54 protein-coding genes, 1 tRNA gene, 2 other RNA genes and 3 pseudogenes (2 of these 60 only partly in view) are annotated in these 56,044 nt (G+C 66.6%); 39 read left to right on the top strand and 21 right to left on the bottom strand.

Going from position 1 to position 56,044, the window contains the following annotated elements; translation table 11 throughout:
* A protein-coding gene (locus tag H8R18_RS05335; RefSeq protein ID WP_191071049.1) for a zinc ribbon domain-containing protein crosses the window boundary here: on the top strand, nucleotides 1-701 show its 3' portion. Its footprint begins 34 nt before the window's first position; the window shows 701 of its 735 coding nt (coding positions 35-735); its start codon lies off the left edge, out of view; it ends in the stop codon at nucleotides 699-701.
* On the opposite strand, the gene H8R18_RS05330 is transcribed toward H8R18_RS05335, so the two are convergent.
* From H8R18_RS05330 to H8R18_RS05320, 3 genes are read right to left on the bottom strand one after another with little or no spacing between them, the layout of a single operon-like run.
* Entirely contained in the window at nucleotides 673-1,950 is a 1,278-nt protein-coding gene (locus H8R18_RS05330) for a hypothetical protein (protein WP_191071048.1), read from the bottom strand. The genes H8R18_RS05335 and H8R18_RS05330 overlap by 29 nt on opposite strands.
* Nucleotides 1,951-1,962: 12 nt before the next feature.
* On the bottom strand, nucleotides 1,963-2,559 hold the full coding sequence (gene yaaA, locus H8R18_RS05325) for a peroxide stress protein YaaA (RefSeq protein ID WP_194189185.1): 597 nt from the start codon (nucleotides 2,557-2,559) through the stop codon (nucleotides 1,963-1,965).
* Complete coding sequence (locus tag H8R18_RS05320) at nucleotides 2,556-2,753, bottom strand: YaaA family protein (protein WP_194189184.1); 198 nt, start codon at nucleotides 2,751-2,753, stop codon at nucleotides 2,556-2,558. Before H8R18_RS05320 ends, yaaA begins: the two co-directional genes overlap by 4 nt.
* Before the next feature lie 30 nt (nucleotides 2,754-2,783).
* Between H8R18_RS05320 and rnpB the strand changes: the two genes are divergently transcribed.
* Nucleotides 2,784-3,132, top strand: an RNA gene (rnpB, locus tag H8R18_RS05315) — RNase P RNA component class A.
* A gap of 2 nt (nucleotides 3,133-3,134) precedes the next feature.
* On the opposite strand, the gene ppgK is transcribed toward rnpB, so the two are convergent.
* Nucleotides 3,135-3,890 carry a polyphosphate--glucose phosphotransferase gene (gene ppgK / locus H8R18_RS05310; RefSeq protein WP_191071046.1) on the bottom strand — a complete coding sequence of 252 codons (756 nt, stop codon included), beginning with the start codon at nucleotides 3,888-3,890 and terminating at the stop codon, nucleotides 3,135-3,137.
* A 14-nt stretch (nucleotides 3,891-3,904) separates the two neighbouring features.
* Nucleotides 3,905-4,819: a type I methionyl aminopeptidase gene (gene map, locus H8R18_RS05305; RefSeq protein ID WP_191071045.1), complete on the bottom strand. Its 915-nt coding sequence runs from the start codon at nucleotides 4,817-4,819 to the stop codon at nucleotides 3,905-3,907.
* Nucleotides 4,820-4,969: 150 nt separating this feature from the next.
* Between map and pheS the strand changes: the two genes are divergently transcribed.
* From pheS to H8R18_RS05240, 16 genes and pseudogenes are all read left to right on the top strand, one after another.
* Nucleotides 4,970-6,037, top strand: coding sequence for a phenylalanine--tRNA ligase subunit alpha (pheS, locus tag H8R18_RS05300; RefSeq protein ID WP_191071044.1), 1,068 nt, complete (start codon nucleotides 4,970-4,972; stop codon nucleotides 6,035-6,037).
* A gap of 16 nt (nucleotides 6,038-6,053) precedes the next feature.
* Nucleotides 6,054-8,642, top strand: a pseudogene (gene pheT, locus H8R18_RS05295) (phenylalanine--tRNA ligase subunit beta).
* Nucleotides 8,563-8,862, top strand: a pseudogene (locus H8R18_RS09760) (hypothetical protein); the annotation flags it as partial. The pseudogenes pheT and H8R18_RS09760, both read left to right, overlap by 80 nt.
* Nucleotides 8,863-8,986: 124 nt before the next feature.
* Complete coding sequence (locus H8R18_RS09755) at nucleotides 8,987-9,223, top strand: hypothetical protein (protein ID WP_338089185.1); 237 nt, start codon at nucleotides 8,987-8,989, stop codon at nucleotides 9,221-9,223.
* 42 nt (nucleotides 9,224-9,265) lie between these two features.
* A pseudogene (gene argC, locus H8R18_RS05285) lies at nucleotides 9,266-10,326 on the top strand (N-acetyl-gamma-glutamyl-phosphate reductase).
* Nucleotides 10,323-11,483: a bifunctional glutamate N-acetyltransferase/amino-acid acetyltransferase ArgJ gene (gene argJ / locus H8R18_RS05280; protein ID WP_194189183.1), complete on the top strand. Its 1,161-nt coding sequence runs from the start codon at nucleotides 10,323-10,325 to the stop codon at nucleotides 11,481-11,483. Before argC ends, argJ begins: the two are co-directional and overlap by 4 nt.
* Entirely contained in the window at nucleotides 11,480-12,394 is a 915-nt protein-coding gene (gene argB, locus H8R18_RS05275; RefSeq protein WP_191071039.1) for an acetylglutamate kinase, read from the top strand. Before argJ ends, argB begins: the two co-directional genes overlap by 4 nt.
* The gene (locus H8R18_RS05270; RefSeq protein WP_191071038.1) at nucleotides 12,387-13,625 is read left to right on the top strand and encodes an acetylornithine transaminase; all 1,239 of its coding nucleotides are present in this window, start codon (nucleotides 12,387-12,389) and stop codon (nucleotides 13,623-13,625) included. Before argB ends, H8R18_RS05270 begins: the two co-directional genes overlap by 8 nt.
* 30 nt (nucleotides 13,626-13,655) lie before the next feature.
* Nucleotides 13,656-14,873, top strand: coding sequence for an argininosuccinate synthase (locus H8R18_RS05265; RefSeq protein ID WP_191071037.1), 1,218 nt, complete (start codon nucleotides 13,656-13,658; stop codon nucleotides 14,871-14,873).
* Nucleotides 14,870-16,294 carry an argininosuccinate lyase gene (argH, locus tag H8R18_RS05260; protein WP_191071036.1) on the top strand — a complete coding sequence of 475 codons (1,425 nt, stop codon included), beginning with the start codon at nucleotides 14,870-14,872 and terminating at the stop codon, nucleotides 16,292-16,294. The genes H8R18_RS05265 and argH overlap by 4 nt, the downstream gene beginning before the upstream one ends.
* Nucleotides 16,295-16,381: 87 nt before the next feature.
* The gene (tyrS, locus tag H8R18_RS05255) at nucleotides 16,382-17,653 is read left to right on the top strand and encodes a tyrosine--tRNA ligase (RefSeq protein ID WP_191071035.1); all 1,272 of its coding nucleotides are present in this window, start codon (nucleotides 16,382-16,384) and stop codon (nucleotides 17,651-17,653) included.
* A 32-nt stretch (nucleotides 17,654-17,685) separates the two neighbouring features.
* Nucleotides 17,686-17,940, top strand: coding sequence for a hypothetical protein (locus tag H8R18_RS09235; RefSeq protein ID WP_227712762.1), 255 nt, complete (start codon nucleotides 17,686-17,688; stop codon nucleotides 17,938-17,940).
* Nucleotides 17,931-19,583 carry an HsdM family class I SAM-dependent methyltransferase gene (locus tag H8R18_RS05250; RefSeq protein WP_227712761.1) on the top strand — a complete coding sequence of 551 codons (1,653 nt, stop codon included), beginning with the start codon at nucleotides 17,931-17,933 and terminating at the stop codon, nucleotides 19,581-19,583. Before H8R18_RS09235 ends, H8R18_RS05250 begins: the two co-directional genes overlap by 10 nt.
* Nucleotides 19,580-20,224: a hypothetical protein gene (locus tag H8R18_RS09230; RefSeq protein ID WP_227712920.1), complete on the top strand. Its 645-nt coding sequence runs from the start codon at nucleotides 19,580-19,582 to the stop codon at nucleotides 20,222-20,224. Before H8R18_RS05250 ends, H8R18_RS09230 begins: the two co-directional genes overlap by 4 nt.
* The gene (locus H8R18_RS05245; protein WP_227712901.1) at nucleotides 20,128-20,532 is read left to right on the top strand and encodes a restriction endonuclease subunit S; all 405 of its coding nucleotides are present in this window, start codon (nucleotides 20,128-20,130) and stop codon (nucleotides 20,530-20,532) included. The genes H8R18_RS09230 and H8R18_RS05245 overlap by 97 nt, the downstream gene beginning before the upstream one ends.
* 120 nt (nucleotides 20,533-20,652) lie before the next feature.
* Complete coding sequence (locus tag H8R18_RS05240) at nucleotides 20,653-21,357, top strand: hypothetical protein (RefSeq protein WP_191071033.1); 705 nt, start codon at nucleotides 20,653-20,655, stop codon at nucleotides 21,355-21,357.
* Nucleotides 21,358-21,488: 131 nt separating this feature from the next.
* Here H8R18_RS05240 and H8R18_RS05235 read toward each other — a convergent pair whose 3' ends face one another.
* Both H8R18_RS05235 and ssrA read right to left on the bottom strand, forming a co-directional pair.
* Complete coding sequence (locus H8R18_RS05235) at nucleotides 21,489-22,451, bottom strand: hypothetical protein (RefSeq protein WP_191071032.1); 963 nt, start codon at nucleotides 22,449-22,451, stop codon at nucleotides 21,489-21,491.
* A 221-nt stretch (nucleotides 22,452-22,672) separates the two neighbouring features.
* Nucleotides 22,673-23,047, bottom strand: a transfer-messenger RNA (tmRNA) gene (gene ssrA, locus H8R18_RS05230).
* Between the two features lie 358 nt (nucleotides 23,048-23,405).
* On the opposite strand from ssrA, the gene H8R18_RS05225 reads away from it, so the two are divergent.
* The 3 genes from H8R18_RS05225 (at nucleotide 23,406) to H8R18_RS05215 (ending at nucleotide 25,918) form a co-directional block, all read left to right on the top strand.
* Nucleotides 23,406-23,690, top strand: coding sequence for an HU family DNA-binding protein (locus H8R18_RS05225; protein WP_191071948.1), 285 nt, complete (start codon nucleotides 23,406-23,408; stop codon nucleotides 23,688-23,690).
* Nucleotides 23,691-23,786: 96 nt separating this feature from the next.
* Nucleotides 23,787-24,107 (top strand): DUF3039 domain-containing protein, encoded by a 321-nt coding sequence (locus tag H8R18_RS05220; protein WP_223875089.1) that lies wholly within the window; start codon nucleotides 23,787-23,789, stop codon nucleotides 24,105-24,107.
* A 68-nt stretch (nucleotides 24,108-24,175) separates the two neighbouring features.
* Nucleotides 24,176-25,918 carry a DEAD/DEAH box helicase gene (locus H8R18_RS05215; protein WP_191071946.1) on the top strand — a complete coding sequence of 581 codons (1,743 nt, stop codon included), beginning with the start codon at nucleotides 24,176-24,178 and terminating at the stop codon, nucleotides 25,916-25,918.
* Between the two features lie 7 nt (nucleotides 25,919-25,925).
* Here H8R18_RS05215 and H8R18_RS05210 read toward each other — a convergent pair whose 3' ends face one another.
* Nucleotides 25,926-27,290, bottom strand: coding sequence for a nicotinate phosphoribosyltransferase (locus H8R18_RS05210; protein ID WP_191071031.1), 1,365 nt, complete (start codon nucleotides 27,288-27,290; stop codon nucleotides 25,926-25,928).
* Between the two features lie 91 nt (nucleotides 27,291-27,381).
* Here H8R18_RS05210 and clpS point away from each other — a divergent pair, with 91 nt between their 5' ends.
* The 4 genes from clpS to H8R18_RS05190 are packed head-to-tail and all read left to right on the top strand — an operon-like array spanning nucleotide 27,382 to nucleotide 29,869.
* Nucleotides 27,382-27,675, top strand: a complete 294-nt coding sequence (gene clpS / locus H8R18_RS05205; protein WP_223875088.1) for an ATP-dependent Clp protease adapter ClpS — start codon at nucleotides 27,382-27,384, stop codon at nucleotides 27,673-27,675.
* Complete coding sequence (locus H8R18_RS05200; RefSeq protein WP_191071029.1) at nucleotides 27,672-28,268, top strand: DUF2017 family protein; 597 nt, start codon at nucleotides 27,672-27,674, stop codon at nucleotides 28,266-28,268. The genes clpS and H8R18_RS05200 overlap by 4 nt, the downstream gene beginning before the upstream one ends.
* A gap of 9 nt (nucleotides 28,269-28,277) precedes the next feature.
* Nucleotides 28,278-29,087, top strand: coding sequence for a glutamate racemase (murI, locus tag H8R18_RS05195; RefSeq protein WP_191071028.1), 810 nt, complete (start codon nucleotides 28,278-28,280; stop codon nucleotides 29,085-29,087).
* Nucleotides 29,084-29,869 carry an MBL fold metallo-hydrolase gene (locus H8R18_RS05190; RefSeq protein WP_223875087.1) on the top strand — a complete coding sequence of 262 codons (786 nt, stop codon included), beginning with the start codon at nucleotides 29,084-29,086 and terminating at the stop codon, nucleotides 29,867-29,869. Before murI ends, H8R18_RS05190 begins: the two co-directional genes overlap by 4 nt.
* Here H8R18_RS05190 and rdgB read toward each other — a convergent pair.
* Nucleotides 29,866-30,519, bottom strand: a complete 654-nt coding sequence (rdgB, locus tag H8R18_RS05185; protein WP_420826898.1) for an RdgB/HAM1 family non-canonical purine NTP pyrophosphatase — start codon at nucleotides 30,517-30,519, stop codon at nucleotides 29,866-29,868. The two genes, H8R18_RS05190 and rdgB, sit on opposite strands and share 4 nt — an antisense overlap.
* Nucleotides 30,519-31,271, bottom strand: a complete 753-nt coding sequence (rph, locus tag H8R18_RS05180; protein WP_191071027.1) for a ribonuclease PH — start codon at nucleotides 31,269-31,271, stop codon at nucleotides 30,519-30,521. Before rph ends, rdgB begins: the two co-directional genes overlap by 1 nt.
* 285 nt (nucleotides 31,272-31,556) lie before the next feature.
* On the opposite strand from rph, the gene nudC reads away from it, so the two are divergent.
* Nucleotides 31,557-32,291 (top strand): NAD(+) diphosphatase, encoded by a 735-nt coding sequence (gene nudC, locus H8R18_RS05175; RefSeq protein WP_194189181.1) that lies wholly within the window; start codon nucleotides 31,557-31,559, stop codon nucleotides 32,289-32,291.
* Between the two features lie 12 nt (nucleotides 32,292-32,303).
* Nucleotides 32,304-34,385, top strand: a complete 2,082-nt coding sequence (locus H8R18_RS05170) for an ATP-dependent DNA helicase UvrD2 (RefSeq protein ID WP_191071025.1) — start codon at nucleotides 32,304-32,306, stop codon at nucleotides 34,383-34,385.
* Here the strand turns inward: H8R18_RS05170 and H8R18_RS05165 are convergent.
* Both H8R18_RS05165 and H8R18_RS05160 read right to left on the bottom strand, forming a co-directional pair.
* Nucleotides 34,382-35,356 carry a hypothetical protein gene (locus H8R18_RS05165; RefSeq protein ID WP_191071024.1) on the bottom strand — a complete coding sequence of 325 codons (975 nt, stop codon included), beginning with the start codon at nucleotides 35,354-35,356 and terminating at the stop codon, nucleotides 34,382-34,384. The two genes, H8R18_RS05170 and H8R18_RS05165, sit on opposite strands and share 4 nt — an antisense overlap.
* A gap of 85 nt (nucleotides 35,357-35,441) precedes the next feature.
* Nucleotides 35,442-36,917, bottom strand: coding sequence for a zinc-dependent metalloprotease (locus tag H8R18_RS05160; protein ID WP_191071023.1), 1,476 nt, complete (start codon nucleotides 36,915-36,917; stop codon nucleotides 35,442-35,444).
* A 108-nt stretch (nucleotides 36,918-37,025) separates the two neighbouring features.
* Here H8R18_RS05160 and H8R18_RS05155 point away from each other — a divergent pair, with 108 nt between their 5' ends.
* The gene (locus H8R18_RS05155) at nucleotides 37,026-38,129 is read left to right on the top strand and encodes a YlbL family protein (RefSeq protein ID WP_191071022.1); all 1,104 of its coding nucleotides are present in this window, start codon (nucleotides 37,026-37,028) and stop codon (nucleotides 38,127-38,129) included.
* Here the strand turns inward: H8R18_RS05155 and H8R18_RS05150 are convergent.
* Nucleotides 38,114-38,656, bottom strand: a complete 543-nt coding sequence (locus tag H8R18_RS05150; RefSeq protein ID WP_191071021.1) for a PPA1309 family protein — start codon at nucleotides 38,654-38,656, stop codon at nucleotides 38,114-38,116. The two genes, H8R18_RS05155 and H8R18_RS05150, sit on opposite strands and share 16 nt — an antisense overlap.
* A 308-nt stretch (nucleotides 38,657-38,964) precedes the next feature.
* Between H8R18_RS05150 and H8R18_RS05145 the strand changes: the two genes are divergently transcribed.
* Complete coding sequence (locus tag H8R18_RS05145) at nucleotides 38,965-41,826, top strand: UPF0182 family membrane protein (protein WP_227712900.1); 2,862 nt, start codon at nucleotides 38,965-38,967, stop codon at nucleotides 41,824-41,826.
* 84 nt (nucleotides 41,827-41,910) lie between these two features.
* Here the strand turns inward: H8R18_RS05145 and H8R18_RS05140 are convergent, their stop codons facing one another.
* Nucleotides 41,911-42,597, bottom strand: coding sequence for a response regulator transcription factor (locus H8R18_RS05140; RefSeq protein WP_191071020.1), 687 nt, complete (start codon nucleotides 42,595-42,597; stop codon nucleotides 41,911-41,913).
* Nucleotides 42,598-42,605: 8 nt separating this feature from the next.
* Entirely contained in the window at nucleotides 42,606-43,319 is a 714-nt protein-coding gene (locus H8R18_RS05135) for a sensor histidine kinase (protein WP_191071019.1), read from the bottom strand.
* A gap of 140 nt (nucleotides 43,320-43,459) precedes the next feature.
* On the opposite strand from H8R18_RS05135, the gene H8R18_RS05130 reads away from it, so the two are divergent.
* The 5 genes from H8R18_RS05130 (at nucleotide 43,460) to H8R18_RS05110 (ending at nucleotide 47,074) form a co-directional block, all read left to right on the top strand.
* Nucleotides 43,460-44,140 carry an ABC transporter ATP-binding protein gene (locus H8R18_RS05130; RefSeq protein ID WP_223875085.1) on the top strand — a complete coding sequence of 227 codons (681 nt, stop codon included), beginning with the start codon at nucleotides 43,460-43,462 and terminating at the stop codon, nucleotides 44,138-44,140.
* Nucleotides 44,137-45,126: an FtsX-like permease family protein gene (locus H8R18_RS05125; protein ID WP_194189180.1), complete on the top strand. Its 990-nt coding sequence runs from the start codon at nucleotides 44,137-44,139 to the stop codon at nucleotides 45,124-45,126. The genes H8R18_RS05130 and H8R18_RS05125 overlap by 4 nt, the downstream gene beginning before the upstream one ends.
* On the top strand, nucleotides 45,089-45,598 hold the full coding sequence (locus tag H8R18_RS05120) for an FtsX-like permease family protein (protein ID WP_194189178.1): 510 nt from the start codon (nucleotides 45,089-45,091) through the stop codon (nucleotides 45,596-45,598). Before H8R18_RS05125 ends, H8R18_RS05120 begins: the two co-directional genes overlap by 38 nt.
* A gap of 136 nt (nucleotides 45,599-45,734) precedes the next feature.
* Nucleotides 45,735-46,556: a YkvI family membrane protein gene (locus tag H8R18_RS05115; RefSeq protein ID WP_194189176.1), complete on the top strand. Its 822-nt coding sequence runs from the start codon at nucleotides 45,735-45,737 to the stop codon at nucleotides 46,554-46,556.
* Nucleotides 46,517-47,074, top strand: coding sequence for a hypothetical protein (locus H8R18_RS05110; protein ID WP_194189175.1), 558 nt, complete (start codon nucleotides 46,517-46,519; stop codon nucleotides 47,072-47,074). The genes H8R18_RS05115 and H8R18_RS05110 overlap by 40 nt, the downstream gene beginning before the upstream one ends.
* Nucleotides 47,075-47,176: 102 nt before the next feature.
* Here the strand turns inward: H8R18_RS05110 and H8R18_RS05105 are convergent.
* From H8R18_RS05105 to H8R18_RS05080, 6 genes are all read right to left on the bottom strand, one after another.
* Nucleotides 47,177-47,250 (bottom strand) — tRNA-Met (locus H8R18_RS05105).
* A gap of 386 nt (nucleotides 47,251-47,636) precedes the next feature.
* Nucleotides 47,637-48,155, bottom strand: a complete 519-nt coding sequence (locus H8R18_RS05100; RefSeq protein WP_191071015.1) for a dihydrofolate reductase — start codon at nucleotides 48,153-48,155, stop codon at nucleotides 47,637-47,639.
* Between the two features lie 19 nt (nucleotides 48,156-48,174).
* Nucleotides 48,175-48,975: a thymidylate synthase gene (locus tag H8R18_RS05095; protein ID WP_191071014.1), complete on the bottom strand. Its 801-nt coding sequence runs from the start codon at nucleotides 48,973-48,975 to the stop codon at nucleotides 48,175-48,177.
* Entirely contained in the window at nucleotides 48,972-49,268 is a 297-nt protein-coding gene (locus tag H8R18_RS05090) for a hypothetical protein (protein WP_194189173.1), read from the bottom strand. The genes H8R18_RS05095 and H8R18_RS05090 overlap by 4 nt, the downstream gene beginning before the upstream one ends.
* Nucleotides 49,250-49,723 carry a hypothetical protein gene (locus H8R18_RS05085; RefSeq protein ID WP_194189171.1) on the bottom strand — a complete coding sequence of 158 codons (474 nt, stop codon included), beginning with the start codon at nucleotides 49,721-49,723 and terminating at the stop codon, nucleotides 49,250-49,252. Before H8R18_RS05085 ends, H8R18_RS05090 begins: the two co-directional genes overlap by 19 nt.
* Before the next feature lie 41 nt (nucleotides 49,724-49,764).
* The gene (locus tag H8R18_RS05080; protein WP_191071012.1) at nucleotides 49,765-50,295 is read right to left on the bottom strand and encodes a DUF2505 domain-containing protein; all 531 of its coding nucleotides are present in this window, start codon (nucleotides 50,293-50,295) and stop codon (nucleotides 49,765-49,767) included.
* A 79-nt stretch (nucleotides 50,296-50,374) separates the two neighbouring features.
* Here H8R18_RS05080 and H8R18_RS05075 point away from each other — a divergent pair, with 79 nt between their 5' ends.
* From H8R18_RS05075 to uriH, 5 genes are all read left to right on the top strand, one after another.
* On the top strand, nucleotides 50,375-51,838 hold the full coding sequence (locus H8R18_RS05075) for a sensor histidine kinase (RefSeq protein ID WP_227712759.1): 1,464 nt from the start codon (nucleotides 50,375-50,377) through the stop codon (nucleotides 51,836-51,838).
* 58 nt (nucleotides 51,839-51,896) lie between these two features.
* Entirely contained in the window at nucleotides 51,897-52,952 is a 1,056-nt protein-coding gene (locus H8R18_RS05070) for a 3-isopropylmalate dehydrogenase (protein WP_191071010.1), read from the top strand.
* A gap of 21 nt (nucleotides 52,953-52,973) precedes the next feature.
* Nucleotides 52,974-54,122, top strand: a complete 1,149-nt coding sequence (locus H8R18_RS05065) for a branched-chain amino acid aminotransferase (protein ID WP_476738962.1) — start codon at nucleotides 52,974-52,976, stop codon at nucleotides 54,120-54,122.
* 77 nt (nucleotides 54,123-54,199) lie between these two features.
* Complete coding sequence (locus H8R18_RS05060) at nucleotides 54,200-55,165, top strand: nucleoside hydrolase (protein WP_191071008.1); 966 nt, start codon at nucleotides 54,200-54,202, stop codon at nucleotides 55,163-55,165.
* A protein-coding gene (gene uriH / locus H8R18_RS05055; protein WP_191071007.1) for a uridine-preferring nucleoside hydrolase UriH crosses the window boundary here: on the top strand, nucleotides 55,162-56,044 show its 5' portion. It continues 68 nt past the right edge of the window; the window shows 883 of its 951 coding nt (coding positions 1-883); its start codon is at nucleotides 55,162-55,164; the stop codon falls past the right edge of the window. The genes H8R18_RS05060 and uriH overlap by 4 nt, the downstream gene beginning before the upstream one ends.

Genomic DNA, 56,044 nt, shown 5'->3' with positions numbered 1-56,044 from the left:
TCAAGGTTCAACAGATTGACCGTGAGATCACGAAGGTGCGTCACCAGCGTGCCCAGGCCCAGGGTGAGGCCCAGCTGGCCGAACTCGCGGCGCGCGCCAAGGAGATCACGCGCGAGCGCGTCCAGGCCGCCACCGCCGCCTCCGATTGTCAGCGCGAGGTCACTCGCGTCGAGACCGACCTGTCTCAGGTCCGTCGTCGCCTCGACGTTCAGCGTGGCCGGCTCGATAGTTCCGAGACGTCGTCTCGCGAGCTCGCCGGACTCGAAGACGAGATCGCCCACATCACCCGACGCATCGACGAACTCGAAGAGCAGCAGCTGGCGCTACTCGAGCAGCAAGAATCCCACGAGGCCCGGGCGAACGAGCTGGCATCGACGCTTGAGGAGCTGCGTACTCGTGCGCAGTCTCTGCGCGATGACGCCGGGGTCGAGGTCGAGCGCTGCGACAGCGAGCTGCGCCACCTCGAAGCCAATCGGGCGACGACGCTCGAGGGCGTCGACGCGGACCTCGTCGCCCTCTACGACTCCGTGCGTGAGCTCACCGGCGGGATCGGCGCTGTCGCCGTGTATGGTCAGCGGGTCGAGGGCATGCCGATTGCCCTGTCGCCCGCCGAGGCCGAGCAGCTGCGCGCTGCCGCCCCCGATGACGTCATTCAGTCCGAGGAATACGACGTCATTCTCGTTCGGATGCCGACCGAGTAGACGCCGATGTGACGTCGATGACCTCAACCTCGACGTCGTCGGCGGACGCCGGGTGCGTCAGCTCTGGAGCTAGCTCGTCGAGCAGGTGACCGGCGCGTCGACGCAGCGGCGGCAGCCACGCGATGAGCAGCGGGGCGACATAGCGGGCAAACAGCTCGACGATGACCGTCCACACGATCGCGCGCGTCAGCAGGAATTGGTGGACGTGGAGGGACCACTCGCCGTCCCAACGCAGCGAGCTGAGCGCCTGGAAGAACGACGCGATGAGCAGCCAGATAACGAATGTCGCGAGGATGTGGCGGATCTTCGCGCGGCGCTGACGCGCCATCACCAGGGCAATCGAGGCCGCGGCCGAGACGACGAGGGCGAGAACCAGCGCGGCGATCGTGTAGCCCAGCCCTAGCGACGAATAGAGGGAGACGGCGTGAACGGACGTCGGGTCCATGGGCGCACCGCCGATCGTCACGGCCCCGCCCAGCCACGTCACCGGCACAGCCGCGATGAGATTTGCCCCGGCCAGTCCCAGTGACGTCGCCGATGCCGCACTTATCGTCAGCGGCAGATGGCCGCAGGCGATAGCGATGGCCACGAGAATGACCGTCACGAGCGATCCCGCCCCGAAGAACCAGGCCGCTGCGATGAGCGCGGGACGCGTCCCGCGCAGGAACCTGTGAACGTGGCGCCACATGAAGGTGTCGTAGTCCGCGCTCGCTCGAACAAAGGCGCCGGCCGTGGCGAGGACGGCAAAGATCGCACTGATAAAAAACGCTCGTGACCCTGAGGGGCCAAACGATCCGGCCCCGCCGATGAGCGCCACCACGACGTTGACGACGGCGACGATCGCTGCGCACAGGAGCGGGGTAGACGCGACGTCGCGCAGCATCGGCAGCCGCTGGCGCCGCAGGCTGCGCAGGGCAACGGCATAGCCGATCGCGCAGGTGGCGAGCGTGCCCCACGCAAAGATGCCGGTGCTCGCATGGCCCTGCCCGAACAATCCGCCACCCATGACCGAGCTGAAGCCCTGGCACAGCCCGCGCCACGTCGCGACGCTGGGCTCGAGGAACGGTTGGCGAACGTTTCCGGCCGAGACACCGAGCGCCAACGCCGCACCACATATCGCCTGGGCGAGCAACATCGCCACGGCCGTGCGCACGGCTAGGCGGGTGCATGCGGGGCGAAACGGCAATTGATCGATGAGGCGGCGACGGACCTGACCGGGCGTGGGTTGCGAGCCGGAAGCGGCAGACACGGAACTCCTCGACTAGGACTCGTGAGCGATGACGAGGGTGAGCGTGGCCAGCGGGCCGGACCCCTCGATGAACGCGTCTATCATATCGGCCTCACCTGCCGAGACGATCGTCTCAGCCACCGCGTCGGCAGTGTTGAGGTCGCGAGCGCGCGGACCGAGGATGGCCGCGACGCGACCGCGATAGTGCTTCGCCCAGTGCGAGATCGAGACCAGCCCTTCGGGCGTCGAGACCACGGGACGCACACTGAGGATGCGCAGGCCCGCACGCTCGCACGCCTTCGCCGTCGGCGCCCAGGCGGCCTGATAGGGCGTTGAACAACACGACACGAAGAGGTCGTCTGGCTCGGCACAGACGATGTCGCGCAGCGGCGTGCGCCACGCGGTGCCGAGCGTGCCCAGCGATCCCAGCCGGGTGCTCATCGAGGCGCGATAGGCGGGGATGGGATCCGACAGGCGGACAAAACCGAAGAGATCGGACACGATGAGAACGGCCTCGTCCAGCGCGCGCAGGTCCTCCACCGTGGCCTGCGCGTAGCCGGCGGCCTGATAGAGGACGCCACTCATGACGTGGCCCGCGCAGCCGGTTGGAGCACTCGGCAGAGTCATCATCGCCGCACCTCATCGGCCAGGCGGTGCGAGACCCCGAAGACGTCCAGGGCATCGGGTCTTGCAGCGGCATCGGCGACGGCGGTGACGATGCGTCGACGCAGCTCACCCAGCTGGGGATAGGCGAGGGCGTCAAGGTCGAGGGCGGGCCCGCGACCCGGCGTTTTGCCCGCTGACGGGGGCAGGACGATGAGCATAGGGAAAGTCTAGTAGGATCGCCCACGGAACGAGTCGGCCGGACGGTCGCGTCGGGGCAGGCCCCCGCCGAGGAAAGTCCGGGCTCCACAGGACACGGTGGTGGCTAACGGCCACCCGGGGTGACCCGCGGGACAGTGCCACAGAAAACAAACCGCCCATTCGGGTAAGGGTGAAAAGGCGGGGTAAGAGCCCACCGCACCCCAGGTGACTGGGGTGGCACGGTAAACCCCACCGGGAGCAAGACCAAGCAGCGTCCAGGGTTGTCCGCCCGACGGGCGCGGGTAGGTTGCTACAGGCCTCCAGCAATGGCGGTCGTAGAGGGATGACCGTCCACCGCGCACGCGGTGACAGAACCCGGCTTACAGGCCGACTCGTTCCCTCTACTTTTCGCTCTGCTCCGCGGCGAAGGTGGCCGCGCCGACGATGCCTGCGGTGTTGCGCAGCTCGGCAGGAACGATCTCGCAGCGCAGCTTGAGGTGGGGCAGGAACTTGTCGTGCTTACGCGAGATCCCACCGCCGACGACGATGAGGCTCGGCGAAAACAGGTTGACGACGACCTCGTAGTAGCGCTGCAACCGCTTGATGTACTTCGGCCACGACAGATCCTTGGCCTTGCGCACCGACGCGGCCGCGCGCGATTCGGCATCGTGGCCGTCGATCTCCAAGTGTCCCAGCTCGGTGTTGGGCACCAGTCGCCCGTCGATGAAGAGGGCCGAACCGATGCCGGTCCCCAGCGTCGTGAACAAGACGACGCCCTTCGAGCGGGTCTTCCCGACACCGTGGCGCATCTCGGCCAGACCGGCGGCGTCGGCGTCGTTGAGCGCACTGACGCTGCGCCCGATGCGCTCGCCGATGAACTCGGCGACGTTGAGGCCGGCCCACGCCTGATCGAGATTGGCGATGTAGGGGGCGACGCCGTCGGGCAGGGGAGCCGGGAAGCACACCCCGATCGGCGCGTCGTCGCCAACGCCGAAGTGCTCGACGATGCGACCGATGACGTCGGCGACGGCCTCGGGAGTCGCCGGTTGCGGCGTTTCGATGCGGAAGCGCTCGGTGACGAACTCGCCCTTATCCAGATCAACGAGGGCGCCCTTGACGCCCGATCCGCCGACATCGATTCCCAGTGCGGTGCGCATTGGAAGCTCCTTCGCTAGTTGTCTGATACGACGCTGTGGCTCGAGGGTAGCGTAAGAATCTCGGCACCTTCAGCCGTTACGACGATGGTGTGCTCAAATTGTGCCGTGCGCGAGCGGTCCGCGGTGACGACCGTCCAGCCGTCGTCCCACTGGTTCCATGCGATCCCACCCAGCGTGAGCATCGGCTCGATGGTGAAGACCATTCCCTCGGTGAAGATCGTGTCGGCGCTCGGGGTGTCGTAGTGGGGCACGATGAGCCCCGAGTGGAAGGCCTCGCCGACGCCGTGGCCGGTGAAATCGCGCACGACCCCGTACGAGAACCGCTTGGCATAGGCCGAGATGACGCGGCCGATGACGTTGAGCGGGCGACCGGGACGCACGGCGCGAATGCCGCGCTCGAGCGCCTTACGGGTGACGTCGATGAGCTGGGCCGATTCCGGATCGATCTCGCCGACGGCAAACATCGCGCACGTGTCGCCGTGAACGCCATCCAGGTAGGCCGTGATGTCGACGTTGACGATGTCACCCTCGGCCAGCGGGCGATCGTCGGGGATGCCGTGGCAGATGACCTCGTTGATCGAGGTGCACAGCGACTTGGGGAAGCCCATGTAGCCCAGGCACGACGGGTAGGCGCCGTGCGAGACGAGGTAGTCGTGGCCGATGGCGTCGAGTTCATCGGTCGTGACGCCGGGGCGCACGGCGCGACCGACCGCGGCCAGGGCATCGGCGGCGAGCGTGCCCGCGCGGCGGATCTTCTCGATGGTCTCGGGCGACTTGACCTCGTCGGCTGTGACGACCTCGGGGCCCGAGTGGAACAGGTATTCGGGCCGCTCGATGTCGGGCGGGACGGGACGAGTCGGCGAGATGCGCCCGGGGCGGGTGTCTCCCAGCGGGGCGCGTTGAGCAAGATCGGACGGTGTAACGCTCATAGCGCCACCCTATGCCCTCACGCTCGTGGAGCTGACTCGGCGGCGTCCGGCACGCGGTGGGGGATAAAGCCCGGTTGGCGCACGCGTTAGGCTGGAGCCAAAACAGCCTCGCCGCGGCGGGGACAGACCGTTGAAAAGGACTGGGTTTCCATGACCGTTGAGGACACATCGCTGTCCCCGTTGGATCACGCCGGAGTGGAGGCGGCCGTCGAGGCGGCCATCACCGCCTTCCGCGATGCGTCCGACCTTGCCGGGCTCAAGCAGGCAAAGATCGACCACCTGGGCGACAAGTCGGCGCTCGTCGGTGCCAATCGCCGCATCCGCGAGGTCGCGCCGGCCGATCGCGCGCAGGCCGGCAAGACGATGGGTGCGGCGCGGGCGCGGGTCAACACCGCGTTTGGCGAACGCGAGGACGAACTCGCGCGCGCCGAGCGCGAGGCCCGCATCGCGGCCGAGACCCTCGACGTCACGACGGCGGTTCCGCGTCTGCCGCGCGGAGCGCGTCACCCCTTGGGCGTCCTCATGGACGAAGTCTCCGACTTCTTCACGGCGATGGGGTGGGAGATCGCCGAAGGGCCCGAACTCGAGCACGAGTGGTTCAACTTCGACGCTCTGAACTTTGATCAGGACCACCCGGCGCGTCAGATGCAGGACACCTTCTACATCGACTCGGAATCGGTGGGTACCGGCGAGGCCGACGCGCATCTCGTCATGCGCACCCACACGTCGCCGGTTCAAGCGCACGTCCTGCTCGAGCGCGACCTTCCCGTCTACATCGCGTGCCCGGGCAAGGTCTTCCGCTCCGACGAGCTCGACCAAACCCACACGCCGGTCTTCCACCAGGTCGAGGGGCTGGCCGTCGACAAGGGCCTGACGATGGCCCACCTCAAGGGCACGCTCGATCACTTCGCGCGCTCGATGTTTGGCCCGCAGGCGCGCACCCGGCTGCGTCCCTCCTTCTTTCCCTTCACCGAGCCCAGCGCCGAAATGGACCTGTGGTTCCCGCAGAAGAAGGGTGGACCGGGCTGGATCGAGTGGGGCGGGTGCGGCATGGTGAACCGCAACGTCTTGCGCGCGTGCGGCATCGATCCGGACGTCTACCAGGGCTTCGCGTTCGGCATGGGCATCGAGCGCACGCTCATGCTGCGCCACGGAATTGCCGACATGCACGACATCGTTGAGGGCGACGTGCGGTTCTCGCGCGCGTTCACTGCGTAAGGGAAAGGGAGTAGTCATGGCTTTTGTCCCGCTTAAATGGCTGAGCGAGCACGTCGACGTCGCCGAGGGCACTGAGGCGGCCGACGTGGCCCGCGATCTCGTGCGCGTCGGCCTTGAGGAAGAACAGATCCACCCGGCCCAGGTGAGAGGCCCCCTCGTCGTCGGACGCGTTCTCACGTGCGATCCCGAGAAGCAGAAGAACGGCAAGATCATCAACTACTGCCGCGTCGACGTCGGTGTCCACAATGACGCCCCGGGCGAGGGCAAGGAGCCGTCGGAGCTGCCAAGCCGCGGCATCATCTGCGGTGCCCACAACTTTGGGGTCGGCGACCTCGTCGTGTGCTCCCTGCCCGGTGCGGTGCTCCCCGGCGACTTCGCTATCAGCGCGCGCAAGACCTACGGGCACATCTCGGACGGCATGATCTGTTCTGAACGCGAACTCGGCCTCGGCCAGGCCCACGACGGCATCCTCGTGTTGACTGAGAAGTTCAGCGCCGACCAGATCCCGGCTCCGGGCGAATCCGTCCTCGACCTGTTGGGGCTGGGTGAGGAGGTCCTCGAGATCAACATCACCCCCGATCGCGGCTATTGCTTCTCGATGCGCGGAATCGCGCGCGAATACGCACTCTCGACCGGGGCGACGTTCACCGACCCCGGCCTTGCCGACAACGTCGAGGGCGGCGTGGCCGGCGACAGCGGCGACGGCTTCGAGGTCGTCATCGCCGACGACGCCCCGATTCGCGGTTCCATCGGCTGTGATCGCTTCGTCACCCGGCTGATCGAGGGCGTCGATCCGCACGCCGCGACGCCTGAGTGGATGGTCAAGCGCCTCGAGGCCGCGCGGATGCGCTCGATTTCCCTGCCCGTCGACGTGACGAACTACGTCATGCTCGATCTCGGCCAGCCGCTGCACGCCTACGACGCCGATAAGGTCGCCGGTCCGCTCGTCGTGCGTCGGGCGAAGGCGGGCGAGCGCCACGTCACGCTCGACGGCGTCGAACACGTTCTCGATGCCGAGGACCTGTGCATCGCCGATGGCCCGGACGGGCAGCGCGTCCTTGGTCTCGCCGGAGTCATGGGCGGTGCCGAGACCGAGATCAGCGAGACGACGACAACGATCCTGTTGGAGTCGGCGCACTTCGACCCGATCTCGATCGCGCGTACGTCGCGGCGCCACAAAATCCCCTCGGAGTCGGCCAAGCGCAATGAGCGCGGTGTCGATCCGCGTCTGGCCGGCGTCGCGGCGCAGGTCGCCGCGAACCTCCTCGTGCGCTACGGCGGGGGAAAGATCAGAGACGATCGATCAGTGTCACCGACATTTCGACGGTTAGCGCGCCCGAGCCGGTGACTTTCGCCGTCGATGCCCCCACTCGCCTCGTCGGAGTCGACTACTCACCCGAGCGCGTCGAGGAGCTGTTGCGCGCGATCGGCGGCTGCGAGGTGGAACGGCGCGGAGACGATGTCGTCGTGACCCCGCCGAGTTGGCGCCCGACCTGCGGACGATGCCCGACTACGTCGAGGAGATCGCCCGTCTGGATGGGTACGAGAAGATCCCCTCGATTGTCCCCACCGCCCCGGCCGGACGTGGGCTGAGCCTCATGAGCCGCCCGCCGCGATATGGCTAACACGCTGGCTCACCGCGGCCTGGTCGAGGTGCTGTCCTACCCGTTCGTCGGTGACGCCTGGGACCGCCAGGGCTTCGCCGCTAGCGACGCGCGTCGCCGCGCCGTGCGCATCGCCAACCCCTGGCTGAGGACCAGCCGTATTTGCGCACCTCGGTGCTCGATACGCTGCTGAGCATCGCCGAGCGCAACCAGGCACGCGGAAACGCCGACATCGCCGTGTTCGAGATCGGGCGCGTCACCGACGCCACCGCGACGGTAGCCGCCGCGATTCCCGGCGTGGAATCGCGTCCGAGCGCGGACGAGATCGCCGGTCTGGCCGCGGGAACCCCCGACCAGCCCTGGCACATCGCCGGGGTGCTCACGGGGCAGGCGTCACCTGCCGGATATGGGGCTTCGACGCGCACCCAAGACTGGCGCGACGCGCTCGAGGCGGCTCAGGCCGCAGCGGGCTGCCTCGGTCTCACCCTGGAGGTCGCCAACGCGGAGGGGGCGAGCGAGGATCGCCTCCCATTCCACCCGGTCGCCTCGCCGAGCTGAGCCTGGACGGCACCCTCGTCGGGCGCGCGGGTGAGCTCCATCCCGACGTCGCTGCCGAGTACGGCCTCGCGCGCGGCAGTGCGGCCTTCGAGCTCGCCATCGATCCGCTGGTTGAGGTTGCCCAGGCCGCACCCGCGCGCCAGATCGCACCGATCTCGACCTACCCGGTCGTCAAGGAAGACATGGCGTTCGTCGTCGACGAGGCCACCACGGCGGCCGAACTCGTCGGGATCATCACCACCGCGGCGAAGGGCTTGGCCGAATCGGTGAGCCTGTTCGACGTCTATCGTGGCCCCCAGATCGGCGAGGACAAGAAGTCGCTGGCGTTCGCGCTGCGCCTGCGTGCCGCCGACCGCACGCTCGATGCGTCCGAGATCGCCGCGGTGCGCAAGCGCATCGTCAAGGCGGTCGCGCGCGCGACGGGCGGACAGCTGCGCGCCTAGATTCATCGCAGGGGCGGGCCGTTGGAGTCTTCGGGTTCCGGCGGCCCGCTCGCCTGCGCACACGTGGGGCAGGTCGCATAATGGGGTTATGAAGGTTCTAGTTACGGTTGCCTCAAAGCACGGCTCCACCCGCGAGGTCGGGGCGACGATTGCTGAACAGCTGCGCATGCACGGCCTCGACGTCGATGAGATCGAGCCGGCCTCGGTGCACTCGGTGAGCGAATACGACGCCGTCGTCGTTGGCTCAGCGGTGTATATGACGCAGTGGATGGACAGCGCCGCGAGTTCCTTGCGCGGTTCGGGCACAACCTCGAAGAGCTCGAGCGTGGGCGTTTTCCGTGGGCATGGCTGGCGTCGGCTCCGGCGGCATCGAGGATCCCTCGCGCGTGGGTCCGGCCCTGTTGACGGCGCGCCCGCGCGATTACGTGACGTTCAAGGGCAAGCTCAATCCGCAGGAACTGTCGTGGCGCGAGCGGACGGTTGCCAAGCTCGGCGGCGCGATCGAGGGCGATTTCCGCGACGAAGCGGCCGAGCGCGAGTGGGCCGATTCCATCGCTGCGGCGCTGACGTCCACCCGCTGAGCCGGTTTGGTATAAAAATACCGATCGCCGTATGTTTATGGGGTGACCTATCGAGCAGCAGTAGTTGGAGCAAGCGGATACGCCGGTGGAGAGATCTTCGGCACCTCGTTGCTCATCCAGATATCGACCCCCAGATGATGTGCGCGGCCACCTCGGTTGGTCGGCGGGTCGGGGAGTTCCATCCCCATCTGCCCCAGGTGGCCGATCGGGTCCTCGTTGAGGCCGATCCCGCGAAGCTGGCCGAGATGGACGTCGTCTTCCTCGCCCTTCCGCACGGTGCCTCGGGCGAGATCACCGCGCAGATCGAAGAAGCCGGCGGCACCGGCGTCCTCATCGACTGCGGCGCCGATCACCGATTGACGGACGCGGGGGAGTGGGAGCGCTACTACGGCTCACCGCACGCCGGAGCGTGGGACTACGGCATGCCCGAACTCCTCCACGCCGGCGAGAGTGCGGCCCAGGCGGCCCGCCGAACGCTGGCCACGTCCCGACGCATTGCTGTGCCCGGCTGCAACGTCACGGCGGTCACCCTCGGCATTCAGCCGGCCGTCGCCGCCGGACTCGTTGACGCCACCGCCCTGAGCGCGACGCTGGCCGTTGGCTATTCCGGCGCGGGCAAGGCGATGAAGCCTCACCTCATGGCGTCGGTCGCGTTGGGGTCGGCCCAGCCCTACGCCGTGGGCGGCACGCACCGCCACATTCCCGAGATCATCCAGAATCTGCGCATCGCCGGGGCCGACGACGTCGCCGTGACGTTCACGCCCGTCCTCGTCCCCTTCTCTCGTGGCATCCTCGCGACGATCGTCGCGCCGCTGTCCGAGGGCGTCGACGAGGCGGCTCTCGAGCGCGCCTACGCGTGTTACGACGAGGAAAGCCTCATTGACGTGCTGCCGCGCGGCACGTGGCCGACAACCGGCGACGTCACGGGATCGGGGCGGTGCACGCTCAATTATGCGATCGATTCGCGCGCGGGCACTCTCGTCGTCGTGTGCGCGATCGACAACCTGGGCAAGGGCACGGCCAGTGCCGCCGTTCAATCCGCCAACATCGCGCTCGGACTGCCCGAGTACGTCGGCATCAGCATCGAGGGGGTTGCACCGTGAGTGTGACAGCAGCAGCCGGATTCACCGCCCACGGGGTCGCCGCGGGCATCAAGTCCTCGGGCGGCCTCGACGTCGCCGTCGTCATCAACGCGGGACCGCGCTGTGTTGCCGCGGCTCAGCTGACGTCGAATCGCTTCGCGGCCGCCCCCGTTCACCTCACTCGCGACCACGTGAGCGACGGTCAGGCTCGCGCGGTCGTCCTCAATTCGGGATGCGCGAACGCGTGCACGGACGAACGCGGTCTGGCCGACGCGCGCGAGACCGCCCAGACCGTCGCGGCCGCAGCCGGCGTGGAGGTGGGCGACGTCCTCGTGTGCTCGACCGGCATGATCGGCGAACCGCTGCCGATGGAGCAGCTGCTGCCCGGCGTGCGCGAGGCCGTGGCCGGCGCGCACACTGAGGGCGGCGGCGCCGCGGCTGAGGCCATTCTCACGACCGACACCCATTCCAAGCAGGCGTGCGTGAGCGGCGATGGCTACGCTATCGGCGGCATGGCCAAGGGAGCGGGAATGCTCGCCCCGGGACTGGCCACGATGCTCGTCGTCATCACGACTGACGCCGACGTCGACGCGGCGGTGGCGCAGACGGCGTTGGCCGAGGCCTGCCGCACGACGTTCAACCGCCTCGACTCCGACGGGTGCATGTCGACCAACGACACGGTCATTTTGCTGGCCTCGGGGGCGTCCGGGCGCACCCCGGATCCGGACGACTTCACCGAGTCGCTGCGCGAGGTGTGCGCCCGGCTGGGACGCGAACTCATCGGCGACGCCGAGGGAGCGAGCCACGACATCGCGATCACGGTGGCCCGCGCGGCCAGCGAGTCCCAGGCCGAAGCGGCGGCGCGCTGCGTCGCCCGGTCGAACCTCTTCAAGACCGCGATCTTTGGCGCCGATCCGAACTGGGGCCGCATCGTTTCGGAGCTGGGCACGCTGAGCGAAGAGGTGTGCGCCTATGCGCCCGAAGACGTCAGCGTGTCGATGAACGGCGTCGAGATTTGCCGCGGCGGCGAGGTCGGCGAGCCACGCGACCTCGTCGATCTCAGCGCCCGCGAGGTCGCGATCACGATAGACCTGGGTGCGGGAAGCGCCTCGGCGACCGTGTGGACGAACGACCTGACCCATGACTACGTCGAAGAGAACAGCGCATATTCCTCATGAACACCATCGATATCCCCGCCCACGTCAAAGCCTCGGTGCTGCTCGAGACCATGCCCTGGCTGCGGATGTATTCCGGCCAGCGCATCGTCATCAAATACGGCGGCCACGCGATGACATCGCCCGCCCTTCAGGAGTCCTTCGCCGAGGACATTCGCTTCCTCCACCAGTGGGGCGTTCACCCGATCGTCGTGCACGGCGGCGGGCCACAGATCAATGCCATGGTCAAGAGGCTCGACCTCGACGCTCCCTTCACCCAGGGGCTGCGGGTGACGACGCCGGAGGTCATGGACGTCGTACGGATGGTCCTCACGGGATCGGTGCAGCGCGAACTCGTCTCCCTCATCAACCGCGAATCGATCTGGGCCGTCGGCATCTCGGGCGAAGACGGCGGGCTGTTGCAGGCGCGCAAGACGATGGCCGAGGTGGATGGTCGCAAGGTCGACATCGGTCAGGTCGGCGAGATCTCGGCCGTCGACCCCTCGCCGATCGAGGACCTGCTCGCCGCGGGCCGCATTCCCATCATCTCGACCGTCGCTCTCAATGCCGATCACACCGGCGGCGTCCTCAACGTCAATGCAGACACGGCGGCGGCGGCCGTCGCGGCGGCCGTGGGAGCGAAGTCGCTCATCGTCCTCACCGACGTCGACAGCCTCTACCGCGACTGGCCCGAGTGCAAGCAACCGATCGAACGCATCGGCCTCACCGACGCGCGCGCCATGCTGCCGAGCCTGGATGCCGGGATGCGCCCGAAGCTCGGTGCCTGCATCGACGCCGTGGCCGCCGGCGTGCGCCAGGCGACGATCATCGATGGGCGCCAACCGCACTCGATGATGCTGGAAATCTTCACGAACAAGGGCGTGGGAACGATGGTTGTCACCGACGACCGGGCACAGGGAGACAGCGATGAGTAGTGCGAGCGACGCGACGTGGCGGGAGCGTTACGGCGAGACGCTGATGAACACGTTCGGCTCACCCCAGCTCGTGCTCAGCCACGGCAGCGGCGTCTACGTGTGGGATGTCGAGGGCAATCGCTACCTCGACATGCTGGGCGGGATCGCCACGAATTGCCTGGGGTACGCCCACCCCGATCTCGTCGAGGCCGTGAGCGCGCAGGCCGGCCGCCTCATGCACGCGTCGAATTTCTTTGCCACGCCCCCGCAGATTAGGGCGGCGATGCGCGTGAGCGCGGCGCTGTTCTCGGCGGGCGAAGCCCCCGAGGGCACGCGCGTCTTTTTCACGAATTCGGGCACGGAAGCGAACGAGACGGCCCTGAAGATCGTCCGCAAACACGCTGGCCCGCAGCGGCCGCGAATCCTCGCCCTCACCCACGCCTTCCACGGTCGCACGACCGGGGCGCTCGCCCTGACGTGGAAGGAGCCCTATCGCGCCCCCTTCGCTCCGCTCATGCCCGGCATCGAGTTCATCGAGCCAACGGTGAGCGCACTCGAAGCCGCCTGGGGAGACGACGTTGGCGGCATATTCATTGAGCCGATCCAGGGTGAGGCGGGTGTGCGCGCAATCGACGCGGACTTCATCGCTGCCGCGCGCGCCCTGACGACGCGCACGGGAGCCCTCCTGGTCGCCGACGAGGTTCAAACCGGTATCGGCCGCACCGGCCGGTGGATGGCCCACCACGCCTGGCGCGACGCGGACGGGAAACCGATCGTGCCCGACGTCGTCACCCTGGCGAAAGCAGTCGGTGGGGGATTCCCCGTCGGTGCCTGCGTGGGAATCGGTCCGGCCGGGGCCATTCTCACCCCGGGCACCCACGGCACGACGTTCGGCGGCAACGCGCTGGCCGGTGCCGCCGTCGACGCGACGCTGTCGATCATCGAGCGTGACCGCCTCGTCGACAACGCTCGGATCCAAGGAGAGAACCTGCGTCGCGCACTTCGCGACATCGAGCCGGATCTCATTACCGAGGTCCGCGGCGAGGGGCTGCTCATCGGCATCGATATCGCCACCGACGCGCCCGCCGTCGTCACCAAGCTGCGCGAGGGCGGCATCATCGCCAACGCGACAGGTCCGGCGACACTGCGCCTCGCCCCGCCCCTCATCATCACGGAAGACGACTGGCGGCCCGTGCCCGCGGCCATTCGCGACGCGGTCCACGCCGTGCGCACCGACACGACTTCGGCCTAACACCTAGTGCTGAGAAGGAAAGAGAAAGAGATGACTACAGATCCCGTTGTCCTGGCCTACTCCGGTGGGCTCGACACATCCGTCGCCATTGGCTGGATCAAGGAACGCACCGGCCGCGACGTCATCGCCGTGGCCGTCGACGTCGGCCAGGGCGGAGAGGACCTGGAGGTCATCCGTCGACGAGCTCTTGCCTGCGGTGCCGTTGACGCGGTCGTCGCCGACGCTAGGGACGAATTCGCCACCGAGTACTGCATGCGGGCCCTCCAGGCAAACGCCCGCTACCAGGGCGTCTACCCGTTGGTGTCGGCCCTGTCGCGCCCGGTCATCACCAAGCACCTCGTCCAGGTGGCCCGAGACGCGGGAGCGCACACCGTCGCCCACGGCTGCACGGGCAAGGGGAACGACCAGGTGCGTTTCGAGGTCTCCATTACCTCCCAGGCGCCCGACATGACGTGCCTGTCGCCCGTGCGCGACCTCGCTCTGACGCGTGACGTCGCCATCGACTACGCGGAAAAACACGAGCTGCCCATCGAGACGACGAAACACAATCCCTTCTCGATCGACCAAAACGTGTGGGGCCGCGCCGTCGAGACGGGCTACCTCGAAGACATCTGGAACGCCCCCACCAAGGACGTCTACACCTACACCGACGACCCCACCTACCCGCCCCTGCCCGACGAGGTAACCATCCGCTTCGAGGCCGGCATCCCCGTCGCCGTCGACGGCGTTGAGTTGTCCCCGCTCGGCGTCATCGAGGAGCTCAATCGGCGAGCGGGTGCCCAGGGGATCGGGCGGATCGACCTCGTCGAGGATCGCCTCGTCGGCATCAAATCGCGCGAGATCTACGAGTGCCCCGGCGCCGTCACCCTGCTCGAGGCCCACGCGGAACTCGAACGCGTCACCCTGGAGCGCGAGCAGGCCCGATTCAAGCGTCAGGTCGATACCCGGTGGAGCGAGATCATCTACGACGGCCAGTGGTACTCGCCGCTCAAGGCCTCCCTCGACGCCTTTATCGACGACACACAGCGCCACGTCAATGGCGAGATCCGCATGATCCTCCACGGCGGACGCGCGGTCGTCACCGGGCGGCGCAGCGACACCGGTCTCTACGATTTCTCCCTGGCGACTTACGACAGCGGCGACACCTTCGACCAGTCCTCGGCGCGCGGCTTCATCGACATCTACGGCCTGCCGGTCAAACTCGCGGCAGCTCGCGAAGCTCGGCTTGCCCAGGCGGACGCGTCATGAGCGGCACCGTGAGCCTGTGGGGCGGGCGATTTAGCGGGAAACCGGCCGAGGCGCTTGCGGCGTTGAGCGTGTCCACGCATTTTGACTTTCGCCTCGCGGAACTCGACATCGCCGGTTCGCGCGCACACGCGCGCCAGCTCGTCGCCGTCGGCATCCTCAGCGAGGACGAGGGAGAGCGCCTGTGTGCCGGACTCGACCGGCTGCGCGATCGCGTTGTCTCGGGTGACTTTGCTCCGCAACCCGGCGACGAGGATGTGCACACGGCCCTCGAGCGCGGCCTGCTCGAGGAGCTGGGGGAGGAGTTGGGCGGCAAGCTGCGGGCCGGACGTTCGCGCAACGACCAGATCGCCACGCTGATTCGGATGTATCTGCGCATCGAGGCCCGTCATCTCGCCGATCGCGTCCTCGCTCTCATCGATGCCATCCTCACCCAGGCTCGCGGCGCCGGCGATGCCATCATGCCGGGGCGCACCCACCTCCAACACGCCCAGCCCGTTCTCGTTGCCCACCACCTCGCGGCTCACGCCTGGCCGCTCGTGCGCGACATCGAGCGTTGGTGCGATTGGGACCGACGCGCCGACGAATCGCCCTACGGCTCGGCGGCTTTGGCGGGTAACACCCTTGGCATGGACGCTCAGGCGATCGCGGCGGACTTGGGATTCAGCTCATGCGCGCCGAATTCGATTGACGCGACGGCCGCGCGTGATGTCGTCACCGAGTTTTCGTTCATTGCGGCCCAGATCGGTGTCGATGTATCTCGCCTGTGCGAAGAGATCATCATCTGGAACACCAAGGAATTCGGCTACGTCACCCTTGACGATGCGTTCGCGACGGGCTCGTCGATCATGCCTCAGAAGAAGAATCCTGACGTCGCCGAGCTGGGGCGCGGGAAGGCCGCGCGGCTCATCGGCGACCTGACGAGCCTGCTCAGCCTGCTCAAGGGGTTGCCCCTGGCCTACGATCGCGACCTGCAAGAAGATAAGGAGCCCGTCTTCGATCAGATTGACACGCTCGACGTGTTGTTGCCGGCGGTGTCGGGCATGGTTGAGACGATGCGCCTCAACCTCGCGAGAATGGAGGAGCTGGCGCCGCAGGGGTTCTCGCTGGCCACGGATATCGCCGAGTGGCTCGTGCGCCAGGGCATGGCGTTTCGTCGGGCCCACGAGGTGGCGGGGGCCTGCGTCGCCCGCGCGGAGGCGCGCGGCATTGATCTCGACGAGCTCTCCGATGCCGAGTTCGCCGACATCGATCCCGCGCTCACACCCGAGGTGCGCGAGGTGCTCACGTGTCGAGGCTCCGTCCAGTCGCGAAACGGCGTGTCCGGCACCGCCCCGGAAGCCGTCGCCCGTCAACTCAACGCTTTGGAGGAGCGATTGACGCCGCTGCGCGCATTTGCCGATGAGGAGTGTGGCGCCCGCTAGCGCGTGAACTGATCCCGGGGCCACGCAGGTCGCTTGGTACAGTGTGGACGGGCCACAGGCCCATAGCTATGACGAAAAGGAGAAGTGGTGAGCGATATTATTGAGGAGCTGCGCTGGCGCGGCCTCATTGAACAGTCTTCGGATCTCGACGCTATTCGCGCCCAGCTGGCGCAGGGTCCGGTGACGTTCTATTGCGGCTTCGACCCGACGGCTCCTTCGCTCCACCACGGTCACCTCGTTCAGCTGCTCCTCATGCGCCATCTTCAGCGCGCCGGCCATCGCCCGATTGCCCTGGTGGGCGGGGCCACGGGGCTCATCGGTGACCCGCGGATGAGTGGGGAGCGCCAGCTTCATTCGAAGGACGTCGTCGCACAGTGGGTCACCAAGCTGCGCGACCAGATCGGTCAGCTGCTGGACTTTAACGGCGATAACGCCGCCATCATGGTCAATAACCTCGACTGGACCTCGCAGCTGTCGGCGATCGACTTCCTGCGTGACTTGGGCAAGCACTTCCGCATGGGAACGATGCTGGGTAAGGAGGCGGTGGCGCGCCGCTTGTCGTCGTCCGAGGGTATTTCCTACACCGAGTTTTCCTACCAGGTCCTCCAGGCCAACGACTTTCTCGAGCTCTACCGCCGCTACGGCTGTCTGCTCGAGACCGGCGGCAACGATCAGTGGGGCAACCTCGTCGGCGGTATGGAGCTCATTCACAAGACCGAGGGTGCGCAGGCCCACTGCATGACGACGCCGATCATCACGAAGTCCGATGGGACGAAATTCGGCAAGTCCGAAGGCGGCGCCATCTGGCTCAATCCCGAGATGATGAGTCCCTACGCGTTCTACCAGTTCTGGTTGGGCACGGAAGATGCCGACGTCATCCGGCTGCTGAAGATCTTTACTTTCCGCGACCGCGACGAGATCGCCCGCCTCGAACAGGCGGTGGCGGAGCGTCCGTTTGCGCGCGAGGCGCAGAAAGTGCTGGCCGCAGACGTCACCGAGATGGTCCACGGTCAGTCCGCCTTGGAGAACGTCTTGGCGGCAACCGAGGCATTGTGGGGACGCGGTGAGCTGAGCACGCTGGACGCCGAGACGCTCGGTGCCGCCGTGGCTGATCTGCCCGCTCCAGCCGAACCGGTGGAACTGGGCGAGACGACGATTGTCGATGTTCTCGTGGCCTCGGGGTTGGTGAAGTCGCGTCGCGAGGCGCGCCAGACGGTGAACTCCGGTGGTGCCTACCTCAACAACGTCAAAGTCGATGACGAGGCGCGCGTCATTACCAGCGATGATCTGCTCGCCGGTGGCTGGGTGCTGTTCCGTCGTGGCAAGCGCAATCTCGGTGTGGCGAGGGCTGAGGGCTAGTCGCGGCAGCTGCTGGCCGCGAGCGTCTGCGATTGAGTGATTCTGGACAAGTGGATGTGAGAGGCAACTGGGAAATGGCGAACGAGCGAATCACTGAGGACATGGTCGAGGCGCAGTTGCGCTCATTGGGCTTCTACGACGACGAGGAGGCCATCATCGTCGAGAAGCAACAGTCCACCGTTGTTGCTATCCGCAAGGCGTTGTCGAAGGCTTCCAAGCGAGGCAAGGGGGGGGAGGCTATCCGGAGTACATTATCACCGCCCCGGCCACGCCGGACATGGTCGTGATCATCGAGTGCAAGGCCGATGTAAGGAAGCACCGTTCGGTGACCTCGGACCGAGCTAAGGACTTCGCGGTCGACGGTGTGTTGCATTACGCGCGGTTCCTGTCTCCGACGTACACGGTCATTGCTATTGCCGTCTCCGGCACTCCCCAGAACAACGAGTGGTCGTTCTTCGTCATGCCCAAGGGACAGGCAGAACCTGAGCAACTTGTCTCGCCCCAGGGGGCCGCCATCACATCGATGGTGAGCATGGACGACCTGATCCGAGCTGCGTCCTTCGACCGCAAGGTCCAGGCCAAGCGCACCGAGGATCTGATCACGTTCTCCCAGCACATGCACGAGTTCATGCGGGACGAGGCAGAGCTGGAGGAGAAGGAGAAGCCCCTGGCCGTCGCCGGAACGTTGATCGCGCTTAAGGACGAGGTGTTCGCCAAGACTTACGACGCCTATCCGGCCACGCAGCTCCCGGGTTTCTGGATGGCTTCCATTAAGAAGGTGATCACCTCAGCCAAGCTGCCGAACGCGAAGATCACGAACATGACGCAGCCGTTCTCCGGCATCGAGGTGCATCCCGAGCTGAGTAAAGCCACCAAGGGCTTCCCCAAGGGCTTGCTCAACGAGATCGTGACCATGCTCGCCGAGAAGGTCATGCCGTTCATCACCGTCTACCACGACTTCGATGTGGTGGGCGCCTTCTACGGAGAATTCTTGAAGTACACGGGCGGCGACGGCAAGGGCCTGGGCATCGTCCTCACGCCGAAGCACATCACCGAGCTGTTTAGCCTCTTGGCCAACGTCGACAAGGACTCGGTCGTGCTCGATCCGTGCGCCGGCACCGGCGGCTTCCTGATCTCGGCCATGAACCACGCGATGCGGACGGCCACCGCAGAAGCCGAGGTCGAGGCCATCAAGAAGCAGCATCTGATTGGCGTCGAGCAGAACCCCTCGATGTACGCCCTGGCTGCCTCCAACATGATCCTGCGTGGTGACGGCAAGGCAAACCTCTACCAGGGCTCCTGCTTCGACACCGCCATTACGAAGGGCATGGCCAGTCACAAGGCGACCGTCGGGATGGTCAATCCTCCCTACGCAAAATCGAAGGCGGACCTGCACGAACTGCGCTTCGTGGAGCACATGCTCGACAACTTGGCGCCGGGCGCGATCGGTATCGCCATCGTGCCGATCTCGTGCGCGACGGCACCCAGCGATCACAAGCGGAACCTGTTGAAGAAGCACACCCTCGAGGCAGTGATGTCGATGCCACCGGAGGTGTTCTACCCCGTCAGCGTGGTCACTTGCATCATGGTCTTCACGGCGGGGGTGCCGCACGCGAAGTCGAATCGCAAGAGCTGGTTCGGCTACTGGCGCGAGGACGGCTTTATCAAGGTAAAGAACCTCGGCCGCGTCGATCGAAACCATGGGTGGGACCAGATCCGCGATCGCTGGGTAGAGACCTTCCGCAACCGTGAGGTGTATCCCGGCGAGTCCGTGCTCCAGCAGGTCACAGCTGATGACGAGTGGGTGGCCGAGGCCTACATGGAGACCGACTACTCCAAGATCAGTGAGAAGGACTTCGAGAAGGTTCTGCTGGACTACGCGCTGTTCTCGCTGCGTGGCGTCACCGCTGAGAGGGGTGAGGACGAGTGAGGCGTCTGGACGACATCTTCGACCTGCGATACGGACAATCACTGGAACTCAACTCCCTGACGCAGGTTGATGCCCCTGACGGCGTGAACTTCGTGTCGCGCGCCAGAGGCAACAACGGTGTGACTGCCCGCGTTCTGCCGCCCGGCGATGTGGGGCGCGCCGGTGAGATCACCGTGGCTCTGAGCGGCGGCGTGCTTTCGTCCTTCGTCCAGCCCGAGGACTTCGTGACTGGCTTCCATGTAATGATTCTTACTGCCAAGGATCCGGCCATGACTCTGGTGGAAAAGCTGTGGTGGTGTCGGTGCATCTGGGAGAACCGCCGCCGCTTCTCGTATGGTCGCCAGGCCAACAGGACGCTGGGGTCGCTGCTCATGCCCGAAGCGTGCCCGGGCTGGGCATCGGCCAAGGAGGTTCCTTCTAACGACGCTCTCGCCGACGGCTACCAGAGCAGGATCTCGCTGGCACGTCGCAACACGTGGCTCGACTTCCGCTTAGACGAAACTGTTCACCGAAGAAGGGCAAGCGAGTCACGAAGGCGGATCGCATACCTGGCGCCACCAGGTTCATCGGCGCCTCGGAAAAGAACAATGGCATCACCGATCTCTGCGATCTGCAGCCGATCTTCGAGGCCGGGACGTTGACGGTGCCCTACAACGGTTCTGTCGGCTTCGCGTTCTACCAGGACGAGCCCTATTGGGCGTCGGACGATGTCCAGGTGCTCATCCCCAATAGCCCTGTCGACAAGTGGGCTCTGCTATTTGTGTCGACGATGATCCGGTTCGAGAAGGATCGGTTCACCTACGGGTATAAGTGGAATCTCGCTCGGATGAAGGCAACCACCATCCACCTCCCGGCGACACCGGCTGGTGACCCTGACTGGGACCATATGTCGGCGTACATGCGGGGGCTGCCATTCTCGGCCGCGGTGGCCAGGAGCGAGGAGGCGTGACGTGAAGATCGGCTACGCACGCGTCAGCACGTCGCGCCAGGGTGAGTCGGTGTCATCGCTGGCATAGTGTTCAACGTCTCGCGCCAGACGATTTACCGGGACTCTGGGTAAGGTGGCGAAGTGACGCAGGAGGGCGCGCAGAACATGAGTGACGACGAGCAGGAGCAGGGCCCGGACACGACACCGGACGACAACCTGGAGGCGTTCCTCGTCGACTTGTCAGCTTGTGACGACGAGGACCCGATGACCCTGCGTGAGTTGCAGGAGGCCCTTGAGGACGAGTCGCATCCCCGCCATGTGGAGGCGGTGCAGCGCAACAAGGAACTCGCCGAGCGGTTGAGACCGGCGATAGATAGTCTGCAGCAGACGATGATTGAGCAGACCGGGATTAAGGAGCTCCAGAAGACGATGGCCGCCTCCGTTCCGAAGGTGATGCCCAGCATCGACCTCTCCAAGCTCACCGGGCCCGCGGTTGACAAGCCGGAGTTCGACTTCATGAACTCCGCGATCGAGCAGTACCAGAGGCAGCAGCGCTTGATACGCGAGGCGGAGGAAGAGTTCCAACGGGTGACCAACGCTATTGCCGATGCCCGGGCCGAGCGTCAGGAGATGGAGGACCAGCGGGCGCGGCAGACGCTCGATGTGCTCATCTCGATGGACGCTCGCCTGGTGCAGCTGAACAGCCGGATCGAGGGCGTCGACGCGCGGATCGAGGCTAGCAACACCAGCTCGTCGAAGGGGGCGGGCTGGACGATCACGGTGGCGGTGCTGACGCTGTTGGCCACCATCTCGGGCATCGTTGTCACGGTGATGCTGAGCCGCTAGCAGACCCCGTAAGATTCTGAGTAGCTGGGCACGAAAGCGGCACGGGTGGCCCACTAGTCACCACATCGCACCTAAGGTAAACGTCACCGCCCAGAGCTCACGCTCTGGGCGGTGACGTTTAACGTTGCCTGCTACTGCTGGCGAATGCGCCGGGTAACAGCGAGGGAGCCGGCCGCAATGAGGGCGGCGGCAAGCAGACCGAAGCCGGCAGCCGAGGCACCCGTACGTGCCAGAGCCGGGTCGGTGGCCTGGGCGGGGTCCTTCGGGGTCGCGGGCTTCTCGCTTGCGGGAGGCGTCTGTTCCTCAGGGGTCTCGGTCTCGGTGGTGACATCCTCGTCGGGATCGGCGGGAGTCGTTTCCTCCGGATCGGGATCGGGAGCGGGCGCCGGGCAGTTGGGCTCACCGGTCACGGTGAACGGGTGCGCCTTCTTATACGTCACGGAGCCGTCCTTGCTGGTCAGCGTGACATTCATGACGTAATTGCCGGCCGTCAGGTGGCAGGGGAGGGGGATGACGCGTTCGTCGTAGTTACCGTCCGTCGGAACCGCGTGATCGACGAGAACGTCGTCGCCCAGCGCCCACGTAATCGTCGTGTCTTCGGGGATGTTGTATCCGAAGGCATCGACTGAGCCGCCGGGAGTGGCGTGGTCATCGAGGACCTCGGTCGTGGGGCAGCCCTCGCTTTCGTTGACCACAAACGTTTGTTCGTCGTCCCAGACTGCCTCGTCGCCCGACTCGCTCCGCTCGGTGGCGTGACCGTGCACGGTGTACGTGCCAGGCGCCCATGCGCACGTGACGGGGAACGAGAAAGAAGCGTACATGTTCTTGTCATCGTCGGTGATGACGGTCTTCGGCTCCGTCCAGTTGGGCGGAGTGGACGGACCCGAGAGGGTATACGTGACGGTCGCTCCAGAGTACAGGATCGAATATGTCACTGTCTGGGTCTGTCCGGGAACGACGTCAGCGTGTTGGAGTTCGAGCACAGGTGCCGCAGCAATGGCGTGGGCAGGGGATGGGGCGAGAGCGAGCGCTGAGCCGCACACGAGAGTGGCGAGAGCTGCTCCCACGAGCGAGCGCAGGTGTCGTACAGACATAGAGAAGTCGACCTTCCTAATCGGGGAACGCAGCCACAATAGGGGCGTGCGTTATCACGCCAATTCTAGGTGACCCCGCGCGTGGTGGACAATGCCGGCTGGGTCTCACCGCCGAGACCATCCCGACCTTCTCGCGGGCTCAATGCGCGCGAGAAGCGGATGGCCCGAGAAACGACAACGACCCAACCTGCGTCAGAAAGCGCAGGTTGGGTCGTTGCATCGAGTGGAGCCGCGGGGAATCGAACCCCGGTCCGATGGCTGATCCACACGGCTTCTCCGTGCGCAGTTCGCTGACGCGTTTCTCGGCTCTAGCCTGTCTCGCGAACAAGCGGCTAACGAGCCCAGTTACGTAAATCTCGCGTTGCGACCCGTAACCTGCCGCGACGCCAGTGGCTTCATAGATGACGCCAGGATCCGTAGCTGAAGCAACTACGGGCTGACGGACTTAAGGCGCTCGCTGGACTTAGGCAGCGAGGGCGAAGTCAGTGCGGTTATGTTCAGCACTTATTGGTGTGTGAAGGACGTTATCGAGATGACTTCACATTCTCGGCACGCTTCCCGTGAATCACCAACCACCGTCGAAACCGATCGGCCCCTATGAAATTGTTCCCGCCGATGCGGGAGTCCCAGCCTATCGGTACCACCGCACCGATGCAACGGCGTCAGGGCAGCGATGCCGCGGCGATGTTGACAATGTCACGCCGGTGCCATGGCGAGGGGAACGGAGGCAGCGATTGACCGTCTGTGGGCGGGATCGGGGCATAATAGACGATCCCACCCGTGGTGACTATTGCGCGGGCGCGCGCTGGGGCACATCGGGTGGGAAAAGCCGTAACGGTCGGGAAAGATCGGGGTTGCGAGGTACCGCATTTGCCCGAAACGTGGGTAGAGTGAGGGCGTCCACGCAGGTGGCCCGGTGCACGGGCCTACCGACTACGCAACGAGAGGATGACAATGTCCGTTAACCGCACCGAGCTTGTTGCTCAGATTGCCGAGCGCGCGCAGCTGTCCAAGGTCCAGGCCGAACAAGCCCTGGCCGCGTTCCAGACCATCCTGATCGACTCGCTCAAGGCGGGCGAGACCGTCAAGGTCACCGGCCTGTTCTCGGTCGACCGCGTCGAGCGCGCTGCTCGCACCGGCCGTAACCCTCGCACCGGTGAGGAACTGCACATCCCCGCGGGCTACGGCGTCAAGATCACGCCGGGTTCGACCCTGAAGAAGGCCGTGTCGAACAAGTAACGCGCCGATAAGCTCAACGACCCGGGAGTTTCCTCCCGGGTCGTTGTCGTCGTGCTCAAGTGGGTGCCCGGTGCGGACCGGTCCTAGGATGGGGGCATGACTCCGACGCCTCACCCCCTCATGGAAGCAGAAGCCGAGCCGGCACGCGGCGGGTCGACCTCGGTTCTTGAGCGCCCCGAGGTGCGCCGGCAAAAGTCCGATGGCGACAACGAACGTTACTCCCACTACGTCAGCCAGGAACGGCTGAAGGCCGCCGGCCCCGGGCGCCCCGTGGTGGCTTTGTGCGGCAAGGTGTGGGTGCCGATGCGCAATCCGCAGGGATACCCCGTGTGCCCGAAATGCCGGGCGATTCTCGACGAGATGTCGTCGCACGGTCCCGGCTGGCCGTTCTTCGACGCGCCGGGGTCGCCTTCGTGAGCACGGCGTCGTCGCCGCACGCCACCTCCGCCTCACCCACCCACGCCTCAACGTTCGCGGCCGAGACGATGTCTCCGGCCTATCCTCACCGGGCAGCATGGGGCACGGCCGGGCGGCTGCGGCAGTGGCAACAGCAGGCCCTAGACTCCTACCTCGCTACCAAACCCCGCGACTTCTTGGCCGTGGCAACCCCGGGGGCCGGGAAGACGACGTTTGCCCTGCGCATCGCCGTCGAACTCTTCGGTGCGGGTGTCATCACAAAGCTCACGGTCGTGTGCCCGACCGAGCACCTGAAGAACCAGTGGGCCGGGGCGGCAGCGCGCGTGGGAATCCACATCGATCCGTCGTTTACGAATTCCCAGGGGCGCGCGGGCAGCCACTTCGACGGAGTTGCCGTGACGTACGCGCAGGTCGCGAAAAACCCGGACGTGCACGCGGCGCGTACCCGCGCGTTTCCCACGCTCGTCATCTTCGACGAGATTCACCACGCCGGCGACGCGCTGTCGTGGGGCGACGGAGTGCGCGACGCCTTCACGCCGGCCACGCGCCGCCTGGCGCTGACGGGCACGCCGTTTCGCTCCGATACGACGCCGATTCCGTTCGTGCGCTACGAGGAAGACGAGCGCGGGTTGCGTCGCTCCAGCGCGGACTACACCTACGGCTACGGCGAGGCGCTGCGCGACGGCGTCGTTCGCCCGATCCTCTTCCACTCCTACTCCGGGCACATGGAGTGGCAGACGAGCCAGGGCGAGCAGCTGGCGGCGCGGCTGGGTGAGGCGACGACAAAAGCCATGGAGAAACAGGCGTGGCGCACGGCGCTGGATCCCGGCGGGCGGTGGATCCCCGAGGTTCTCGCGGCCGCCGATCAGCGGTTGCGCCAGATCCGCCGCCAGATTCCGGATGCGGCCGGCCTCGTCATCGCCTCAAATCAAAAGGCCGCCCGCGCCTATGCCGCTCACCTGCGCGAGATCACCGGGGTGGAGCCGACGCTCGTGCTCTCCGATGATGCCGGCGCGTCCGAGCGCATCGACGATTTTCGCGATTCGGATGCCTCGTGGATGGTTGCCGTGCGCATGGTTTCTGAGGGCGTGGACGTGCCGCGCCTGTGTGTGGGCGTCTACGCGACGTCGACGTCGACCCCGCTGTATTTCGCCCAGGCCGTCGGGCGTTTCGTGCGAGCGCGCCGGCGCGGCGAGGTGGCGAGCCTGTTCTTGCCGTCGGTGCGCCCCCTGTTGGGGTTGGCCGCGGAGCTCGAGACGCAACGCAATCACGCCCTCGATAAGGTCACCAACCCTGACGCTCCGACGATCGAGGAGCGGGCAATGGCCCAGGCCAACGCCACCGAACAGGCGTCGGCAAGTCTGTTGGGGGAGTTCCAGGCGCTTCAGGCTCAGGCCGAGTTCTCGGGTGTGCTCTTCGACGGCGCCGAGTTCGGTACGAACGCCGAGGTCGGCTCGCTCGAGGAACAGGAGTACCTGGGGATTCCCGGTCTGCTCGACACCGATCAGGTGGCGCGACTGCTCCACGACCGCCAGGTCAAGCAGCTCAAGGCTCAGCGCGCCGCGCAGAAGGCGGCGGGACAGCGCGACGAGAACGCCCGCATCGCCGACCACCGCATGCGCGCGGCCAAACGCAAGGAACTCAACCGCCTCGTCGCCCAGTATTCGCGGCGTACCGGGCGTCCCCACGCCGCCATTCACGCCGAACTGCGCCGCCGCTGCGGCGGCCCCCACGTCGCCCAAGCTGAAACGGCTCAGATCGCCAAGCGCGTCGACATGGTGCGCGCGTGGTTCGTCGGTAAAACCGGGTAGGGGCGCGCTACTCTGTCTCGTCGGGGCGGTCAGCCACGTCGACGTAGTGAGTGGGAATCGCCGGTTCGCCGGCCGAGAGCCGCCACGCGGGATAGGGCAGCTCGTTGCGCGCGCTGATGTGATGAGCCTGGGCGTCGGTGAGCGCCTGCGGGCCGACGTAGAGACGGTTGATCTCGCCGTCAACGACGAGGGGGACTTGCAGGGGCCGGGCCCCGCGCTCGGCGAAGATCTCCTCGGCGCGCTCGCGCTCATCGGCGACGACGAGCAGCTCCTCGCTCGCGTACCCGTCCTCGCCGATGACGCGGCCGGCGAACTTGGCACCCCCGACCGTCTGCTTAGATGCCGACTTTTTCGCGACGTCGTGGCGCGTGCCGGCCTCGTCGGTGTACTGGACGAGTTTGTAGACGAGCGCCGCGGTGGGAATTCCCGACCCCGTGACGAGCTTCGTGCCCACGCCGTAGGAGTCGACGGGAGCGGCCCCCAGCGAGGCGATCGCGTATTCGTCGAGATCGTTGGTCACCGTGATCTTGGTCGAGTGGGCCCCCAGCGCATCGAGCTGTTCGCGAACCTTGAACGCCTGAGCAACGAGGTCGCCCGAGTCCAGGCGCACGGCCCCCAGCTCGCCGCCGGCCTCGCGGGCGATGCGCACCGCGCGCTCGACCCCGCGCGTGACGTCGAAGGTATCGACGAGCAGCGTCGTCCCCGGCCCCATCGCCGCCACCTGGGCGCGAAAAGCTGCCTCCTCGTCGTCGTGGACGAGGGTGAACGAGTGCGCCGACGTCCCGATCGTCGTAATCCCGTAGCGCTTGCCGGCCTCGAGATTCGACGTCCCGGCGAAGCCGCCGATGACGGCGGCACGCGCCGCGGAGACACCGGCGCGCTCGTGGGTGCGGCGGGCTCCCATATCCAGGCAGGGGCGACCGTGGGCGGCGATCGTCATCCGCGAAGCGGCCGAGGCCACGGCGCAGTCGTGGTTGAGAATCGACAGTGCCACGGTCTCGATGACCACCGCCTCGGCGAAGGAAGCGAAGACGGTGAGTAGCGGAGAGTTCTCAAAATAGCACTCGCCCTCGCGGTATCCCAGGATCGTGCCGGTGAAACGGTAGGAGCGCAAGAAGTCAAGCGTCCTCGTCGACACGATGCGGTTATCGGCCAGATAGGCGAGGTCGGCTTCGTCGAAGCGGAACCGCGCAAGCGCCTCAAGGAAACGCGCCTGGCCGGCGACCACGCCGAAGCGACGAGAGGGCGGCAGCCGTCGGCCGAAAAGTTCGAAAACGCACGAACGCTCGGCCGTGCCCGATGCCAGCGCGGCGTCAAGCATTGTCAGTTCGTACATGTCGGTCAGCAGCGCTGTCGTGAATGACGAGGTCATTCTGCAAGCCTAACTGAGGCGAGCCGCCGGCAGGGTGCGGCGAATCGCGAAACCACCTCGCACACCCGCCCGGATGCCTACGATGGGACTCATGACCGCTTCGTCGCCCCTGAGTGCCACGCGGCCGAAAATCCGCCCCCAGGGTGGATATAGCGGCTGGCGCACCGTCGTGTGGGACGATCCGGTCAATCTCATGGCCTATGTCACCCGCGTTTTTCGCGAGCATTTCGGCTATACCCAGGCCCAGGCCCACGCCCTCATGATGCAGGTCCACCGCACGGGATCGGCCACGGTCTCGCGTGGGGCGCGCGAACGTATGGAGGCCGACGTCGTGGCCATGCACGGGTACGGTTTACGCGCGACGCTCGAAGCGGACCCATCGTGAGCGCGTTTCGATGCGGCCACGGCGGCATCGTTGTGGAGCTTCCCCGCGACGACGCCGAGCTGGTGGCGCGTGCCGCAGACGAAATCATCGTTCTTCTCGATGCCCCCATCATCGACCCGGCCCTGATGAATGCGCTGACCGATGATGCTCCCGAGATGCCCGATCCGGCGAACCGCTCCCTCGTCAATCTCCTGCAACCGATGGCGAGCGACCCCGATCTCGACGACGAGCTGCGCGCCATGAGCGTCGAGACCCTGCGCCAGGAAAAGGCCGAGCGCATGGGGGTGCTCGCCGCCGATCTGCGCAAGGTCGCGGCCGACGGGAGCCTGGTACTTACACCGGGGCAGGAATGGGTGTGGCTCGGGGGGCTCACGGACGTGCGGCTGGCGCTCGCGGGGACACTCGGGGCGGCCACGGCTGCCGACGTCGAGGCGATTCACCGCTATGTCTTGGACGTGTCCCGCGCCACCGACGTCGCCGAATTGGTGCGCGCTGAGGGGGTAAATCCGCTGGTTGCGAGCGTTTTCCTGGTCGTTGGCGCGTGGCAAGAGTCACTGCTGGCGGTCATGGATGCTCGCGATAGCGCCCACTAGGCTGGGGGCGTGAATAACGCACCGATCGGTATCTTTGATTCCGGGGTCGGCGGGTTAACGGTTGCGCGTTCGGTCCTTGACGTGCTGCCCCACGAACAGATTCTCTACGTGGGCGACACCGCGCACACCCCTTACGGCGACAAGCCCCTCGCGCAGGTGCGTACATACGCGCTCCAGATCATGGACGATCTCGTCGATTCCGGCGTCAAGATGATCGTCATCGCGTGCAATACGGCGTCATCGGCGGTCCTCCACGACGCACGCGAGCGCTACACGGATTCCCGCGGCATCCCCGTCGTCGAGGTCGTCGTCCCGGCCGCTCACGCGGCGCTGCGGGCGACGACGAATCACCGCATCGGCGTCATCGGGACGGTCGCGACGGTGACGTCGGGGGTCTATCAAGACACGCTTTCGGTCGTGCCCGGCGTCGAGGTCTATGCCAACGCGTGCCCGCGATTTGTCGAATTCGCCGAGGCCGGGATCACGACGGGCGACGACCTCCTCGCGGTCGCGCGTTCCTACCTGGAACCTCTCATCGCCCACGACATCGACACCCTCGTCCTCGGGTGCACCCACTATCCGCTGCTGGCAGGCGCCATCAGCTACGTGTGCGGTGACGGAGTGACCCTCGTGTCCTCGTCCTCGACGACAGCCCGGCGCGCCTACGCCGAATTGGCCCGTGCCGACCTCATGCGCGATCCCCGACTCGACCCGCCGGTCCACCGCTTCACGGCGACGGGACCGGCCGATCGCTTCCTGGCGTTGGCTCACCGGATCTTGGGGCCCAACGTCGAGGGATTGGACCCGGTGACGACATGAGCTCCATGAACCTCATCGCGCTGGGCGCGACGGGATCGATGTCGGGACCGTCCTCGCCCGCCTCGAGCTACCTCGTGCGCGCCGATGACGGCGAACGCACGACGTCGATCGTCCTCGATCTGGGACCCGGCAGCTTCGGCGCGCTGTGGCGGGTGTGCCCGCCGAGCGAGATCGACGCCATCGCGCTGTCCCACCTCCACATCGACCACTGCGGCGACCTCATGTCGATGCAGATCTACCGGCGCTGGAACCCCGCGGGCCCTCTGCCGCCGCTGCCGTTGCTCGCCCCCGCCGACGTGATTGCCCGCATGCGCGGACTCGACGGCTACGCCGATGACGACACCTTCGCGGGGGAATTCAGCCACGGCGTCCTCGCCGACAACGCCGTCTTCGAGATCGGGTGCCTGAAAATCACGGCATTCGCCGTGCGCCACACGATCCCCTCCTACGCGCTGCGCATCGAGGGACCGGGACCACACGGCCCGCAGATCATCACGTACTCGGGGGACACCGATACGTGCCCCGGCCTCATCGAGGCGGCCCGAGACGCCGACCTGTTCCTATGCGAATGCGGCTTCACCGGTGCCGATAGCGCTCGCGGAGTGCACCTAGACGGCGCACGGGCGGCCCGAGTCGGCGCCGAGGCCGGCGTCAAGCGGATGCTGTTGACGCACATCCAGCCGTGGACGGATCCCGACATCCCGCTGAGCGAAGCGCGCGCGGTGTGGGATGGCCCCATCGACCTCATCGCGCCCGAGGTCACCTACGAGGTCGACGCCTAGACCTCGTCGCGCGCGTCCGGTCCCAGTTCGATGACGGTGGCGATGACGGGAGCCAGTTGGCGGAACGATAGGCCGCGATGGGAGATGGCGTTCTTTTCCTCGGGGCTCATCTCGGCTGTCGTCACGTCGAAACCGTCGGGAACAAAAATGGGGTCGTAACCGAAGCCCGCGCTTCCGCGCGGTGCCGTGAGCAGGCGACCGCGCAGCTCCCCGAGTGCGGAACGGACGACGCCGCCGGGCGTGACGAGGACGGCAGCGGAGACGAAGCGCGCCTGGCGGTGGGGATCGGCGACGTCGGCGAGCTGGGCGAGGAGCAGGTCGAGATTGGCCTGATCGTCGCCGTGGCGGCCGCACCAGCGCGCCGAGAAGATTCCCGGAGCACCGCCGAGAATGTCGACGCACAGGCCCGAATCGTCGGCAACTGCTGGCAGGCCGGTCGCCCGTGACAGGGCCTCGGCCTTGATGCGGGCGTTGGCGCTGAACGTCGTCCCGTCCTCGACGGGTTCGTCAGCGCCGACCTGCGCGGCCGAGATGACCCAGTCGTCGCGCCAGCCGGACACGAGCGGAGCGAGGATGGCGCGCAGTTCGTCGACCTTGTGCGGGTTGTGGGTGGCCAGGACGAGCTTGGCGGTCTCGGGCACGTCCACGATCACGCCTCCAGCGCCTCGCGCTGAATCCGGGCGAGCTCGGCGTTGCCGCGCGTGGCTAGCTCAAGCAGCGAATCGAGCTGGCGGCGATCGAACGGTGTGCCCTCGGCGGTTCCCTGGACCTCGACGAAGGCCCCGGAGCCGGTCTGAACGACGTTCATGTCGGTGTCGGCGCGCGAGTCCTCCTCGTAGGGCAGGTCGAGGAGCGTGCGCGAACCGACAAGGCCGACCGAGATCGCCGAGATGGAATCGGTGAGGACGCGGCGCGTGGGTGTGTCGGGGCGAATGAGGCCGTTGGCCTGCCCCCAACGCACGGCATCGGCGAGAGCAACGTAGGCGCCGGTGATCGAGGCCGTGCGCGTGCCGCCATCGGCCTGGAGGACGTCGCAATCGAGGAGAATCGTGTTCTCGCCCAGCGCGCTCATATCGACGATGGCGCGCAGCGAGCGGCCAATGAGGCGCGAAATCTCGTGGGTGCGTCCCGAGCGCTTGCCCTTGACGGATTCACGCGCCGAGCGCGTCGACGTCGCACGTGGCAGCATCGAGTATTCCGCGCTGACCCATCCCAGGCCCGAATCCTTGCGCCACCGCGGCACCCCCTCGGTCAGGGAGGCCACGCAGAGCACCCGGGTATTGCCGAACGAGATGAGGGCCGAGCCCTCGGCCTGGTCGATCCAGCCTCGTTCGATGCGGATGGGGCGCAGTTCGTCATCGGCGCGCCCGTCGGCGCGTAGCGGTGTCGCGGTCTCAGTCATGGCCCCTAGCCTATGCCTACCGCCGGTGCACTCTGGCGTACGGTGGTCTCATGACGCCCGTGCCCGCTATGGCCCGCGGGGCGCCCTCGACCTGGCCACTGACGCGCGCCGACGTTTGACCCCGATGGTGCCGCCGACGCGCGCACCCGCGTCATCGCCATTGGCCCGCGTCGCTGCATCCTCGCCGCGAATCCCCGTCGCCTGCTCGATCTGAGCGCCGCTGAGCGCGCCCGTGTTTTTGCCGCGCGTTCACCGGCCGAGCGCTACCGCGCGGGAAGGCTGTGGATGCTCGGGCTCGACGCGGGGCGCCTCGTCGTCGGTATCGTCCTCGATGAGCGCGAGGCGGCGGCGCTGGTGCCCGAGCAGGGTGCACCGGCCGAGGAGGCGTGGCCGGCGTGGCGGCCGCTTCGCGAAGCGGGGGAGCTCGAGGGAGCTGATGCGACGGCGGCGTCCCACGCGTTCGCGCTCGCCCACTGGTGGGCAAATTCCCACCACTGTGCCCGCTGCGGTGGCGCGAGCGTGCCGAGTGCTGGTGGGTGGGAGCAAAGGTGCACGGGGTGTGAACGCATCGAGTATCCGCGCCAAGACCCCTCGGTTATCGTCGCGATCACCGACGAACGTGATCGGCTGCTGTTGGCTCATAACGTCATGTGGCGGCCGCGTTCGATGTCGCTCATCGCCGGCTACATTGAGGCCGGCGAGGCCGTCGAGCGCGGGGTCGAACGCGAGGTCGCGGAAGAGACCGGACTGAGCGTTAGCGACATCACCTACGTCGCCTCGCAGGCGTGGCCGTTCCCGCGCTCACTCATGCTCGGGTTCCGCGCTCGCACGCGCGGGGGAGAGCTGCGCTTGGCCGACGGTGAACTCGATCGCGCGGCGTTCTTCACCCGCGACGACTACGACCGCGCCTGCATGAGCGGCGAGGTCACCCCGCCGGGGCCGACGGCGATCGCGGCGACGCTCATCGAGGACTGGCTCGGGCATCCCCTGCGCCGCCCGACCCACGTGGCGCCGTGGTAGAAAGGAACCGCCATGGCTATGCGTGATCCCTCCCAGCTGCTCGATTGCCTCGACGAGAACCAGCGCGACGTCGCTGCCCATCCCCTCGGGCCCATGTGCGTTCGCGCCGGGGCCGGGACGGGAAAGACCCGGGCCATCACCTACCGCATCGCCTACGGGGTCGCGACGAACCAGTACACGCCGACGAACGTCATGGCCGTCACCTTTACTCAGCGTGCCGCCGTCGAGATGAGCACCCGGTTGCAAACCATCGGGGTTGACCGCGTGGCGGCGCGGACGTTCCACTCCGCCGCGCTGCGACAGCTGCGGTTCTTCTGGCCCACCGCCGTCGGCGGGCCGTTCCCCGAGCTGAGCGCGCGCAAAGCGTCTCAGGTCACCGCCGCCGCGTCCCGGCTGGGGATCCGCATTGACACCGACCGCATCCGCGATCTGTCCCAAGAGATCGAATGGGCGGCCGTCTCCCTCGTGGGGGATGCCGAATACCCCGAGACCGTCGCTCGCCTGGGTCGCGCGGTTCCCGCGGAGCTCGACGCCCACACGATGGCGAAGCTGTTGCGCGTCTATCAGGACACGAAATCCGAACGCGGCATCATCGACTTTGAAGACGTGTTGACGTTGACGTGTGGAATGCTCGAGGAGCGCCCCGACATCGCCGCACAGATTCGTCAGCAATACCGCCATTTCGTCGTCGACGAATACCAAGACGTCTCGCCGCTACAGGCACGCCTGCTGTCGCTGTGGCTGGGGGATCGCCGCGATATCTGCGTCGTCGGCGACGCGGCGCAGACGATCTATTCCTTCACCGGCGCCACCGAGCGCTACCTGCGCGAGTTCACGACGACCTATCCCGAGGCCCGCGTCGTCGAACTCAACCGCGACTATCGCTCGACGCCCCAAATCGTCTCACTAGCCAACCACCTCATGAGCCGGGCGGCATCGACCCAGTCCGTGCATCTGCGCGCGATTCCCGAGTCGGGGCCGGCCGTGGGATTCGCCTCCTACAGCGACGACGAGGAAGAAGCCACCCAGGTGGCGGCCCAGATCGGCGACCTCATCCGCTCCGGTGTGGCGCCGTCCCAGATCGCCATCCTCTTCCGCATCAACGCCCAATCGGCGGCGTTCGAAGACGCGCTACAGCGCGCGGGCATCGGTTTCGTCGTGCACGGGGGACAAAAGTTCTTCGACCGAGAGGACGTTCGCCGCACGGTCGCGTCGCTCCAGGCGGCGGCCAGGCTTACCCCGCAGACGACAGACTTGGCCGACGCGATGCGCGCGGCCGCCGAGGCCAATGGATGGACGGCCACGGCACCCGAGCGCCAGGGAGCCGTGCGCGAGAAGTGGAACTACCTCAACGCGCTCGTCGAGTTGGCCGGTGCGCGCGAGGACGGGGAAATCACGCTGGCCGCCTTTGCCGCTGAGCTGCTCGAGCGGGCCTCGGCCCAGGCGGCTCCCGAGATCGACGGCGTTATGTTGTCGTCGCTGCACTCGGCCAAGGGCCTCGAATGGGAGGCCGTCTTTCTCGTCGGGTTCAGCGAAGGGCTCATACCGTTCGTGCGCTCGCGCTCGGACGCCGACATGGTCGAGGAAGAACTGCGGCTCGCCTACGTCGGCGTTACCCGCGCCAAACGCCACCTGCGGATCTCGTACGCGCGTGCCCGCACCCCCGGTCGCCGGGGAAACCGCAAGGTGTCGCGATTCCTTACGCGCGTGTGGCCCGAGGTCGGACGCGCGCGCTCGCGGCCGAAGCGCACGCGAGCGACGTCGGGCAACGAGACCCAGCGCTTCCTCGGCGACGCCACGCCCGAGGACGCCGCGCTGTTCGAGACCCTGCGTTCGTGGCGCGCCCAAGTGGCGAAACAGGTCGGACTGCCCGCCTACATCATCGCCACCGATACGGCGCTGCGCGACATCGCTCAGGCGCGCCCGCGAACTCTCAAGCACCTCGGCATGTTGCGGGGAATCGGGCCGGCAAAACTCGAGACGTTCGGCGCCCCTATTCTTGCCCTCGTTGCCGGCGGCGAGCTCGACGCTGAGGTCACGCGCGCCGCAGCGGCATGGGCGAGCCGAGACACCTCTCCGGAAAACGGCTCTTAGGCAAGGACCGCCGCGGCCCCGCACGCGCAGTCGGGATGAGGCTCCCACGTGCGCACGAGGGGCGCGGGCTCACCGGGCACCCACAGCCACGAGGTTTGCTCGCAGCTGCTCGCCACCCCGGTGAGGGCGCGAACGACCTCGCCGGCCGCGAACGCCGCAACCTGCGCGCCCAACAGCGGATCGACGGCGGGAGGCGGCAGAGGGGCCAGCTGCGCGGCGATGAGTGGCCACGCGCGATCCTCGTCGCGCATGCTCAGCCCGATGCAGTGTAGACACGCGCTGGCCCCGGGGCGCACGAGCGGCCCCACCTCAATGGTTGACTCACCGATGGTGATCGGCAGGTGCGCACGTTCCGCGGCCATAAGAGGCGCCCACGTGGCCGCATCGCACGTGTATCCGGTGACAATGACGCTCAGGTCCGCCCGTGTATCGCTCGACGTCAACACCCGCGTGGATGCGCCTCGCAACAGGTGGGCCGCCGCCTCATCGCGGCGACGAAACTGCGAGGCCAGCGGTAAGAGGGCCGTATCGGCAGCGCCGATGTGGCCGCGGTCGTCCAGATAGAGCGTGCCGATCCCCGTCTCGACGCACAGACACGCCAGCCGTATACCGACGGCGGACAAGCCGCTGATGGCGAGGCTCGCCGCCTCAGGCAAACGCGCCGCGGCACCACCACCATCGCGAGCCCACATGGAGCGCGTATCGGGTCCGCGCTGCCCCGGGGACCGGCGACGCGTCGCCAGCCCGGCGCGCGCAAGGACATCCACGAACGCATCGATCGTCGCCGTCGACACCCCGCGCCGCGCGGCGTAGCGCACGATCTGCTCACGCGTGAGCGCCCGCTCCATGTGGGTGAGCACCGCAACCTCGGCATCCGACAGGTCAGTCAGGACGACACTTCTCGGCCCCGTGCCGCACTGAACGGACCCGGAGGAACGAATGAGGACGGGGACATCGGGATAGATATACACGGCATCTCCTCGATCGGCGATGCCCCCAGCCTGTCAAGACCGCGCCCTCCGCGGGGCCGGTGCGGCTCAGCTGTGGAAAACCACTCTAGGAATCGCTGCTCGACGTCACCGATTCGTCCCCCTCGGACTCCGTTCCCGGCTCCAGTCCCGAGGCATATCCCAACGTCCCGCCGAGCAGGCGTGCCAACTCGTCATCGACGTCGGCCTGCGCGGCGCGCTCGCGCTCGCGCCGCGCGCTAAAGGTTGTCGGGTCGTCAAGGTCGGAGGGCTTCGGCAGCACCGACGGGTGGGCCCACAGCCCGTCGCGTCCGGCGATGCCGAGCTCGTTGCTCAGGTGTGCCCACAGAGCCTGGGCGTCGCGGGCGCGCTTGGGCCGCAGCTGCAAGCCGACGAAGGAGCGAAGGATCTGTTCGGTGGGTGAACCGGATGCGCGGCGCCGGCGCATCATCTCGCTCAACGCCACCGTGTGGGGGATAAACGGTGCACATGCCCGCTGCGTCACCTCGGCGACCCAGCCCTCGATGAGGGCGAGCGTCGTCGCCAACTCGTCCATGGCTTCTTGCTGGGCCGGGGTCGGCGACGGCGAGAACAGGGAGGTCGACAGCGAGTTCGCGATGTCCTCCGGGTTGCGCATCGCATCGGCACCCTCGCCACTCATGGCCTCGCGCACGGCGTCCTCGATGGCATCCATGTCGAGGCTGATCTCGGCGGCATAACGGCGCACGGCGTCGACGACGTGGGCGCGCAGCCACGGGGCCGCACCGAAGAGGCGGGCGTGGGCGGCCTCGCGCACGGCGAGGAAGGCCTCGACCGAAGTCGCGTCAACATCGAGATCGGCGGCGAAGGCGGCGACATTGGCGTCGACAAGGGCCACGCAGTGGATGTTCCCCAATGGAATGCCGATGTCGGTCGAGCCGAGGGCATCGAGTGCCAGCCCGCCGATTGCCTGTCCCAGCTGCATCCCGAACAAGCTCGCGCCCATTTGCTCGATGAACTGCTTGGGATCTGTTCCGCCCATGAGCTGACCGAGGCCGGGCATCTGCGCCGATAGGCCGGAATCGGCGAGCCCATCCGGCCCCAGCTGCGTCTCGAGGGCCGACGTGATCGCCCGCGTCGCATTCTCGGCGACCGGCTCGAACAACTGCTGCCACACGTCGAACGTGCCCGCGATCCAGCCTTCCCGGCTCCACGCCGCACGACGAGGGAGGGCGCAGGTCAGTTCGGTCACGGGATCGAGCCACAGGTCGGCCTGGACGAGGAGGCGGCGCAGCTCCTCAGCACGCTGAGCGCTCACCGGATGGTCCTCCTCACGAACCCGGGTGAGCGCAAGTTCGTGGGCAACGTTCCAGTTGACGGGAGCGGTCGAGGAGAAGAATATCGCCTGTACCTGAGCCATCATCTGCCGCCCGATTTCGGCGTTGACGGGACCGGTAGGAAGTGGCAGCTGAGACGGATCGATTCCCTGGGCGCGCATGTGCTCGACCATCTCGTGAGCGATCTCCTCGCCGACCAGGGTGGTAAGCATCTGCAGGACTTCATCAAAGGGGTCGGGCTGGTCCATCGCGGTCTCACTCCTCGCCGGTGTCGTTACCCCTCTTAGGGTATCGGCCTTATCCGTACCGGCGCGAGGCCTAGGCAACGCGCGCCGCGGCGGTGGTTGAATAGCCCTGTGACGAACGGCAAAGCGGATCGGGCTAGGCCCTTCTCGAGGCGCACGCGCAGGATCGGATACACCCTGATCGGTATCGCGGTGGCGCTCATCGTCGTCATCGGCGTGGTTATCCCGATGCCCTATGTCATCGAGGGGCCGGGACCGACCTTTAACGTGCTTGGGCGCGAGGGCACGACTCCGATCATCACCGTGAGCGGGCATCCGCGTGCGCAGACGCAGAAGAACTTGCGGATGGTCACCGTGTCGATGCGCGGTGGGCCGGGCAGCCACGTGACGGGTGCGGAGGTCGCGTGGGCGCTGATCAATCCGGATGAGGCGATCTACCCGGTCGACGAGATTTATCCCGCCACGATGAGCGCTGAGGACGTGCGCAAACAATCCACCGCTCAGATGGAGGGCTCTCAGGTCAACGCGAAGGTCGCCGCACTCAGCGAGCTCGGCATTGCCACGCCCGCGACTCTGCGCGTCGCCGGCGTCGTCGACAATTCGCCGGCAGCGAAATACCTGCGCGAGGGCGACGTCATCACAGCGGTGTCCGTAGGTGGCACGCGCAGCGAGGTCACCGACGCCTCCGTGCTCTTTCGCCGGCTCGAGGCGGCGAGTCCCACCGATGACCTCGTCATCTTCTACACGAGGAACGGCGAATCGCACGAGGCGCACATGCGCGGCAAGGCCCGCACGGACGGTCCCGGCGTCCTCATCGGCGTTGCCGTTGATCCCCAGGTGAAGCTGCCCGTCGACATCGATATCACGCTCGACAACGTCGGCGGCCCCTCAGCCGGCATGATGTTCGCCCTCGGCATTATCGAGGTCATGACCGATGAGGAGCACACCGATAACGGCCCCGTCATCGCCGGCACGGGCGCGGTGTCGATGGGCGGGGGAGTGCTCCAGATCTCCGGGGTCCCCCAGAAAATGCGCGCGGCCACCGACGCCGGGGCGCACTGGTTCCTGCTACCCGAGACGAACTGCGCCGACGCGCTCGGACACGTTCCCGACGGTCTGCGGATCGTTCCCGTGGAGAGCCTGCACGAGGCCCGCGACGTCGTCGACGACATCGAACGCGGGCAGACGGCCGATCTGCCTCAGTGCTCGTCCTGATCCCCGAGCATGTGGCCGAGCACGTCGGTTAGTTCTGGTGCGAGGTCGGCCCCCTCGATGAGGGCGTCGGGGTCGTCGTAGCCGCGTCCACGGATGGCCGCCCACGCCTCGCCCGAGCGCGTGCGCGCGGCGATGATGCGGATATCTTGACGCAGCGGATGGTGGGCAACCCAGTCGGCCTGCGCGGCCGGGTCCTCAGGAAGATCGGCCTCGGCCTCGGGTGGTAGCGACAACCGCTCGATGACGATCGCAGCACCGGCGACCGCGGGCGGGAAATACACCGTTGCCGCCAGCTCCTCGAGCGAGGCCGTGAGACCGTCCTGGATGATCGCCGACAGGCTCTCCGGGTCGCGCGCGAGCGCCTCGGTGAGGTGATCGGTGCCCTCGGCGCCCACGTCGATGTCGCCGACGAGCTCTGCCGTGGGGACGAGGGCGAACAGCATGATCGGGCGATCCCACCCCAGGGTGCGGGTGTAGGTATCGATCTCGCGCACGCAGTGGCGCAGCGCAGAAGAAGGATTCGACATGCCTCTATCGTGCCCGGGTGGCCGGGACCGGGCAAGGCGGCCACCGCGCCCGCCTGCATGCGCATGTGAGAGACTAGACACTGGCAGTGCTCGACTCGATTACGCGTGAAGGAGCATGGTGAGCACCAACTTTTTTGACCTGTTCGGTGACCTCGGGTCGCCGGGGGGAGGGCGCGGCGGCACCGGTCGCGGGCGCTCCGGCCCCGGCTCGGGAGGATCCGGCCCGTCGATTCCCTCGCTGAAAATGAGCCGACCCATATCGGTCCCTTCGGAATCACCGTTATTGTCCTCGTGATTCTCGTGCGCTCATTTTCGCGGGGTCAAGTTTTGGAACGGAAATCCTGTGGTTTAACCAGATCGGGTATGCCCGGGTTTTCTGGACTCAGCTGTTTGCCTTCACCGGCATGTTTGCCGTGGGCCTCGTTCTCGCCGCGGCCATTCTCATTCCCAATCTTCATCTTGCCTGGCGCTCGCGCGTGAGTTTGGCCGAGGTTCCGCGTTCAGTGCAGCCCTACCGCAACGCGTTCTCCAAGCACCGCAAGGCGATCGCCATCATCTTGCCGCTGTTCATCGGCGTCATGGGGGGCTTGACGCTGGCGCCGCAGTGGCGCCAGATCCTGGTTGCGCTCAATGGCCAGCCCTTTGGGCGTCGCGACGCCCAATTCGGGATCGATATTTCGTTCTTCACCTTCACCCTGCCCCTCATCGATACCCTGTTGAGTTTTGTGTTGGGCATGGTCGTCATCGCTCTCATTGCGTCCGCCGCGATCGGCTACATCGTCGGCTCGGTGAGGTTCAGCCCGCTGCGCGTCGCTCGTAAGGCCCGCATCCACCTCGGCATTTTGGCGGCCATCGTGTCGGCCCTCATTGGGGTGCGCTACTACGTCGACCGCTTCGTCATGACCTATCAGGCCTCCTCGCCCGCGGACGGGGCGATGTACACGGCGGTTCACGCCCAGATGCCGGCGCGCCTCATCCTCGCGATCATCGCCCTGCTCATCGCGGTGCTGTTCCTCATCGCGGCGTTTAAGGGCTCGTGGTACCTGCCGGTGGCTGGCGTCGCCGTCCTCGTCGTCTCGGGCCTCGTGCTCGGCCTCGGCTACCCGCTGGTTATTCAGCGATTCAAGGTGGTCCCGAATGAGCGCGACCTGGAATCGCCCTATATTCAGCGCAATATTGACGCGACCTACGCGGCCTACGGGATGGAAAATCTCGAGTACGAAAACTACACGGCCCGCACCGACGCGACGGCGGGACAGCTGCGCGAGGACTCCGTGACGACGTCGCAGATCCGGTTACTCGATCCCGAGATCATCGCCCCGACGGTGCGGCAGATGCAGCAGTCACGCCAGTACTACACGTTTGCCGATCAGTTCTCGGTCGACCGCTACACGCTGACCAATTCTGATGGCGTGGAAGAAAAGCGCGACACCGTTATTTCCGTGCGCGATATCAACCTGTCGGCGCTGGCGAATTCCCAGCGCAACTGGGTGAACGACCACACGGTCTACACCCACGGTTTTGGCGTCGTGGCCGCATACGGCAACCACCTCAACGCCGACGGGCTGCCAGATTACTGGGAGCAGGGGATACCGTCTAGCGGCGAAATGGGCGAGTACGAGGAGCGGGTGTATTTCTCGCCCAACTCCCCGCAGTACTCCATCGTCGGTGCCCCGAAGGGAGCGAAGCCGCAAGAGCTCGACTATCCCGACGACACCAAGGAAGCCGGTCAAGTCCGCACGACCTATCAGGGAGATGGCGGGCCGAGCATTGGCAACTTCTTCGTGAAACTGCTCTACGCGGTGAAGTTTGCGTCGACCGACCTGTTCTTCTCGGATCAGGTCAACGAGAAGTCGCAGATCCTCTACGACCGCGACCCCCAGCAGCGCGTGTCCAAGGTGGCGCCCTATCTCACGCTGGACAACAAGTCCTATCCGGCCGTCGTCGACCTCGATGGCGACCCGAAGACGCCCAAGCGACTCGTGTGGATCATCGACGGTTATACGACCTCGGATTCCTACCCGTACGCTGAGCACGTCAATTTGGACGAGGCGACGGCGGATTCGCGCACCGAGAGCCGCGAGATGATTACGACCGAGAACACGATTAACTACATGCGTAATTCGGTCAAGGCCGTCGTCGACGCCTACGACGGTTCGGTCCGGCTGTTTGAGTGGGATAGCGACGACCCCGTGCTGAAGACGTGGGAGCGGATCTATCCCGGCCAAGTCAAGCCGATGTCGCAGATCTCGGGCGATCTCATGAGTCACCTGCGTTACCCAGAGGATCTCTTCAAGGTCCAGCGTTCGCTGCTGACGACCTATCACGTCAAGGACGCCCCGCAGTTCTACACCGGCGGCGACCAGTGGCGTCTGTCCGAGGACCCGACGGGTCGGGCGCGCACGAGCGCGACGGCGGAGCCGGGGATGTCGCTGCAGCCGCCGTACTACCTGACGATGAAGATGCCGTCGCAAGACTCCGCCGAGTTCTCGCTGACGTCCGTCTACGTCCCCGGCGGCAACGCCCAGTTCCGGCGCGCTCCGATGGCGGGCTTCCTCGCCGTTGACTCCGAGACGGGCAACGAGGCAGGCAAGGTGCGCGAGGGATACGGCAAACTGCGCATGATCGCCTTGCCGTCCTCGACGACGGTGCCCGGACCCGGGCAGGTGCAAAACAACTTCAACTCCAACCGGACCGTCAACCTCGAGCTCAACCTGCAGGATCAGCAGGGGTCCGAGGTCACGCGCGGCAACCTGTTGACGCTGCCCGTCGGCGGCGGCCTGCTCTACGTCCAGCCGGTCTACATCCAGTCCACGGGAGACACCTCGTATCCCCAGCTGCGCAACGTGCTCGTGGCGTTTGGCGACAAGATCGGTTTCGCGCCGACCCTGGAGGAGGCGCTCGACCAGGTGTTCGAGGGCAACGCCGCGGCGACGACAGCGTCATCGGGTGCGGCATCCGGTAGCGCGGGTTCCGCGCCGAGTGCACCCAAGGAGGCCTCGGCTCGACTTGAGGACGCGTTGCAGCAGGCTGCGGACGCCATGAAGTCGGCCGACGAGGCGATGAAGTCCGGAGACTGGGCCGCCTATGGGGAGGCGCAGAAGAAGCTCCAGACGGCCATCGAGGCCGCGCAGGCGGCGCAAAACGAGATGGGTAACGACGCCAAGTAGCCGGCTCGTTCCCAATCGGTGGGGCCCGCGGCCACAGCTGCCGCGGGCCCCACTGCATGCCCAACCGGGAGGCGCTGGCCTGACCTAGAGCGGATCGGAGTGGGCGAGGTAGAGGAGGATCGCGCGCACGCGCCGATTGTCCTCGTGCGGGGTCATCCCGAGCTTGGCGAAGATCGATGACACGTGCTTCGCCACCGCCGCCGAGGACAACACGAGCGCCGAGGCGATGTCGGCGTTGGAATCGCCCCTGGCCATGAGGGCGAGCACCTCGGTTTCGCGTGGAGTCAGGTGAGCCAGTCCCGAGGTGTTTTGACGCATCATCGCCTCGGTGACGTCGGGATCGATAACGACGCCGCCGGCCTCGACGACCTCGAGGGCACGAATGAAGTCGCTGACGTGGCCGATGCGGTCCTTGAGCAGGTAGCCGATGCCCCCGCTGTGATCGCGCGCCCGGGTGTGCCGCGTCGGGGCCGTAGCAAACAGCGTCGTCGCGTAGCGGGTGGCGACGTATTGCGACAGCACGACGACGCCCAGGCCGGGATAGGTCTCGCGGATGCTCACCGCAGCTTGCAGGCCATCGTCGCGCATATTCGGCGGCATCCGGACGTCGGTGATGACGAGGTCGGGCAGGTCATCGCGGTGGGCGTGGACGACATTGAGGAGTTCGGGTGCGCTCGAGGCGCTGGCCTGGACCTCGATCGAACGCCGGCCCAGTAGCGCCGCCACGCCCTCGCGGATGATCGCGGAGTCGTCGGCCAAAATGACGCGCATGGTGTTCCTTACGTGAGCGGATCGATGACGATGGAGGGCTCGCCCTCAAAGAGCAACAGCGGTATCGACAACGCGACTCGCGTTGGCCCGCCGATCGGGGAGGAGACACTCAGCGTGCCGCCGATGGCAGCCGCGCGTTCGGTCATCCCCTCGAGTCCGCCGCCGTGGCGAATCGTCGCACCCCCGGGTCCGGAATCGACGATCGACAGGCGGAGGTTCACCCCGGCGGTGACAAGGATCGATACGGGCGCCCCGGGCGCGTATTTGCGCGCGTTCGTCAGTGCCTCGGACACGAAGAAATACGCGGTTGCCAAGACGCCTTCGGGCAGGTCGGGCAGCGGTTGCGGGCAGCGCACGCTGACGTTGGGATCGCCGCCGACGAGGTCGTCGAGGGCGGCCACCAACCCCAAATCGGTGAGGACTTGCGGATGGATGCCGTGGACGGTGTGGCGCAAGGATTTGAGGGAACGCTCGAGGTTGACCTGAGCCTGGGAGAGGATCTCGAAGAGGACGGGATGGGAACGGACCTCCTCCATCTCGAGCGCCTCGCCCAGCCCAAAGGAGGCGGCGACGAGGCTTTGCTGCGTGCCATCGTGGAGATCGCGCTCGATGCGCCGTCGCTCGACCTCGTAGGCTTCGACGATGATGCGCCGCGACCGGGTCAGGGCAGCGACGTCGTCGCGACGATCGCGCGCTCGCCGACGCGAGGAAAAGGGCCACATGCCCCCATCGTAAAGTCAGCGGTTGGCCCCGGTGAGGCAGGGCGGACAATAGTAGTGCTGGCACTACCTGAAGTCTCGCGCTACCCGGGTGGTTCGGCGAGGATCTGGGCGATGGGATAAGACACATGACTACTCCACTGATGAGCGCACATTCCATAACCAAGTCCTACGGTCGCGTCGTCGCCCTGCGAGATGTTGACCTCACCATCGCCGCGGGGCAGACGCTGGCCATCATGGGGCCGTCGGGATCGGGCAAATCGACCCTCCTGCACTGCCTCTCGGGCGTCTTCACCCCCGATTCCGGCGACATCCACTACGACGGCCAGGTCATTTCTTCCCTGTCCGACGCCAAACGATCCCATCTGCGACTGGCGCGCTTCGGCTTCGTGTTCCAGGACGGTCAGCTGCTCGACGAGCTGCCCGCGCGCGAAAACGTCGCCCTGCCGCTCATGCTGACGGGCACCTCGCGCTCGCGCGCCCTCGCCCAGGCCGACGCGACGCTCGCCCGGCTGGGGCTCAACGACGAACGCAAGCGCCTGCCCGGCGACATGTCGGGCGGCCAGGCCCAGCGCGTGGCCGTCGCGCGGGCGCTCGTGACGAACCCGTCGATCATCTTTGCCGACGAACCGACGGGCGCCCTCGACCAGGCGACGGGGCACGAGGTTATGCAGCTGCTCGTGCAGACGGTTGAGATGTCCGATACGGCGCTCGTTATGGTCACCCACGATGCGAACGTCGCCGGCTGGTGCCACCGCCTCGTCGAGATCCGTGACGGTCGCGTCCACGCCGACCGCACGCTGAAGGAGGCGAGCAGGTCATGAGCACGGCAATATCCGCACGGCCGAGCGGGCTTGGCAGGTTGACGAAAACGCTCTTCCTCGCCCGAATGCGCTCGGGTTCTCAACGTTGGCTCGCCGCCTGCACGATCGTCGGATTCACGATCACGACGTGGCTGGCACTCACCGTCGTCGCCGGCGTCGTCATGTTCATCGAACGCTACCGCCACCCGGCCGAGACCTATCCGGTTGTCTTCTCGCTCGAGCCAGACATGGCCAAGATCATGGGCGCCCTCTACGTTCTCTTCGCGCTGTTTGCCTGCGCGCTCATGGTCGTTCCTATCGCCTCGCTGGCCTCGACATCGGCGCGCCTGGGGGCAAACTCAACCGAGCGGCGCCTGGCAATTCTGCGCCTCATTGGTCTGTCCTCTCGTGACGTCGAACGCATGACGCTTATGGAAAACGCCATCATCACCGTCATCGGGATCGTCCTCGGCGTCATCGCCTACGCAGCGAGCGTGCCGCTGTGGCAGTTCGCCTCCTTCCAAAACCAGCGACTGACTTCGGGGGAGATGCTGCTGCCTGCGGTCTACATCGGGCTGGTCGGCCTGGCTGTCCTCGCCATCGCGACGATCTCGTCGTGGTTCGGGTTGCAGCGGGTTCGCATCACCCCGCTGGGCGTCGCGCGCCGCTCGCTCCCCAAGCCCCTCAAGGCCTGGCGACTCATCGCGTTCGTTCTTGCTATTGCGGCATATTCGGTGGTTCTCGTCGTCGCTAAGCCCAGTGGCACGAGCCAAACGGAGATCTTCTTGTATGCCGTTCCCGTCTTCGTGGCCATGATCATCGTCATCGCCGTCATCAACCTGGTGGTGCCGTGGCTGTTGCAGATTGCCGTGCGCATCTTGGCGCATCTGCCGGGTGCGGCGTGGATGCGGGCGATGCGTCGGATCGCCTACGACCCGCGCGCGGTGGCGTCGCATCAGCGGGCTGGCGATGGCGGCGTTTATCGGCGGCATGACGAGCGCCGGTGATTTCGCGGCTAACTCGGGAGCGGGGAGCGAACAGATTCCTCCGGCTGCCCTCAAAGAACTCAACGCGTTGAATCCCGATATCCGCTTCGGCGTCATCATCGTCATTGTCATCGTGTGCATCGTCCTCGGCCTCCAGGTCATCATTCAGTCGTCGTCGGATGTCCTCGAACAGGCAGAAACGAGCCAGGCACTCGTGCGCATGGGCGCGCCGCGCCGGTTCCTGAGTGTGTCTGCGTGGCTGGAGAATCTTCTGCCCGTCGTAGTGGCGCTGGCGACCGCGCCGATCGGGTGGCTCCTCGCCCAGCCCCAGGCTGCCGCGCTCGAGCGATTCACCGGCCGCGAGGTGAGCGCGACGCCGGCTCCGCTCATCACCGTGATCGTCTTGGGCATCGGCTTGACCGTTTGTGCCCTCATCGTCGTCGGCCCGCTGCGTCGGCAGGTGAGCACGCGTTACCAACGCGGTAACGACTAAACGACTAGGCGTCGCGGCAGGCCTCGGCCCGAGCAGAAAGCCTCGGGCCGAGGCCTGCGCATATCCGGGCGGGTAGAGGCGATTCGATAGGGTGGGGGAGCACGAGCTGGGGAAAGTCCCCATGCCGGAAGGAAAAATGGTCAAAAAAGTTCTGCAGACCACACTCGCTTTTGTCGGACTCGTCGTGGGGGCCGGCTTCGCATCGGGACAGGAGGTGCTGCAGTACTTCGTCTCGTACGGCACCGCCGGCCTGATCGGCGCGGGCATCGCGGCGATCCTCCTCGGTGTTGCCGGGGCGGCGATCCTCCAACTGGGTAGCTACTACCACGCGATGGAGCACACCGACGTTCTCGACTCCATCACGCGACCGTGGATTGCCCGGGCGATTGACATCTTTGTGTCTCTCGTCCTGTTCTGCCTCGGCTTCGTCATGATCGCCGGGGCGGGATCGAACCTCAAACAGCAATTCGGGGCACCCGTGTGGGTGGGTGCCGCTATCGTCAGCGTTCTCGTCATCGTTACGGGAATGCTCGATGTCAATAAAGTGACGACGATCATCGGGGCGATCACGCCCTTCATCATCATCTTCACCCTGGGTGTGTCCGTGTACGCGTTTGCGACGGCATCGACGCCGCTGAGCGAACTCGATGAGCTCGCGCGCAGCGTCGCCTCGCCGCTGCCCAGCTGGCCGTTGGCGCTCATCAACTACGTCGGCCTGGCCCTCATCCTCGCCCTGTCGATGGCACTCGTCATGGGTGGGGACCAGTTGAATTCGCGCGCGGCCGGGCTCGGCGGCCTCATCGGCGGGGTCACGTTCGGCCTCATGCTCGTTATTGCCGCCGGGGCGATCTTCGTCAGCGTCGGGCGAGTCAAGGACTCGGACATGCCGATGCTCGCGATGGTCAACGAGATTCATCCGTGCTCGGCACGGCGATGGCCGTTGTCATCTTCGGGATGATCTTCAACACGGCGATCGGCATGTTCTACGCCTTCGCCAAGCGCGCCGCCGGCATTCGGCCGAACCTGTACAAGCCGGTTCTCATCGGCTCGACGCTCGTCGGCTTTGCCTGCTCGTTCCTGGGATTCAAAGCGCTCGTCGGCAAGCTCTATCCCATCATCGGGTGGGTCGGGATCGTCATCATCGCCCTGCTCGTCATCCGGTGGATCCTCGATCGGCCAAAGATCTCGCGCGAGATCGCGCGCCGGGCGCGCGTGCGCGACATGGTGGCCAAGAAGCTGCACCGGCGCCGCCGCTTTACCCGCGGCGATCATCAGCGACTCGAGGCCGAATTGGCGGCCTCGAATCTGCCCGACCACATCCTGCACGGGGAAACCGTCGAGGAGGTTGCCGACGAGCTGGTCAAGCAGGGCGAGCCGATCGACCGTGGCATCGTCGTTCAAACGCGCGCCGAAGTCGAGGCCGTCGAACAGGCAGACGACGAGGATGTGGACACCTCCGCCCCTCGCTCCAATTGATGCGGTGAGGTCGGGAGGGAGCCGCGGTGGCGCCCTCCCGACCGGGGCACCACAACACGATAAAAAACCGGCGGTGACCATCAGGTCACCGCCGGTGATTCGTAGCGGGGGCAGGATTTGAACCTACGACCTCCGGGTTATGAGCCCGGCGAGCTACCGAACTGCTCCACCCCGCGTCGGTGATTACTACGATAGGTCGGCGCGGCGCACTAAGCAACTTCGCCCGGCGTGAGGAATCCCACCCGATCACCTTTAGGCCAGATGACGCGAGTGCGCACAGATGGGCCGCGATATGTGCCCTGACCCGGGCTTTTCCTATCGCGACCGGGGTCCAACGTGGTGTACCGTTAACACGCATGCCACTGTTATGTGGCATGTGGCTGTGCGACCTAGCGCACCGATCGTGTCGGCGTTCTTGAGGGAGGGCGTCGTCAAGATCAACCGGTCGTTGCGCTTCGGGACCCCTTGGGGGGATATGAGGGGCCCGGTTGGGACAGTCGCCAGCCAGAGGCCGCAGGCCCGGTACGTCCGGTCCTGCGGCCTCCTTATATCCGTTATCCGTCTAGGCGCGGCGGTAGACGCTGACGCGCCAGGCGGCATCGCCCGAGACGTCCCGCCAGGTACCCTCAGGATCGCTGATACACGTCGGTGGCCACGACGGCTCGGGGGCAACGTCGACGCGGTGCCACTCGGGACCGATGTGTGGGGCGACCACCGATCCCTCAACGGTGAGTTTGACCGTCGTGACAACGAGGAGATCGGCGTGATCGATCGCCTGTGCGTAGAGCTGGCCGCCGCCGATGATCCACCGAGGTTCGGCATCGGCCGCACTCATCTCCAGTGCCGCGTCCAGGTGCGGGGCTCGCTCGACGCCGCGCCAGCCGGGATCGGGGTGAGACGACACGACGATGCAGCGACGCTCAGGCAGAGCACGCGAGCCGAGCGACTCAAACGTCTTGCGCCCCATGATGACGGTGTGGCCCGTTGTCACCTCGCGAAAGTGTCGGTAGTCGGCGGGCACGCGCCACAGCATCGAGGCTCCATCGCCGATGGTGCCCCTGAGATCCTGCGCCCAGATCATGCCCAGGCGTCCCGCGCCCTCACACCGCAACGGGAGCCTTGATGCCGGGATGGGGGTCGTAGCCGATTACGCGAATATCCTCGGGCGTGTAGCTGAAGATGTCGGCGGCCCGATTCAGCTCGAGCGTCGGGAATGGACGCGGCTCGCGCGCCAGCTGGGTGCGGACCTGCTCGACGTGATTGTGGTAGATGTGGCAGTCCCCGCCGGTCCATACGAGGTCACCGACCTCGAGATCGGCCTGTTGGGCGAGCATGTGGGCCAGCAGCGCGTACGACGCGATGTTAAAGGGCACGCCGAGGAACATGTCGCACGAGCGCTGGTAGACCTGCAGAGAGAGCCGGTTATCGGCGACGTAGACCTGGAATAGCAGGTGACACGGAGCCAGCGCCATCTCGTCGAGCTGGGCGACGTTCCAGGCAGTCACGATCATGCGGCGCGAATCCGGGTTGGTGCGCAGCGTCTCAATGAGGTTGGCGATCTGGTCGATCGTCGATCCATCGCCGCGCGGCCACGAGCGCCACTGAACGCCGTAGACCGGACCGAGTTCGCCCTCGGCGTCGGCCCACTCGTCCCAGATGTGGACGTTTTGCTCGAGCAGGGGAGTGATCGAAGACGAGCCGCTGAGGAACCACAGCAGTTCGGCCACGATGCCGCGCAAGAACACCCGCTTCGTCGTAATCAGGGGAAACGACTCAGATAGGTCGTAGCGCAACTGACGGCCGAAGAGCGAGCGCGTGCCAACGCCGGTGCGGTCGGTCTTGACGGCGCCGTTCTCGGCGATGTCGCGCAGCAGGTCCTCGTACGCGCCCGGGCGACTCACGCCGTAACCGCCTCGTCCATCTCGGCGGCGACATCGGCTGCCGTGCCCTTGCGCACGGGACCGAGAGCGGTCCGCACCCCCTCGACGACGCCCTTGGCCGTCTTGCGTCCGGAGAAGTAGCCGACAGCCGCACCGATCCCGAAGGGGAACAGCCGGCCGAAGGCGCGAGACGTCGTCTTCGTCGCCGCCCGCTTGGCGGCGAACTTCGTCAGCCGCCGATTGACCGCGCTGAGGGTGGGCGAGGACAGGGAGTTGAGCTGGGAGCGCGCCCACGTCAGCGTCGATAGCCCCAACTGGTCCGAGACGATCTTGGCGCCTTCGTCACCGAGCAGGGCGAGGCGACGAGTGCGCGGCGCTTGGCCATGTTGTCGGTCGGGATGCCATGCAGCTTCGCCATGCCCAGGACATAGACGCTCGTATTGGCGTAGAACGAGGCGAGCTCGGCAAACGTCAGCCCCGTGGCAACGGCCGTGCCGGCCCCCGGAACGGCGGCACCAGCACCGACGGCCCCCGACAGCGCGCCCGCGCGAGCAATGTAGCTGCGCGTCGCGATCGACTCTAGGTCGGCGATCGTCGCGTCCGGGTGTTCTGCGATGAGCTTGCGAACGTAGGCGTCCACGCGCGTCGCCGGAATCTCCATGGCGACGTCGAGCGCGTCAGCGACGGAGCGGATCTTGGGAATCTGCTTGAGCGCCTCGCTCGTGCGCGCAGACGGGGAGGGCGGACGGTGTCCAAACGGCAGCTGCATGGCAGTCCTCTCGTGACGACGACGCGGATACTGCAGCTATCCTACGGGGCGGGCGCCGCTGCGGGCGCGTCGGCGCAACCGGCGTCGCCGAGGTAGGCCCGCTCGGCCGCCACTTCGGCATCGAGCAGCGTGCCCACGTGGGCGACGACGGCCTTCTCGAGACTGCGCCCGACCAGCGGCAGGTTGCAGCGCACATCACCCGAGAACTCGCGCACACACCGACCCTCAACCTCGACGAGCCGCGAGCGCGCCGTAATCGCGGTGGGCACGCCCGCAATATCGAGGGCAAGCGTGCCGTTGGCCCCCACACGCGGCCCGTGCTCCCAGACCTCCACGCACGTCAGCGTGAGAAAGGAGGGAACCAGTGACGACAGGCGGGCATCGAGATCGGCGGCGCGAGCGCGTCCGCGAGTGAGCACGTGAACGTCGCCGTCACCGCGCGAACACGTGACCTCGACATCGTGCAGCAACCCGTAGGCGTCGGCGCGCAGGGCGTAAAACCGCTCGTCACCGAGCATCGATGCGACGAGGTGAGGAGGCGAGACATACGTGATGGCGCGGTCAACAAGCATGAGGATCCTGCCACGGGTGCAAACGAACAGCTGTGATTGGGACCCTACCACTTCGCCTCATCCCGATAGGATCGAGGCCGTGAGTAGCCTCAACGATCTCGTCACCTCGATCGGCGCCGACCTCACCCGCGAGGACATCAATCGGCTCCACGTCCTCATCTCCGATTGGCAGGTGCTGGCCGACTTCGCCCTGGCAGACGCCGTGCTGTGGATCCCCAGCCCCGATGGTCGCTTCCTCGCGGTTGCCCAGTGTCGCCCCGCCACCGGCGCGACGATCCACCTCGACGACGTCGTGGGCCTGTACTCCTCACCGATGCGCTCGGCGCAACTGTCGCAGGCCATGAGCGAGGGGCAGCCCCACTACGCGCCCGACATGCGCTGGGCCGGGTCCTACTCCGTCTCGGAAATCCACGTCCCCGTCCGCGTCGATGACCGCATCGTCGCCGTCGTCTCCCTCGAGACCTCCTCACAATCCCTGCGCCGCAACGCCGAATCGCTCGGCTGGTTCGACGACGTCACCCGCGCCCTGTCCCACATGCTCGCCGCGGGCCGCTACCCCTACGAATCGGCCCCGACCTCGTCCAACCACGGAATCCCGCGAGTCTCCGACGGTGCACTCTTCCTCGACAACGACGGGGTCGTCCACCACGTCACCCCCAACGCGCGCTCGTGCTTTAGGCGCCTTGGCGTCAGCAAGTCGCTCGAGGGACGCGTGCTCGCCGAGGCCATCACGGAGCTCCTCGACGGGGTCTCCCACGTCGACGAAACCCTCGCCGTCGTCGTCATGGGTCGCGCCGCCTGGGTCTCCGAAGTCGAATCCCCCTCAGGCACCGTCTCGCTGCGCGCCCTGCCTCTCGTCGTCGACGGCCACCGCGCCGGCGCCGCCCTGCTGTGCCGCGACGTCTCCGAAATGCGCCGGCGCGAACGCGAGCTGCTCTCCAAAGACGCGACCATCCGCGAAATCCACCACCGCGTCAAAAACAACCTCCAAACCGTTTCCTCCCTGCTGCGCATGCAGGCCAGACGGTCGGACAACCCCGAAGTCAAACAGGCGCTTGGCGAAGCCGAACGGCGCGTCGCCACCATCTCGCAGGTCCACCAGGAGCTGTCGCAAAACATCGACGAGACCGTCAACTTCGACTCGATGATGGAACGCCTCATCCGCATGGCGGCATCCGCTGCCACCCCCGACCAACACATCCGCACCGCCATATCCGGCACCTTCGGACGCGTCGACGCCGACGCCGCCTCCGCGCTCGCGGTCGTCCTCGCCGAACTCGTCACCAACGCCGTCGAACACGGGTTCGAGGGACGCGAGAGCGGAACGGTGACCGTGCAGTCGGCGCGCTCGAACGGACACGCCGAGATCAGCGTCATCGACGACGGCGCGGGCATCCCCGAGGGAGCCGCGCGCTCGGGGCTGGGAACCCAGATCGTCCACACCCTCGTCGGCTCCGAGCTCCACGGAACGATTGAGTGGGCGAATCGCCCCGAGGGGGGCACCGAGGTGCGCATCGCGGCCCGCCTTCAGCAGCATTCTTAGGTATTTCATATGCCGGTCGCTGCCTCGGCGTCGCTGTTCGCGCAATTAGGTTGGAGGCATGGCACGCACTCTTGACCTTGCCGTCATCGCCGGCGATGGGATCGGTCCCGAAGTCGTTCGTGAAGGCGAAAAAGTCCTCGCCCGCGCGCTCCGCGACGAGGGGGTGCAGCTGAATCGGCGCGAACTCGACCTGGGGGCCGAGCGCTACCTGCGCACCGGCGAGATCCTCACCGAGGACGACATGGCGCGCATTCGCGACTGCGAGGCGATCCTGCTCGGTGCCATCGGCGACCCACGCGTGCCCTCGGGCGTTCTCGAGCGCGGCCTGCTGTTGAAGCTGCGCTTCGATCTCGACCACTACATCAACCTGCGCCCGGCGAAGCTCTACCCCGGAGTGCCTACGCCTCTGGCCGCCCCCGGTGACGTCGACTTCGTCGTCGTGCGCGAGGGAACCGAGGGCCTCTACTGCGGCCAGGGCGGCACCGCGCGTACGGGGACCCCGCACGAGGTGGCGACCGAGGTGTCGGTGAACACGGCGTATGGCGTCGAGCGGACGGTGCGTTACGCCTTCGAGCTGGCCTCCTCGCGCTCCGGACACCTCACCCTCGTCCACAAGCACAACGTCCTCGTGCACGCCGGCGGACTGTGGGCGCGCATCGTCGAGGAGGTCGCGCGCGAGTATCCGAACGTCCGCCACGACTACTGCCACATCGACGCGGCGACCATCTACATGGTCACCGATCCCTCCCGCTTTGACGTCATCGTCACCGATAACCTCTTCGGCGACATCCTCACCGACGAGGCCGGTGCGATCACGGGTGGCATCGGGCTGGCGGCCTCGGGCAACCTCAATCCCACGCGCACCACCCCGTCGATGTTTGAACCGGTGCACGGCTCCGCCCCCGACATCGCCGGCACATCCACGGCCGATCCGACGGCAACGATCGCCTCGGTCGCCCTCTTGCTCGACTTCCTCGACCTGCCCGAGCAGGCCCGCCGCGTCGACGCGGCGATCAGCGCCGACATGGCCCGCCGCGCCGAGGCGGCTGCTGCGGGCAGTCCGCTGACGCGCTCCACCCAGACCATTGGCGACGACATCGTCAAGGCCCTCTGACCGACACCACGTGACGAAAGGATGGCCCCGATGGCCTCGACCTTCACCTCCATTACGCTCGCCGAAACCACCCCCGCATCGGCCGACGAACTGGCCGGGCGCTTCCCCCTGACGCCGAACCCGCACCCGGCAGATGACGACGAATACGCCCGCATCATGCGCGAGCTGCGGTTCGGGATGGACTTCACCGACCACATGGTCCACGCCCACTGGAGCGCGCAGACCGGGTGGGGCCAGCGAGAGACCCGCGCCTATGGGCCCCTGACGCTGTCGCCGGCGGCGACGATCTTTCACTACGGTCAAGAATGTTTTGAGGGTATCAAGGCCTACCGCCACGCCGACGGGTCGATCTGGACCTTCCGCCCCGGCTATAACGCTGCCCGCTTTGCTGCCTCGGCCAGGCGACTGTGCCTGCCCGAACTCGAACCGGGCGACTTCGAGGCGGCGCTCGTCGACCTCGTGCGCGCGGATGCCCGCTGGGTCCCCACCGGCGAGGGCTCGTCGCTGTACCTGCGCCCGTTCATGATCGGCACCGAGCCCCACCTGGGGGTTCACCCGGCAGCCGAGGTCGACTTCTACTGTATCGCCTCCCCATCTGGTCCCTATTTCGCGACGGGCTTCGACGCCGTCTCCATCGGGCTGGTGCGCGACTATCACCGCGCCGGGCCCGGCGGCACCGGCGCGGCCAAAACGGGCGGCAACTACGCGGCGAGCCTGCTGCCTCAACAGCTCGCTGCCGAACAGGGCTTCTCGCAGGTGTGCTTCCTCGACGTCACGGGGACCTATCTCGAAGAACTCGGCGGCATGAACCTGTTCGTCGTCGGTGCCGACGGTTCCGTGCGCACGCCCCGGGTGGACACCGGCACGGTGCTCGAGGGCGGAACGCGCCACGCCCTCATCCAGCTCATGAAGGACGAGGGCATCGACGTGGCCGAATGCGACATCGCCCTGACCGAGCTGGTCCAGGGAATGGCATCCGGCGAGGTGCGCGAGCTCTTCGCGTGTGGGACCGCCGCCGTCATCACCCCGATCGGGCGCCTGGCGTGCGAGGACTTCGACGTCTCCGTGCCAACGGGTGAGCTGACGCGACACCTCTACGACCGACTGACGGGAATCCAGTTGGGCCGCGAGGACGATCCTCACGGGTGGATGTACAAGATCTGCGACTGAGGCGGGCCAATCGCGTGTGAGCACCCGCGAAAGGGCGGTAACGTGGATAGCCTCACACGCGACAGAAAGGTGGCGTTATGGCTCGCACCCTCATTCTCGACCTCGATACCGGGATCGATGACTCACTGGCAATCGCCTACGCGATCGGCAGCCCCGAAGCCAATTTCGTGGCTATCACCGGTACATACGGCAACGTCGATGTCGACCAGGGGGTGCGCAACTCGCTCGCCGTCACCGAGCTGTTGGGACGCGACGATATCGATGTCGTCGCGGGTGTCCCGCACGCGCTTGAACGCGATGGCTTCGACGTGCTTGAGATCTCGCAGTTCATTCACGGGCGCAACGGCATCGGTGACGTGGAGATCCCGGACGCCACGCGTGGGGCGTGCGCCGGTGACGGCGTCGATTACCTCATCGCGGCTGTCGAACGCTTTGGGCACGACCTCGTTTACGTCCCGACGGGACCGCTGACAACCCTGGCCGAGGCGCTGCGTCGCAAGCCCGAGATTGCCGGCTCGATCGGTCGCGTCGTCCTCATGGGCGGGGCGCTGACGGTTCCCGGCAACGTCAACGCGTGGACCGAAGCGAACATCGGGCAGGATCCCGACGCCGCGAACGAGGTATTCCGCTCGGGCATCCCGCTGACGATGATCGGCCTCGACGTGACGCTGCAAACGCTGTTGACCTACGAGCACACGCGGGTGTGGCGAGACCTCGACACCGCGGCCGGGCGGTTCCTTGCCGACATGACCGACTACTACATTCGCGCCTATGAGACGACCTCGCCGCACCTGGGCGGGTGCGGGCTGCACGATCCGCTGGCCGTGGCTGTGGCGCTCGATCCCAGCCTGGTGACGACACTGCCGTTGCACATGAGCGTCGACGTCACCGGACCCACGCGCGGGCGCACGATCGGCAATCCCGAGAAGATTGGCGCGCCACACCCGACGTGCGAGGTTGCCGTCGGCGTCGACGTCGAGCGCTTCCTCGACATGTTCATGACGCGCATCAGCGCCGTCGCGGCGGGGGAGAAGACGGCATGAGCGCGCGATCGATCATCCTCGACTGCGATCCGGGTCACGACGACGCCGTCGCCATCATGCTCGCGCTCGGCAACGACGCGATCGACCTGCGGGCGATCACGACTGTCGGCGGCAATCAGGTCATCGACAAGGTCACCTACAACGCCCAGGCAATGCTCGCCGCGTGCGGGCGCGAAGACGTCCCCGTCTATCGCGGTGCCTCGCGCCCGCTGCTGCGTGAGGTCGAGGTCGCCGACGAGATCCACGGCGAGACGGGGCTGGACGGCGTCGAGTTACCGCAACCGAGCGTGGAGCTGGCTCCCGGTCACGCCGTCGAGGCCATCTGCCGCATGGTGCGCGAGGCCGAGCCGGGCGAACTCATGCTCGTCGCCACCGGCCCGCTGACGAACCTCGCTCTGGCGGTGCGCCTCGAGCCCAGTATCGTCGAGCGGGTCCGTGAAGTCGTCATCATGGGCGGGGGCTACCACGAGGGCAACTGGTCGGCGGTAGCGGAATTCAATATCGCCGTCGATCCCGAGGCCGCGGCGATCGTGTTTGCCGAGAAATGGCCGCTGACGATGGTCGGACTTGACCTCACCCACCAGGCGCTGGCAACGAGCAGCGTCGAGGAGAAGATGGCGGCCCTTGACACCGAGCTGTCACGCATCTTCCTCGGTCTCATGGCATTCTTCCGCGAGGCCTACCGCGAGAATCAGGGCTTCACCGATCCGCCCGTCCACGACCCGTGCACGATTGCCTACCTCATCGATCCGAGTATCGTCGCCACGCGCAAGGCTCCGGTGAGCGTCGAGACCCGCGGGGAACTCACCTGCGGGATGACGGTGACGGACCTGCGCGCGCCGGCGCCGCCCGAGTGCCATACCCAGGTGGCGACGCACC

It is taken from the genome of Nanchangia anserum (assembly GCF_015240065.1).
GTDB classification, from domain to species: domain Bacteria; phylum Actinomycetota; class Actinomycetes; order Actinomycetales; family Actinomycetaceae; genus Nanchangia; species Nanchangia anserum.
The sequence above is the reverse complement of the archived record's forward strand: the minus strand, read 5'-3'. Positions and strand labels throughout refer to the sequence as shown.

What these genes read in the sequence shown, in the direction of transcription:
- yaaA (WP_194189185.1), bottom strand. Translation starts at nt 2,559, where the DNA reads ATGATGACTCTGCCGAGTGCTCCAACCGGCTGCGCGGGCCACGTCATG.
- H8R18_RS05320 (WP_194189184.1), bottom strand. Translation starts at nt 2,753, where the DNA reads ATGCTCATCGTCCTGCCCCCGTCAGCGGGCAAAACGCCGGGTCGCGGG.
- ppgK (WP_191071046.1), bottom strand. Translation starts at nt 3,890, where the DNA reads ATGCGCACCGCACTGGGAATCGATGTCGGCGGATCGGGCGTCAAGGGC.
- map (WP_191071045.1), bottom strand. Translation starts at nt 4,819, where the DNA reads ATGAGCGTTACACCGTCCGATCTTGCTCAACGCGCCCCGCTGGGAGAC.
- pheS (WP_191071044.1), top strand. Translation starts at nt 4,970, where the DNA reads ATGACCGTTGAGGACACATCGCTGTCCCCGTTGGATCACGCCGGAGTG.
- H8R18_RS09755 (WP_338089185.1), top strand. Translation starts at nt 8,987, where the DNA reads ATGGCTGGCGTCGGCTCCGGCGGCATCGAGGATCCCTCGCGCGTGGGT.
- argB (WP_191071039.1), top strand. Translation starts at nt 11,480, where the DNA reads ATGAACACCATCGATATCCCCGCCCACGTCAAAGCCTCGGTGCTGCTC.
- H8R18_RS05270 (WP_191071038.1), top strand. Translation starts at nt 12,387, where the DNA reads ATGAGTAGTGCGAGCGACGCGACGTGGCGGGAGCGTTACGGCGAGACG.
- H8R18_RS05265 (WP_191071037.1), top strand. Translation starts at nt 13,656, where the DNA reads ATGACTACAGATCCCGTTGTCCTGGCCTACTCCGGTGGGCTCGACACA.
- argH (WP_191071036.1), top strand. Translation starts at nt 14,870, where the DNA reads ATGAGCGGCACCGTGAGCCTGTGGGGCGGGCGATTTAGCGGGAAACCG.
- H8R18_RS05250 (WP_227712761.1), top strand. Translation starts at nt 17,931, where the DNA reads ATGGTCGTGATCATCGAGTGCAAGGCCGATGTAAGGAAGCACCGTTCG.
- H8R18_RS05235 (WP_191071032.1), bottom strand. Translation starts at nt 22,451, where the DNA reads ATGTCTGTACGACACCTGCGCTCGCTCGTGGGAGCAGCTCTCGCCACT.
- H8R18_RS05225 (WP_191071948.1), top strand. Translation starts at nt 23,406, where the DNA reads ATGTCCGTTAACCGCACCGAGCTTGTTGCTCAGATTGCCGAGCGCGCG.
- H8R18_RS05220 (WP_223875089.1), top strand. Translation starts at nt 23,787, where the DNA reads ATGACTCCGACGCCTCACCCCCTCATGGAAGCAGAAGCCGAGCCGGCA.
- H8R18_RS05215 (WP_191071946.1), top strand. Translation starts at nt 24,176, where the DNA reads ATGTCTCCGGCCTATCCTCACCGGGCAGCATGGGGCACGGCCGGGCGG.
- H8R18_RS05210 (WP_191071031.1), bottom strand. Translation starts at nt 27,290, where the DNA reads ATGACCTCGTCATTCACGACAGCGCTGCTGACCGACATGTACGAACTG.
- clpS (WP_223875088.1), top strand. Translation starts at nt 27,382, where the DNA reads ATGACCGCTTCGTCGCCCCTGAGTGCCACGCGGCCGAAAATCCGCCCC.
- H8R18_RS05190 (WP_223875087.1), top strand. Translation starts at nt 29,084, where the DNA reads ATGAGCTCCATGAACCTCATCGCGCTGGGCGCGACGGGATCGATGTCG.
- rph (WP_191071027.1), bottom strand. Translation starts at nt 31,271, where the DNA reads ATGACTGAGACCGCGACACCGCTACGCGCCGACGGGCGCGCCGATGAC.
- nudC (WP_194189181.1), top strand. Translation starts at nt 31,557, where the DNA reads ATGCTCGGGCTCGACGCGGGGCGCCTCGTCGTCGGTATCGTCCTCGAT.
- H8R18_RS05170 (WP_191071025.1), top strand. Translation starts at nt 32,304, where the DNA reads ATGGCTATGCGTGATCCCTCCCAGCTGCTCGATTGCCTCGACGAGAAC.
- H8R18_RS05160 (WP_191071023.1), bottom strand. Translation starts at nt 36,917, where the DNA reads ATGGACCAGCCCGACCCCTTTGATGAAGTCCTGCAGATGCTTACCACC.
- H8R18_RS05150 (WP_191071021.1), bottom strand. Translation starts at nt 38,656, where the DNA reads ATGTCGAATCCTTCTTCTGCGCTGCGCCACTGCGTGCGCGAGATCGAT.
- H8R18_RS05140 (WP_191071020.1), bottom strand. Translation starts at nt 42,597, where the DNA reads ATGCGCGTCATTTTGGCCGACGACTCCGCGATCATCCGCGAGGGCGTG.
- H8R18_RS05135 (WP_191071019.1), bottom strand. Translation starts at nt 43,319, where the DNA reads ATGTGGCCCTTTTCCTCGCGTCGGCGAGCGCGCGATCGTCGCGACGAC.
- H8R18_RS05130 (WP_223875085.1), top strand. Translation starts at nt 43,460, where the DNA reads ATGAGCGCACATTCCATAACCAAGTCCTACGGTCGCGTCGTCGCCCTG.
- H8R18_RS05125 (WP_194189180.1), top strand. Translation starts at nt 44,137, where the DNA reads ATGAGCACGGCAATATCCGCACGGCCGAGCGGGCTTGGCAGGTTGACG.
- H8R18_RS05120 (WP_194189178.1), top strand. Translation starts at nt 45,089, where the DNA reads ATGGCGGCGTTTATCGGCGGCATGACGAGCGCCGGTGATTTCGCGGCT.
- H8R18_RS05115 (WP_194189176.1), top strand. Translation starts at nt 45,735, where the DNA reads ATGGTCAAAAAAGTTCTGCAGACCACACTCGCTTTTGTCGGACTCGTC.
- H8R18_RS05100 (WP_191071015.1), bottom strand. Translation starts at nt 48,155, where the DNA reads ATGATCTGGGCGCAGGATCTCAGGGGCACCATCGGCGATGGAGCCTCG.
- H8R18_RS05085 (WP_194189171.1), bottom strand. Translation starts at nt 49,723, where the DNA reads ATGCAGCTGCCGTTTGGACACCGTCCGCCCTCCCCGTCTGCGCGCACG.
- H8R18_RS05080 (WP_191071012.1), bottom strand. Translation starts at nt 50,295, where the DNA reads ATGCTTGTTGACCGCGCCATCACGTATGTCTCGCCTCCTCACCTCGTC.
- H8R18_RS05070 (WP_191071010.1), top strand. Translation starts at nt 51,897, where the DNA reads ATGGCACGCACTCTTGACCTTGCCGTCATCGCCGGCGATGGGATCGGT.
- H8R18_RS05065 (WP_476738962.1), top strand. Translation starts at nt 52,974, where the DNA reads ATGGCCCCGATGGCCTCGACCTTCACCTCCATTACGCTCGCCGAAACC.
- H8R18_RS05060 (WP_191071008.1), top strand. Translation starts at nt 54,200, where the DNA reads ATGGCTCGCACCCTCATTCTCGACCTCGATACCGGGATCGATGACTCA.